Genomic DNA, 57,671 nt, shown 5'->3' on the forward strand with positions numbered 1-57,671 from the left:
TTGTTACGACTTCACCCCAGTCATGAACCACAAAGTGGTGAGCGTCCTCCCGAAGGTTAAACTACCCACTTCTTTTGCAGCCCACTCCCATGGTGTGACGGGCGGTGTGTACAAGGCCCGGGAACGTATTCACCGTGGCATTCTGATCCACGATTACTAGCGATTCCGACTTCACGGAGTCGAGTTGCAGACTCCGATCCGGACTACGACGCACTTTTTGGGATTCGCTCACTTTCGCAAGTTGGCCGCCCTCTGTATGCGCCATTGTAGCACGTGTGTAGCCCTACTCGTAAGGGCCATGATGACTTGACGTCGTCCCCACCTTCCTCCGGTTTATCACCGGCAGTCTCCCTGGAGTTCCCGACATTACTCGCTGGCAAACAAGGATAAGGGTTGCGCTCGTTGCGGGACTTAACCCAACATTTCACAACACGAGCTGACGACAGCCATGCAGCACCTGTCTCAGAGTTCCCGAAGGCACCAATCCATCTCTGGAAAGTTCTCTGGATGTCAAGAGTAGGTAAGGTTCTTCGCGTTGCATCGAATTAAACCACATGCTCCACCGCTTGTGCGGGCCCCCGTCAATTCATTTGAGTTTTAATCTTGCGACCGTACTCCCCAGGCGGTCTACTTAACGCGTTAGCTCCGAAAGCCACGGCTCAAGGCCACAACCTCCAAGTAGACATCGTTTACGGCGTGGACTACCAGGGTATCTAATCCTGTTTGCTCCCCACGCTTTCGCATCTGAGTGTCAGTATCTGTCCAGGGGGCCGCCTTCGCCACCGGTATTCCTTCAGATCTCTACGCATTTCACCGCTACACCTGAAATTCTACCCCCCTCTACAGTACTCTAGTCTGCCAGTTTCAAATGCAATTCCGAGGTTGAGCCCCGGGCTTTCACATCTGACTTAACAAACCACCTGCATGCGCTTTACGCCCAGTAATTCCGATTAACGCTCGCACCCTCCGTATTACCGCGGCTGCTGGCACGGAGTTAGCCGGTGCTTCTTCTGCAGCTAACGTCAAATCCATACGCTATTAACGCATGAACCTTCCTCACTGCTGAAAGTACTTTACAACCCGAAGGCCTTCTTCATACACGCGGCATGGCTGCATCAGGCTTGCGCCCATTGTGCAATATTCCCCACTGCTGCCTCCCGTAGGAGTCTGGACCGTGTCTCAGTTCCAGTGTGGCTGATCATCCTCTCAGACCAGCTAGGGATCGTCGCCTTGGTGAGCCCTTACCTCACCAACTAGCTAATCCCACCTGGGCATATCCTGACGCGAGAGGCCCGAAGGTCCCCCTCTTTGAGCCGAAGCTATTATGCGGTATTAGCCATCGTTTCCAATGGTTATCCCCCACATCAGGGCAATTTCCCAGGCATTACTCACCCGTCCGCCGCTCGACGCCGTTAGCGTTCCCCGAAGGTTCAGTTAACTCGTTTCCGCTCGACTTGCATGTGTTAGGCCTGCCGCCAGCGTTCAATCTGAGCCATGATCAAACTCTTCAATTTAAGATTTTGTCGGCTCAATGAATACTGAACATTACATAAAGTAATGTTTGAATTGACTGTGCTCTTATTGGTTTTCACTTTTGAAAAAGTGAAACAAAACAGCTCAAGGCTGCTTCCCAATTCGAATGGTCACTTCGTATCATTGAAACCTAATTTGAAACCGAAGTTTCTAATTGGATTATCATCAACGAGTGCCCACACAGATTGATAGGTTTATATTGTTAAAGAACTTTGCTTTGTGAGAAACTTTCTCTCAAAGCGGAGGTGCATTCTAGCGAGTTAATTTGAAGAGTCAAACACTTTTTCAAATTTATTTCTCAGAAGCTTTTTACCTCTCTGACATTTGCTGAAGCCTTGTGGCGTCTGCCGTGTCAGTGGAAGCGCATTATAGGGAGTTCCGTTTTGAAGGCAAGTAAAAAAACACGTTTTTTTCATAAAAAAAGCCTGACTGAACACTTATCAATCAGATCTTAAATTACACCCACTTTACACTCAATTTAATCAGAACTTACTCACAAGATCCTGTGTATAACTACTCATCAGAGTCGAAGAAATAGGAAATTCGTGAGCGTGGGTTTAGATACTCTCTCACTTTATCCGGCAATTTGGTCGGTAGTATGGCATTAACTATCTTTATATCTTTCTCTGCCAAGTCAATAATCGGGGCTTGCGTTCTAGGTACCGACGGATCATAAATCAGCACATTAGGGTGAAGGATGTTTTGCGCATTTACCGAAATCACTAAACCGACCATATCATTCGATAGCTGCACTACCGTTCCTGGCGGGTAGATTCCCATAAACTTAATTAAGAGGCTCAAGTTCTCATTATTATACTGATGCTTACAGTTCTTATATAAGTGGGAAAGCGCAACATACGGAATTTTTTGTTCCGAGGGGATATTGCTATGGCACAAGTTGTCATACGCATTTGCTACAGAGACTATCTGAGTAAGTTCATCAATTTGACCTTCTTTCAAGCCTTCAGGGTAACCGGAGCCATCGTTCAGCTCATGGTGCTGAGCAATCACTGTTCTGGCACTTTCGGGAAAGCTATCCATATTGGCTGCGATTTCCAAACCATACTTGGTATGCAATTTAAGATAGTTTTTTTCAGGTTCAGTTAAACGCGTCGGTTTTCGTAATATTGCGGTCGGTACTTTTACTTTGCCCATATCATGGAAAAGCGAAGCAAACGCCACCTCTTTTATCTGATCTGCACTTAACTGCTTTGCCTTCGCGATCATCATTGCAACGACAGATACATTGAGAGAATGGAAATAGATATCTTCAAACTCGCTTTTGCCATTCATAAGATGAAGTGTGACATTGTCATCGCTCAACAACTTGTCGACGATATCATTTACTAATTGGCTTGCTTCATCGACGGCTTGTTCCGGACGGTTACGAATCTTGTTCATCACCGCTCTCATTCTTGATAGAGAACGTTCAAACTCTTTTTCACAATTAATGACACGTCGACGGTAAGCACTTAACTTTTCGATTCTATCTTGCTTTTCTTTCCAAAGTTTTTGCGCCTCTAGATCGATTTCTTCATGCAAAACTTGTTCTACCCCCTCACTCGCTTTTTCTTCGGCCACAGGTAAAGGCTGAGTATCACTCTGAGAGGTGTTAATAAAGACGTGTTTAATCCCCAAATGGCGAATCATGCGGATCTGGTCTTCGTCTTTTATCTTAAAACTATTAAATAAGAAGGGGTGCTCATTCCATTTGACCGGAAGTCGAATATGCAACCCTGGCTGTAGTCTATCTACTGTTATCTTGATGCTGGCCACGATCTATATACAACTTATCTTTTACTAACCAATTTATAATTTTAGATGATTGAAAAACTGAATTCATCACGAGTGAATGTTAATGAGAGCTCAATAACACGTCAGATTGTATACTTTTGTTATCTGACTAAATCACAGTTAAGTATCCAACGAACTCCGAACTTATCTTCTACTTTGCCAAAACGTGCTCCCCACGGCGCATCGGCAAGTGGCATCATGATATGTCCACCGTGAGACAGCTTGTCAAACACACGCGCCTGCTCATCAAGATCGGTCAGCACAATCGCAAGAGCAATGTTATTACCACTGCGTTCTTGAGCCAAAATTCCGTCAGAGAGCATCAACTTCATGCCAAACGCTTCGAATTCCGCGTGCATTACCCAGTTAGGATCCGCCCCTTCTATTTGCTGGGGTGCATCTTTAAAAAGCTGTTTTGTTACAACAACGCCAGCAAAACATTTGTGGTAAAAATCAAGCGCCTCTTCACAACGGCCAGCAAAAAATAAGTAAGGGGTAAGTTGATACATTTTCTATCTCCATGTTGTTATTTTAAAGATAGACAACCTTTTTCTAACTAGCAGAAAATTTTAGCTTTTTCAGTAAAAACTGTTACTCAACGCCAAGAACTCAAATGCTCTAAGCATTTAGGAACAGACACAAGAAAGATTCATTGCCCTAACAACCGTTTTGGTCTCTTGATTAAGAATAGTAATGGCGCTGCTATGTTCTAAAAGGCTAGTAAATCGGTAGGCAGGTTGTTCATTTTCGGTATTTCATTAGTTGGACTAGAGTTAAATAAGCTGGTCCATTGTGTTCGAGAGCTTTTCGAAAGGGCTATTTAGAAGACTTAAAGATTTTTCAAGAGATCAGACGGAAGAATGGTCAGTTCAGAAAAATAGCTTTTAGGCGCGGGAGTTTGAACAAGGTTACTCAGTAAATATAAGCCCCAAAACGACGAAAGGCCGCTATAAAAGCGACCTTTCTATGTATGGTACCGGTGGGCGGACTTGAACCGCCACGCCCGAAGGCAACGGATTTTGAATCCGTCGTGTATACCAATTTCACCACACCGGCATCTTAGGACTTTGTCCTTTGATGCTTCGCATTATACGTATGCATTTAAGCTCTGCAAGGAGAAAAACCTTAGATAACCGTTGTTTGCTGATAAATTAGCCACGTTTCTGCAATTTTTGTCTTGTTCGTTACGTTAGTAGGTGTTTTAGCTGCTCCGCTTTAAGGCATCGGTATGGCTGTAAGTAGGTGTTATTGCGCACCTGTAAAGGGTGAAAAGCTTTATCACTTTAAGTACGACTCTCACAGTAGGCGTAATTCATGAGATTGTTGAATACTCACTTATTTACTTTTTGTTTGCTCTACTCTTCTATTGCTTTCGCTACCACGATAAACCTTGCGTATTCAGATATTGAGTCTTACCCGTATCAACTTGGTAACGGCAACAATACTCCAGAGCCTCCTGGCTTATCTTTAGATATCCTTAATCAAGTCGCCGTGCAATTAAACATAGAAATTGAATACTTTCGATTACCCGGAAAAAGAGTACTTGATTACATCGAGAGTGGTGACGTCGATGGCGGATTTATATTTTCGTACAACTCTACTAGAGCCCAATACGCACAATACCCGATGAAAGACACAAATCCAGATAGCGAAAAGCGTATCGCAACACTTGGGTACTACTTCTATAAACTCAAAGAGCAACCTCTAGAATGGGACGGTTCTAACTTCTCAAAACTTGAAAACAACTTCATCGCGGCACATCTTGGATTTTCAATCACAAACAAACTCAGGCAAAACAAAATCAAAGTACACGAGGCTAAAAACACCGAGCAGCTTTTTGCTATGCTGAGATCACGACGAATAGAGGCAATTGCGATCCAAAACACCATCGCTCAAGAATACCTTAGAGATAAGCCATGGTCTGATGAAATCGAACAAGTTCTTCCCGCGATTACGACGAAAGATTACTTCCTTATTTTTAACCAGAGTTTTGCAAATTCTAATCCGGACTTAGTGAATCAAATATGGCTAGTCATCAGTGAAATCAGAGATAAAGTGGTATCAGAGAAAAATGACAAATACTGATCTTATGATGGCTATCCATTGCTCTCACTTCACGAATTGAAAAGTCTGTGGGGAAACTCTCTTTTCAGGACATTGGTGACACTATATTCTGTCGACTTATTTTGTTCTAAGTAAGTGAGTGTTATGTCTGCAACAGAGGCATTGCCCCCAGCAGGGCTTTTTCGCCGCCTTGGTGCGCTGTTATATGATGGATTAATTATCATTGCCGTAGAAATGATGGCGGCGGGTGTTGTCGTCGCAATTTTACATGCATTGATGGCAATGGGACTATTTGGTCTTGGTGGGTATGAGGATGTAAGTGATTTCCTAACTAATCATCCAATTTGGAGCCCTGTTTATACTGCTTACTTAGCCTTTGTTTGGATCTACTTCTTTGTCTTTTTCTGGACTCGCGCAGGCCAAACATTGGGGATGCGAGCATGGAAATTGCACATGCGCAGTAATGATGGCTCTCCGGTGACAGTGACTCAGGCGTTGATTCGCATAGGTACTTCAGGTTTTGGCCTAGCGAATTTGACTGTACCAATCGACCCTAAAAAACGAGGTTTTCACGATATTTGGGCAAAGACCCAAGTCGTCGTCCTACCAAAAGCTAACTAGCGTCTGGTTAAGTACATACAAAAAAGGGAAAGCGAAATGCTTTCCCTTTCGCTTTTATGCGATAGCTAGTCTATTTTAAGCTCTTTTAGCATCTCTTCTGGCAGCGCTAACTCATCATTTTTGTTAACCGAAACTCCGGCAGCAAGAATAGCTTCAGCAATCTGTTTCGCTTCATCTAGCGAGTGCATAGCCGCCGTACCACATTGGTACTCATTCAGCTCTGGGATTTTGTTTTGGCTTTCTACTTTTAACACGTCTTGCATTGCAGATAGCCAAGCATCGGCAACTTGCTGCTCTTGCGGCGTACCAATCAGGCTCATGTAAAAGCCCGTACGACAGCCCATTGGAGAGATATCGATAATCTCCACAGCATCGCCATTCAAGTGATTACGCATAAAGCCCGCGTAAAGATGCTCTAAAGTATGAATCCCTTTCTCTGACAAGATATCTTTATTTGGTGCGGTAAAGCGTAGGTCAAATACCGTAATGGTGTCACCTTTAGGTGTCGTCATGGTTTTTGCTACACGGACGGCAGGTGCATTCATTCTTGTGTGGTCTACGGTAAAACTATCTAATAACGGCATTGTACTTCTCCATGTTTACTGCTCTTAAAAGAACCAGCTTCTGTTGTCTTCTAATTCTTGTCGGCACTGCTTGAGTTGCCAACCATAATCCTTTGCTTGTTGCTCCACTTTACGAGCGACTTTCACCAATGAGGGCTTACTTTGGTAGCTTTTTCTTTTAAAGCCTCCGCGTCCTTCATGATAGGCAAGATATTGATTGTAGGCATCCCATTTAGAAACGCCCAGCTGCTTCTGCGTGGCATCAGTATACCAACCCACAAACATTATTGCGTCTGAAAAATCGGTTCTCGAACCACCATGATTGGTCGCCTTCTGGAAATCTTCCCATGCAGGGTCTTGAGCTTGTGCATAACCATAAGCACTGCTCACTCGTCCCCAAGGAATGACACCTAAAATATAGTCTTTCGGTGGTCTAGCATCATGGCGAAAGCTGCTTTCTTGCTTGATAAATGCCATTGCGACCTGAATAGGGGTTCCCCACTCTTCTTGCATGTCTAGCGCATCATCATACCAATCTGGCTTTTCACGAAATATTTCGCACAGGTTGGTCTGATTTTTTGGTGGTGCAGTGGCACAACCACCTAACACCACCAAGCTAAGGATGACAACTAACGTCCTTATCACTTTGCTACCTTAAGCTTTTAAGTAAGCGAAGTACTCTTCGAGGAATTGATCAAAGCTCTGTGTGTCTGCTGCTTCTGCTTCTGTCTGAGCAACACGAGAACGCTCTACTTCGTGCTCCATCTCAGACTCACTATAGAGACGATACTGATGACCAAGGTGCTGTTGACGGTACTCTTTACCAAATTCACAGCCAACTTTACCTAAACCACCAAAGCGCTTGGTATCTTCAAGTAACTGACCAGAAATGGTTTGCTCTGGGTTATCAATCCACGAAAGCAGTTTGTAGCAAACCGCCTGATATTCGTTACCGCCATTCGCCGCATCCATTTTCTCAGCGATTTGGGTCAACTCAACAAACACGCGCTTTGCCCAATCTTGTAGCGTTAGAATCTCACCTTTACAACCGATTTGCAGCTCTAAACCGTGTTTACGGCCTTCTACGATAACTTTATTCCAGTTCTCGCGCCAACAAGCCTGTTCGCAGTGATCCATCGGCTCTGATTCTGTTAACGCTGCCCATGTCAAAAATAGGTCTAAGAAGCGAACTTGATCCTCATTGATACCAATTGCGCTATATGGGTTTACATCAAGAGAACGAACTTCGATATATTCCACGCCACCACGAGCTAACGCTTCTGATGGTTTTTCGCCTGCCTTAGCCACACGCTTAGGACGAATTGGCGCATAAAGCTCATTTTCGATCTGGAGTACATTACTATTCAGCTGACGATACTCACCTTCAACCTTAACGCCTATTTCCGCAAACTCTGGCGACGGGGTACGAATCGCTTTGTTCAACCCTTCCAAATACTCGTCGAGGCTGTTGAAGCCAATCTTCAGAGCACTTTGCGCACTGTTGGTGTAACCAAGATCGCTCAAGCGTAATGAAGTTGCGTGAGGTAGATACAGCGTGCCGCCAATACTTTCAAATGGTAGATTGGTTTCGCGCCCTTGAATAAATGAACCACATAAAGCCGGTGAAGCGCCAAAGAAATAAGGAATTAACCAACCAAAACGGTAGTAGTTTCGGATCAGACCGAAATAAGCTTCAGACTTGCTATCTTGTCTGTCTTCATCACTCTGCTCACCAAATAACTGCTCCCAAAAAGACTCAGGGAATGAAAAATTAAAATGAACACCAGAGATAATTTGCATCAAGCTGCCGTAGCGATGCTTGAGGCCTTCTCGATACAGCGTTTTCATTTTTCCAGAGTTAGATGAACCGTACTGCGCCAGATTGATGTCATCTTCGCTACCTACATAACAAGGCATAGAAAGTGGCCACATTTTCTCTTCACCCAGCTTAGTTTGAGTAAAGTGATGAATATCCTCTAACTGAGCAGTTAAGGTGGAGATGTTACTTGATACAGGCGTAATAAACTCCAGCAGCGACTCAGAAAAGTCAGTGGTTATCCAATTATTAGCGTAAGCCGAGCCTAGCTCAACCGGATGAGGGGTTGTTGCGAGATGTCCATCTTGGTGGTATCGCAGCGTCTCACGCTCCACACCACGTCCAAAACTCTTAAATACTTCTTGGTTTTGTGCAACTCGCTCCAGTCGCGCAGCAAATTCAGTCAAAATGAGGTTCGCTTATATCTGTAGTTTGGTTGTGATACCAAACTGGCTAAACAAATTATAAAGGGTGACCAAAGTCACCCTTTAGCTATGCACTATGTTATGTGTACTCTAGCGGATGATTTCAAGCTCTTCTATCGGAATCTGTAAACTTTCTAGCTGAGGCTTTAACGTTTTCGCATCACCTACCACAATAATCTGGTACTCATCAGGAGCAAACCATTTGCTTGCTAGCCCATCTAAGGTCTTCTTACTAACGGTTTCTACGATCTCATTTCTCTGCTTGAGGTAATCTTCATCCAAGCTATATGCCAGAATACTATTAAGTAGTCCTGTTTTCTGTGAAGGCGTTTCATACTTTAACGCATCTTGTTGACCGACCGCTAAGCGCAAAAATTTCATTTCATCATCGGTCATGCCATTTTTGCTGTAATCCTCGAGCTCTTTTTGCATCTCGACAATTGATGGCACCGTAGAGTCTGCACGAACTTGCGCTGAGAAAATTATCGCGCCGACTTCTCGATTTGCCGCGAGATAACCGCTTGCACCATAAGTGTAGCCTTTATCTTCACGCAAATTTTGGTTAACACGACTATTGAAGTTACCCGCTAAGTTAAAGTTAGCTAACTGCGTTAAATACACTTCTCCTGTCGCATCAAACGGTAACCCTTGACGAACCATGCGTACCACACTTTGCGGAGCACCCGGTTTATCTATCAGGTAGATCTTCTGCTGTTCGAGTGGTTTCACCAATTGCGGCCTTAACAAAGGAGCAAACTCACCTTGCCAGTTGTCAATAAAGGCCAGTTCTTTTTTCACTTGGCGTTTGTTAATGTCGCCGACCACCACAATTTGCGCACCTTGTGGCGTGTAATGCTGTTTATAGAAGTCTTTAACGTCATCTAAGGTTAAGCTAGATACAGAGGCTTCTGTACCATCATTGGAGCGTTGATAAATCGAGCCAGCAAAAAGAACTTGTCGCGTCGCCTGAGAAGCCATCCAACTTGGCTTTTGATGCTGATAAACCAAACCTTCTAACATCTGTTTCTTCAAGCGATCGAAGTCCTCTTGACGGAAAGCCGGTTTGAATAACACTTCCTCAACGATCTTCAGCGTTTCGGTAAGGTTCTTTTCCAAACTGGAGACGGAAATACCCGTGGTATAGTTACCCGCATCAATAGAAACCGTACTACCTAAGGTATCTAACCTAGCTTGCAGCTCTTCCAAGCTAGAGTCGAGTGTCGCCTCTTGCATCATCGCAGCAGTTAAGTTGGCTAGCCCCTCTTTACCTTTCACTACATAGCGTTCTCCGGCAGGGAAACTGATATTCAGTTGAACGGTTGGCGTTTCAGAACTGACCGTGCCAAGTAACTCAGCACCATTGTCGAAGTAGAGGTGATACAGCTGTGGCATTTGAGCTTTCACCCCCTGAGCGACTTCAGGCATCTCAGAGCGGTCAAAGGTATCTGTCGCACGACGATAAGCTAACTGATCTTCGGTCACTTTTTGATACTCTGGCAGAGTTCTCGGTGGCGTAACAAAGGTAGCCTGTTTAGCCGCTAGTTCAGTTTTTCCACGCGGAACGACACTAAGTGCCACTTTATGATGACCGTTTACATAGGCTTTGTATGCCGCCATTACTGACTCTGGTGTCACCGCTCGGATTTGCTTTAATTGGGTCTGAATCCGATCTGGCGTATCGAAGAAGGTTTCGTTGGAAGCAAGTTGAGTCACCTTGCCACGAACGCTTTGCAACGCAAATACTGCATTAGCTTCTGCCATTCCAGTTATCTGCTCTAGTCGCGCCTCATCGACACCTTTCGCTTCAAATTCATCCAGAGTTTGCATCAACTCCTGATACAGAGGTTTAAGTGCGCCTTTTTCTCCAGATGGTGCCATCGCATATACATAGAAAGTACAAGCCAACTCTGCACAATCTTGGAAAGCTCCTGCATCTACCGCCTTTTGGGTCTTCACTAGCTTTTGATAAAGCAGACTGTTTGCCCCGCTGCCTAACACGTTAGCCAGCGCATTGATCGACGCCTGCTCTTCAGCCCCGTTGTATTTCGTCGGCCAGCCAATCATCAACATCGGTTGCTGAATACGATCTTCTAGTGTGATGTAACGATCTTCTGTCAGTTTTGCTGGTTGCTTAGGTGCGCGCTCAACTTCAGGCCCAGCAGGAATAGAACCAAAATATTTGCTTACCCACTCTAAAGTCTGCTCAACGTCAATGTCACCACCTATGGTTAGCACTGCGTTGTTTGGGCCATACCAACGAAGAAAGAAAGCTTTAAGGTCGTTCACATCGACCCTATCTAGATCTTCAACATACCCGATAGTTTGCCAAGAGTAAGGGTGGCCTTCTGGATACATAGCTTCACCCATTCGCTCCCACATCAATCCATAAGGGCGGTTGTCATAGTTCTGCGCACGTTCGTTTTTAACCGTATCGCGCTGAATTTCAAACTTACGTTGTGAGACGGCATCAAGCAAAAAGCCCATTCGGTCAGACTCAAGCCAGAGCATTTTCTCTAGCTGATTCGATGGCACAGTTTCAAAATAGTTAGTGCGATCTCGGTTCGTCGTCCCATTCAGCGTTCCACCTGCTTCAGTAATGATCTTAAAGTGCTGTTGATCACCTACATTTTCACTACCTTGGAACATCATGTGCTCAAAAAAGTGGGCAAAACCCGACTTACCAATTTCTTCACGCGCTGAGCCAACATGATAAGTCACATCGAGGTGAACTAACGGATCGGAATTGTCTGGCGATAGAATCACCGTCAGACCATTATCCAATTGATATTTTGAGTATGGGATTGTTGCCTTACCAGGTTGAGCTGGCACCTCTTCAACGAGAGTAACGCCTTGTGGCAATGAAGATAAAAATGAAACAGAAGAGAGGTTGTTGGAACTACAACCGTAAAGTGCGACAAGAGAAATAGCACCAAGCCATATCTTTCTCATGACATCCCCTTAGAAAAATCCGTAAAAAATTGCTGCAAGTAATGAGTATCGAAGTGCCTTACCAATCAATATAAGCCAGAAACATGGCCAAAAGCGCATTCGAAGCCAACCTGCGGCTAAACATAAAGGGTCACCGATTATCGGTAACCAACTAAAAAGAAGCGACCAATAGCCGTATTTATTGAGCCATAATAAAGCTTTATGACCATGTTTTTCATTTTGAGTTCGGTTTGGTAACCATAAACCTAACCAAAAGTTGGTCAAGCCACCGAGCGTATTACCCAAAGTGGCGACAAGAATGATTAGGGGAGTTGAAAACTGATTGAGACTTAATGTGGCAATCAAGCCAGCTTCTGAACCGCCAGGCAATAAAGTGGCACTGAGAAAGCCGCTTAGAAACAGAACCCACAGTGCCGAGTCAGAAAACCATAGTGCGAAAGATTCAAAAGCGCTATTAAACGCTTCTAGCACTGCATATCAAGCAAAACCTTGCCTCTCGTGTGACCGGTTTCAATCTGTTTATGTGCTTCGACCACTTCAGTCATTGGATAAACCTGTTGGATCTCTGTTTTCACCAAGCCGACGCTGACCATATACAATAAGGCATCGAGCTGTTCTGGGTTAGGATCAACCAGCATACCTGTTGCTTCAAAGCCAAGTAGTTTGGCTTTCTCACAGATAAGCTCAGCGGTAAGTGTTGGAACTGTCACGACTTTAGCACCGTCTTTTAGACATTTAAGTGCATCAAGCGCTGCGTCACCACCAACCAGATCGATCAATACATCGGCTTCCTCTACACGCTCTGAAACAGGTGCAAATTGGTAGTTGACGGCATGGGCACCTAATGTTGCCATATAATCTAAGTTAGCTTCACTACAGGTAGTAAACACCTCCGCTTTTGCTGCCACAGCAACTTGAATCGCAATATGACCAACGCCACCTGCCCCAGCTAAAATCAGTACTCGATCCCCCTCATGTACACCTGCCTTATCCAAGGCTTGAACCGCTGTTTGACCAGCTAAAGGTAAAGCTGCCGCCGCTTCTAAAGTGACAGAATCTGGCACTAGGCTAAGTGCGTTTTCTGGCACACAAATATATTGGCTATAACCACCACCAGTAAGAGGAAAGCCAACAAAGCCCGCTACGTTATCACCCACGGAGAATCGCTCACTGTTTTCGCCCAAAGAGGCGACTTGACCAGAGACGTCGTAACCTGGTACCCAAGGCAAGTTGTCTTTGTTTTCAGACGCGGCCCAGCCTAGCCCTGCTCGTGTTTTCACATCGATAGGGTTTACGCCAGAAAAATGTACTTTGACCAGTACTTCACCTGCTTGTGGCTGTGGTATCGGTGAGGTCTGAGTAACAAGAACGTCTGGGTCACCAAATTGAGAGATTGCGATTTGTTTGTTTTCCATTTCTTCATTTCCCTATCGGTACAAAAAAGGGATGCTAAAGCATCCCTTTGAATATATACCATTTATTGGCAGCAAGTTAACCACTTGCTCTCAAATTAACCAATTACTAACGCTAAAGGCGATTAACCAACCAGTGCCAGCAGAATACCCGCGGCGACAGCAGAACCAAGTACACCAGCTACGTTAGGGCCCATTGCGTGCATCAGTAGGAAGTTTTGCGGGTTGGAATCCAAGCCGACTTTATTCACCACTCGCGCCGCCATTGGTACCGCTGAAACCCCAGCCGCACCAATAAGAGGGTTAATATCTTCTTTAGAGAACTTGTTCAGCAGTTTAGCCATAAGCACACCGCCAGCAGTACCAATACTGAAGGCTACCGCACCTAAAGCCAAAATACCTAACGTCTCAACGTTAAGGAACTCTTCTGCTTGAAGTTTAGAGCCAACACCAAGACCAAGGAAGATGGTTACGATATTGATCAACTCATTCTGCGCTGTTTTGGATAAACGATCGACCACTCCAGCCTCACGCATCAAGTTACCAAGACAGAACATACCAACCAGAGGGGTTGCCGCTGGCAGGAACAGAATCGTCATCAGCAATACCGCGAGCGGGAACAGAATCTTCTCAGCTTTACTAACATGACGCAGCTGCGCCATCTGAATCTTGCGCTCTTCTGGCGATGTTAACGCCTTCATAATTGGTGGCTGAATGATTGGCACCAATGCCATGTAGCTGTATGCAGCAACAGCTATCGCACCCAAAAGATCCGGTGACAATTGGCTCGCCAAGAAGATAGCAGTTGGTCCGTCTGCACCACCAATGATGGCGATTGAAGCCGCATCTGACATGCTAAATTCCATGCCCGGTACATAGTTAAGCAAGATCGCACCGAATAGGGTGGCGAAAATACCAAACTGCGCTGCGGCGCCTAACCAAAGCGTTTTTGGGTTAGCGATTAAGGCACCGAAATCGGTCATTGCACCTACACCCATAAAGATCAATAGCGGGAAGATCCCTGACTCGATCCCTACGTAGTAGACGTAGTAAAGCAAGCCACCTTCATCGGTAAAACCCGCATTGGGAATATTGGCTAAAATAGCGCCAAAACCAATTGGCAGCAGAAGTAATGGCTCGAAGCCTTTACGAATAGCCAAAAACAGCAGTGCACAACCAACCAAGATCATACAGATCTGGCCAAACTCAAAGTTAGCGATCCCTGTTTCTGACCATAAGATCATTAATCCTTCCATGGTACTCCCTTACGCTAAGCTCAGTAGCGGAGCGCCAACGGTCACAGAGTCACCCTCTTTGACGTGAAGATCTTGAATGATACCACCACGCGCTGCGCGCACTTCCGTTTCCATCTTCATCGCTTCAAGGATCAGTAACACGTCACCTTCAGCCACTTGTGCACCACTTTGGACATGGACCTTAAAGATGTTACCGGCAAGAGGAGCTGGAACCGTTTCCGAATTACCCGTTGGTGCAGCTGCAGGCGCTGCCGCTTGTTGCGGAGCTGCAGCTGAAGGAGCAACTGAGGTTAACTGACCTTGTGGGCCAACTTCAACATCGTAGACCTGACCATCAACTTTAACGCTGTAAGTTTCGATGCCATCTTGAGCAGGCTGAGCTTGAGGAGCAGCAGGCGCTTCTTCTAGCCATGGTGCTGGCTCAAAGGCTTCTGGATTACGGCGGTTCTTAAGGAACTTCAGACCTACTTGTGGGAATAACGCGTAGGTCAGCACGTCATCAACCGTATCTTCTGCGAGAGAAATGCCATCTTGTTTCGCTTTAGTCAGCAGTTCTTCAGTCAGCGAGTTCATCTCTGAATCAAGCAAGTCAGCCGGACGACAAGTAATCGGCTCCGCGCCTTCCAGTACTTTGGCTTGCAGCTCTGCATTCACTTCTGCTGGTGCTGCACCGTACTCACCTTTCAGCAAACCTGCTGTTTCTTTGGTAATGCTCTTATAGCGTTCACCAGTCAATACGTTGATCACCGCTTGGGTACCGACGATTTGAGAGGTTGGAGTCACGAGCGGAATGTAGCCAAGATCCTGACGTACGCGTGGGATCTCTTCGAGAACTTCATCGAGCTTATCAGCTGCGCCCTGCTCTTTGAGCTGACCTTCCATATTGGTCAACATACCACCCGGCACTTGAGCAATCAGGATACGAGAGTCAACGCCCTTAAGTTGACCTTCAAACTTGGCATACTTCTTACGAACATCACGGAAGTAAGCAGCAATCGGCTCAATTTGATCAAGCTTAAGGTTGGTGTCACGCTCAGTGCCTTGCAGCATAGCGACCACTGTCTCTGTTGGTGTATGACCATAAGTACAGCTCATTGATGAGATAGCGGTATCAAGGATATCGACTCCAGCTTCTACCGCTTTTACAGCAGTCGCTGTTGATAGACCTGTTGTTGCATGACAATGAAGCGCTAAAGGAATATCAGTAGAAGATTTGATGCGAGTAATTAACTCTTCCGCTTCATATGGCTTAAGCAACCCTGACATATCTTTGATACACAATGAGTGACAACCAAGGTCTTCAAGACGTTTAGCAAGATCCACCCAAGTATCTGTATTGTGTACTGGGCTAGTAGTATAAGAAAGCGTACCTTGAGCATGCGCGCCGACATCGACCGCTGCTTTTACTGCCTTCTCAAAGTTGCGCACGTCGTTCATCGCATCGAAGATACGAAAGACATCCATACCATTGGCATGGGCGCGTTCAACAAATTTTTCGACCACATCATCTGCGTAGTGGCGGTAACCCAGTAAGTTCTGGCCGCGCAGCAGCATTTGCATTGGTGTATTTGGCATCGCTTTTTTCAATGCACGCAAACGCTCCCAAGGGTCTTCCCCTAAGAATCGAATACAGGCATCAAACGTCGCACCGCCCCATGTTTCTAGAGACCAGTAACCGACTTTATCCAGTTCCTCTGCGATAGGTAACATATCCTCTAGACGCATACGAGTCGCAAACAGCGATTGATGGGCGTCACGAAGGACCACGTCCGTTAAAGCTAGTGGTTTAGACATGCTCATTAACTCCTTTTAATCCTGTCAAATGCTACTTAGCGGTAGAGGTACGATACTGATGTACCGCTGCGGAGATCGCCGCAACTACCTTCGGGCTAACAGCAGAAGATGGTGATTGAACTTTGTTATTCTGAATAGGTGTCGCGATCGGCTCAGGTACTTCTTGTGGTACCAGTTTTGACATCAACCGAACGAGATAGACGAGAATAGTGAGGAATATAAATACTACAGCCATCCCTGTAAGCATCAGGGTTGCAGCATCTACTAGCAGGCTTCCAATATTATCCATTTTTGCATCCTTTCTTTGTCATCCTGACAACAGCATTAGGTATATCGCTAAAAACATCGTGTTTTATCATCGCTCAACGCTAAATTTAGCCAGCATCTTGCTAGCACTCTTGTTGCCAGAACATGCAGTAAAATCCTGACAAGAGGTCTAGGATTATCTCGATTGGTTAAACTTTGTCAATTTTGTTTAAGGTGCTATTGAGGATATTGCACAAATCTAGGGAATTATTCGTCACACAAATCACATAAATCTGCAATACATCTTCATATAAGCATAAATAACTGCGTGTTTTATGACGTTATGCCAAAACATGGTGCATTACTGCAATAGGCTTAAAAGAAATAGGAAAAGAGTCGAAGAAACAATAACTTGTAAATTCATTGTTTCAACAATGTTGCGAGAGTGTTAACAAAAAAGCCCTGCTATTTCTAGCAGGGCTTTAAAATAAGTGGCGCGTCCTGGAGGATTCGAACCTCCGACCGCCTGGTTCGTAGCCAGGTACTCTATCCAGCTGAGCTAAGGACGCACGGTTTTGATATCAACTCTAGGTCAATATCAGGATGACTTTGATAAAAAGAAACCCTAAAGAGTGGCGCGTCCTGGAGGATTCGAACCTCCGACCGCCTGGTTCGTAGCCAGGTACTCTATCCAGCTGAGCTAAGGACGCGCGGTTTTGATATCGACTCTAGATCAATATCAGGATTGCTTTGATAAAAAGAAACCCTAAAGAGTGGCGCGTCCTGGAGGATTCGAACCTCCGACCGCCTGGTTCGTAGCCAGGTACTCTATCCAGCTGAGCTAAGGACGCGCAGTTTTGATATCAACTCTAGGTCAATATCGGGATATCTTTGGTAAAAGAAACCCTAAAGATTGGCGCGTCCTGGAGGATTCGAACCTCCGACCGCCTGGTTCGTAGCCAGGTACTCTATCCAGCTGAGCTAAGGACGCGCAGTTTTGATATCGACTCTAGATCAATATCAGGATTGCTTTGATAAAAAGAAACCCTAAAGAGTGGCGCGTCCTGGAGGATTCGAACCTCCGACCGCCTGGTTCGTAGCCAGGTACTCTATCCAGCTGAGCTAAGGACGCGCAATGTTCTCTAAAACAAGAGATGTGAAGTATATCACACTAGCTCTTTGAAACAACAGGGCTTTAAAACAAAAAAATTGGCCATAAGCCAATTAATGGCGGTGAGGGAGGGATTCGAACCCTCGATACGGCTACAAACCGTATACTCCCTTAGCAGGGGAGCGCCTTCAGCCTCTCGGCCACCTCACCGTTTTATTCCCTGGTAAGGAAATTATGGCGCGTCCTGGAGGATTCGAACCTCCGACCGCCTGGTTCGTAGCCAGGTACTCTATCCAGCTGAGCTAAGGACGCGCTGTACTTTCTTGCTAAAGAAAGTTGTTTTAAAGCTGTTCCGAAGAACAATTCTTCCGAGGAAGAAGCAAGAATGGCGGTGAGGGAGGGATTCGAACCCTCGATACGGCTACAAACCGTATACTCCCTTAGCAGGGGAGCGCCTTCAGCCTCTCGGCCACCTCACCGTCTTGCGGAGGCACATATTACGATTTACCAAAAATATGTCAAACATTTTCTTGGCAAAAATAGCAAAAAGTCATTCAACCGTTGGCTATTTAATCAAAGCGATGTTAATTCGCTCTTTTTCCTATGTTTAGTTGCCTTTGTCGCACAAAAAAGGCTGACAAAATGTCAGCCTCTTCGTGTAATTAGTAGTTGCCTGATGCAACGTTACCATTACCTTTTTCTGCCTGAATGCGCATGTAGATTTCTTCACGGTGAACAGACACTTCTTTCGGTGCATTTACACCGATACGTACTTGGTTACCTTTAACACCTAGTACAGTTACTGTTACTTCATCACCGATCATTAGAGTTTCGCCAACGCGGCGAGTTAAAATTAGCATTCTGTGCTCCTTGAGTAATCTCTGATTTATCTTGCTACGCGGCTATTATCCAACAAAAGTTATATTTTCGTAAACTCTATTGTGGCTCGAATCTAGCCTAAAAAGGCATGTTTTTGTCGGCAGTCGACTGCCTCCGCAGAAGTTATGTAAGCATCATGCAGTATGTTAGCCGCTTTGTCGACACATTCTGGTAACAGGACAAGCATCAAAGATTGTGGATTGACTGCGTAGTGCTCAACCTCAATACCCTGCTCCGTCAACAACGCGTAAGATCTTTCAACCAGTCCTTCGACATGTAGACCAACTGCTGTTAACAAGCTTACTAACTCACTATTACGGATTTTGTCACCGAAAACCAGTTCCAGTTTTGCATAAGCGTCGTGTTTTATCACTACACCTATCCATTCTGCATGCTCGATCACATTCCAAATTGTGACGCCCAGCATCTGACACTGTTTTCTCATACTGGCTAAGGCATCTTTTTCAATTCTGATCAAACACATATCGCGTTGAATGGCAACGCCACACACTGCAGACTGGCACTCCTCACCTTTAACCAAGCTGCCAGCATTTACATCGAATGTAGATAATACCCGCAAAGGTACATTGTGTTTCCATGCATACTGGACTGAAGGCAAGTGCAACACTTTAGCCCCTTTACGAGCCATCTCTTCCATCGAAGGGAAATCGATGACATCTAATTTTTGTGCATTGGCGACCACGCGCGGATCGCAAGTATAAATACCGTCAACATCAGTAAAAATCTGGCACTCATCCGCTTCAAGCGCTCCAGCAAGTGTTACCGCACTGGTATCTGAGCCACCTCGACCAAGAGTTGTGATATCCCCGTTATCATTCACACCTTGAAAACCGGCGACGATTACAACTTGATCCTGTTCAAGGAGTTGAGTTATCGCGGTCGTATCAATTTGTTTAATCGTCGCGTCATTATGCTGATTGTCAGTCACAATACACGCCTGTGCTCCGGTAAGTGAACGTGCTGCATAGCCTAGTTTATTTAGAGCCATTGCAAGCAGTGCCATCGACACCTGTTCACCAGCAGAGAGCAAAACATCAAGTTCTCTGGCGGTAGGCACTCTGTCTACCTGTTTAGCCAAGTCCATCAATCTGTTTGTTTCACCAGACATTGCCGACACGACTACGACAACTTGATTACCATCATTTTTCGCCTTTATGATGTGTTCAGCAACCTTATGGATTCTTTCTATTGAACCCACAGAAGTTCCGCCAAACTTTTGCACGATAAGGGGCTTTTTCACCAGTCTTCACCTTCCCAAGACCAAAGTCTCATTCGAACCACATTCAATATGTTGAATATTGCTTGCAGTAGTTATAACAAAAACCAAGTGACTTACTTGATGTTCATTGTGAGCATCAATTAAAGCACTTGGTTGTCAGAAAAAAATTACGCTCAATCAAATAACTGATTGAGCGTAAGAATCGTTTAATTTTTAGTTAAAGACGTTCTTCTAGCCATGGCTGAACTGTCTTCATTGCTTCAGGCAGAGCAGCAACGTCAGTACCACCCGCTTGAGCCATATCAGGACGACCGCCACCTTTACCGCCAACTTGCTCAGCAACCATCTTAACTAGGTCACCGGCTTTTACTTTGCCGATAAGATCTTTAGTTACACCCGCGATTAAGCCAATCTTGTCACCGTTAACATTGGCAATCATTACAACGCCGCTGCCCATTTGGTTCTTAGCATTGTCGACCATAGTACGAAGGTTCTTAGGATCCGCCCCTTCCATACCTGCGATAAGCACTTTAACGCCGTTGATCTCTTGAGCTTTCGCCATGATGTTGGCGCTTTCAGCTGCCGCCATCTTGTCTTTTAGCTTCTGAATTTCTTTCTCTAGCGATTTTGCTTTCGACGCTGATTCTGCAAGCTTCTCTTCAAACTTCGCTTGTTGAGCTTCGATTGCATCTAGTGCCGCTTCACCTGTTACAGCTTCGATACGACGGATACCTGCTGCAATACCGCCTTCAGAAGTGATCTTGAATAGGCCAATATCACCCGTGTTTGATGCGTGGATACCACCACAAAGCTCGGTAGAGAACTCACCCATTGAGAGAACGCGAACCTCATCATCATACTTTTCGCCGAATAGTGCCATTGCACCTTTCTGCTTCGCTGACTCGATGTCCATTACGTTAGTCTCAATAACGTGGTTACGACGAACTTGAGCATTCACTAGGCGCTCAACTTCTTTTAGCTCTGCTGACGTTACCGCTTCTAGGTGTGAGAAGTCAAAACGTAGGTTTTCAGGTTTAACAAGCGAGCCTTTCTGCGTAACGTGTTCACCAAGTACTGAACGTAGCGCTGCGTGTAATAAGTGAGTCGCAGAGTGGTTAAGAGAAATCGATGCACGACGCTCAGCATCAACGGTCGCTTGTACTTCATCACCCTTCGCTAGAACGCCTTCTGCAAGAACACCGTGGTGCGCAATTGCGTTACCTAACTTCTGAGTATCTTCTACTTTAAACAGACCAGATTCAGTCTTCAGCACACCAGCGTCACCACATTGACCGCCAGACTCAGCATAGAATGGTGTTTCACCAAGGATGATGATCGCTTTGTCGCCTGCAGATAGAGACTCTACTACTTCACCCTCAACGAAGATTTCAGCGACAGTACTCTTACCTTCGGTACCTGTGTAACCACAGAACTCAGACTCTGCTTCCGTTTTGATCGTTGCGTTGTAGTCAGTACCAAACTGGCCTGCTTCGCGAGCACGTTGGCGCTGCTCTTCCATCGCTTTCTCAAAGCCAGCTTCGTCAATTGTAAAGTCACGCTCACGAGCCACATCGTTAGTTAAGTCAGCAGGGAAACCGTAAGTATCGTAAAGTTTGAAGACTGTTTCACCGTCTAGCTCTTTGCCTTCAAGTGCATCAAGTGCTTCATTAAGAATAACCATGCCGCGCTCTAGTGTACGACCAAAGTTCTCCTCTTCGATGCGAAGTACTTTCTCAACAAGCTCTTGCTGTTTCTTAAGTTCTTCTGCAGCGCTGCCCATCACTTCAGCAAGTACACCAACAAGTTTGTGGAAGAATACGCCTTGCGCACCCAACTTGTTACCGTGACGAACGGCACGACGAATAATACGGCGTAGGACGTAACCACGACCTTCGTTTGAAGGCATAACGCCATCAGCGATTAGGAATGAACAAGAACGGATGTGGTCAGCAATAACGCGTAGAGACTGGTTTGACAGATCATCGTGACCGACAACCTCAGCCGTCGCTTTAATTAGCTTTTGGAATACATCGATTTCGTAGTTTGAATGAACGCCTTGCATGATTGCAGAAATACGCTCAATACCCATACCTGTATCAACAGCAGGCTTAGGTAGTGGCTCCATCGTGCCATCTGCATGACGGTTAAACTGCATGAATACGTTGTTCCAGATCTCGATGAAACGGTCACCGTCTTCTTCTGGAGTACCAGGACGACCGCCCCAGATGTGCTCACCGTGATCGTAGAAGATTTCTGTACATGGACCACAAGGACCTGTATCACCCATCGTCCAGAAGTTGTCAGACTCGAACTTCTTACCGCCTTCTTTATCGCCGATACGAACGATCTTGTCAGCAGGTACGCCTACTTTCTTGTTCCAGATCTCGAATGCTTCGTCATCTGTTTCGTATACCGTAACCAGTAGCTTCTCTTCTGGTAGACCAAGAGTCTTAGTCAGGAACTCCCAAGCAAACGCAATCGCGTCTTCTTTGAAGTAATCACCAAAACTGAAGTTACCGAGCATTTCGAAGAAAGTGTGGTGACGAGCTGTAAAACCAACATTCTCTAAGTCGTTATGTTTACCACCCGCACGTACACAACGCTGAGCCGTAGTTGCTCGTGTGTAGGCACGCTTTTCGGCGCCTAAGAAGCAATCTTTAAATTGGTTCATACCTGCGTTAGTAAATAGCAGGGTTGGATCGTTATGCGGAACCAACGATGAACTGTCTACGATTTGGTGTCCTTTGCTTTCAAAGAACTTAAGGAACGCGTTACGAACCTCATCAGTGCTCATGTACATGCAGCTCTTCCTGAAAATAGTCGAGTTAGAATTTTGCGCTATTGTAGATCATGGTTAACGCTACGACTAGTTTTCTCGCAGAAAAGAGCAGATTGATGTGTTAATTCATCGCAAATCTTTAAATTGATGAGTTATTTGGCTTCAGTCCTCATCATTAGCGCTAAGCGCATAACTAATTTGTTCAAAGCTATAGCCACGATATTGAAGAAAACGCACCTGTTTGGCGTACTCTTTTTGGTCTTTCGCTTTAATCCCTTTAAATTTCTTCTCTGCGGCTTGTTTTGCTAACTCGAACCAATCTTGCGGCTCTTCTTCCATTGCTTTGTCCACCACCGAGTCCGCGACTCTTTTCTGCTGCAATTCTTGTCGGATGCGCCTCTCTCCATAGCCTTTGTAGACATGTTGACGAATTTGGCTTTTGGCATAACGCAGATCATCAAGATAGTTGTGATCGATACAAAAATTGACGGCTTCTTGAATAGCGTCTTGTTCATAACCTTTCAGGCTCAATTTCTGGTATAGCTCGTATTCGCCATGATCTCGGCGACTTAGCAATTGAATAGCGGCTTCTTTGCTCGATAATGTCGGTGGCTTTCTTTGAAACATCTGAAATAAATATCTAGATTCTAAATACAACAAAGCCCCGCACATAGGCAGGGCTTAAATTATTAATAATGAGCTAGCTTATAGCTCTTGCTCTGGCATTTCACCTAGCTCAGCATCATCTGGCTGAACTTCAGCTGGTGACAGTAGCATTTCACGAAGCTTAGCATCAATCGCTTGTGCAGCTTGCGGGTTCTCACGTAGGAACTTACCAGCGTTCGCTTTACCTTGACCGATCTTATCACCGTTGTAGCTGTACCAAGCACCGGCTTTTTCAACTAGCTTGTGCTTAACGCCTAGGTCGATTAGCTCACCTTCACGGTTAAAGCCTGCGCCGTATAGGATTTGCGTTTCAGCTTGCTTAAATGGTGCCGCAATCTTGTTCTTAACAACTTTGATACGAGTCTCGTTACCAACCACTTCGTCGCCTTCTTTGATAGAACCAGTACGACGAATATCAAGACGAACAGATGCGTAGAACTTAAGCGCGTTACCACCTGTGGTTGTTTCTGGGTTGCCAAACATGACACCAATCTTCATACGAATTTGGTTAATGAAGATACACATACAGTTAGACTGCTTCAGGTTACCCGTTAGCTTACGCATTGCTTGAGAAAGCATACGCGCTTGAAGACCCATGTGGCTGTCGCCCATTTCACCTTCGATTTCAGCTTTAGGAGTTAATGCTGCAACTGAGTCAACAACCATTACGTCGATAGCACCTGAACGTGCTAGTGCGTCACAGATTTCTAGAGCTTGTTCACCTGTATCTGGCTGAGAAACCAATAGCGCGTCAATATCAACACCTAGCTTCTTAGCATAAACAGGATCAAGAGCGTGCTCAGCATCGATAAAGGCACAAGTTTTACCTTGCTTTTGCGCTGCTGCAATACACTCAAGTGTTAGCGTCGTTTTACCTGAAGATTCTGGACCGTAGATTTCTACGATACGACCCATAGGTAGGCCACCAGCACCCAAAGCGATATCCAAAGAAAGTGAACCTGTAGAGATAGTTTCTACGTCCATTGCGCGGTTGTCACCAAGGCGCATGATTGAACCTTTACCGAATTGCTTTTCAATCTGACCTAGCGCAGCGGCGAGCGCTTTCTGTTTGTTCTCGTCCATCACTTTCTCCAAATGATTCATCTATTTCGTGCTGATGATTATCAATCTAATTCTTCCGTTCAGCTCAGTGACTGAACAATCAATGCAAGTCATTATACTGTTGATTCATACAGTGTCCATACCTGTATGGTTTTTTTTTAGCTTTTGGTGATATCCACCTAATTTTAAAAGCATTTAAATTGTTGGGCAGATCATTTATTCCTTGTCGACAGTTCCACGTACAGTACTTTTAATGCGTGTTCGACAGCCTGTAGGCGAACTTGCGCACGGTCGCCTGCGAAGCACACTGTCTCTACTTTTTTCCAATTGCTAGAATCAGCCCAAGCAAAACAAACGGTTCCAACTGGTTTTAGCTCAGTACCACCTCCTGGCCCTGCGATACCGCTGATTGAAACGCCAATATTGGCATTTGAGTTTTGTATCGCCCCCTCAACCATCTCCACCACAGTTTGCTCACTCACCGCACCAAACTGTTCGAGTGTCGCCGCTGATACCCCGAGCATCTCCATCTTGGCTTCATTGCTATAGGTGATAAACGCACGGTCAAACCAAGCTGAACTGCCAGCAATATCAGTAATTGCTGCAGAAACACCGCCACCAGTACAAGATTCAGCGGTAGTTAAGATTAAACGTTGAGCGTGCAATAAGCTCCCTAACTGGGCACTCACTTCCATACTTGTCTTCCTGCTTTCAATTTTGTCGCTAGAGCATAACGTAAAATGGCGACTATTTTAGACGCCATTTTCAGAAAGTTAGCTTTGCAGTGATTGTTGCAGAGCAGATTTTAGTTCCTGCTCTGCTTGCTCTATCACACGCTGAGCTTTTTCACGTTGCTCTCGCCCTTCCTTGACTCTTGAAAGGGTATTGCTAAGCGTCTCTATGGTTAATTGGTTAACGGTTTGCAGCGAGTCTAAATCCAGAATGCCGCGCTGATAATTCTCCGCAATCTGCTCTTCCAACACTTTCAACTTTTCAGCGTTTTGCACATATTGCTTGTTCGTGTAGTCTTTTACCGCTCGCGTCACTTGCAGTGCTTTTTCTTTTTCGTAGTTAGAAATCGCAATCAGGAACTGACGCTTCCACAATGGAAAAGTGTTGTGAACGATATCTTGAATATCCTCCATCAGCATCTTGTTCCCTTCTTGAGATAAGCGAATCTGAGGCGCAGTCTGGATTGCAGCCAATCTGGTCAGTTCCAAGTTATGAACTCGTTTCTCCAACCTTGCGACGGCTTGCGTAGCATCTCGGTATTGCTGGGCATCCAAGGCATCACTACTCTGCTCAGACTTGGCTAACAGCTTAGGTAATACCTCTTGATTGAGCTGAGTTAACTTATATCGACCAGCCGCTATATACTGCTCTAGTCCTTGGAGTAACTCCAAGTTGTGCTGGTAAAGATCATCAAGCTGGTTGATGTCATGAGCCAACTTCACTTCTTGTCCCTCTAGACGGTCTGCCAAGTTATCGAGTTGATTCTTCACAGAGTCAAAACTGGTAGAAAACTTTTTAAACGAATCAAACATTTCTCCAATCAGAGGAAGCCGAGAAAGCAAGCTGCGCTCACCCAGCTGATCAAACGCGCTGCTGTCCATTGATGAAACCATGGCATGTAGAATATCGCCCGCCTCTCCACTGTCTCTTACCCGCACCTGTTCTAAAATAGAGTCCGAAAATGCGGTAATTTTCTCTAAGGATTCGCGACCAAATGTAATGGTTGCCACGCTATCAAATGGATCAAATTGTTCAGCAATTGCAACCACTTCCGGCGTTATTGCTATTTCCATCACCTCTGACTGAGCGGTAACTAGATCACTCATATAAGCTCCTTAATTTTGTGAAGGTTGATGGCAGGGAAAGCGCTGCCAAAGTTGTTCAAATTGCCTCGAAAACGAGGTTAGAAAGCGTGGATCATCCGACAAGGTGATATCTTCCTGATTGTATTTGGATGCGCTTCTCGTCCAATTAAAGCTACCATTAATCAATCGCTTCTGGTCAAAAATAGCGAATTTATGATGCATATGATAAGGCGTAGTATCAATTTTTACCGCAATGCCTTGTTGCGCTAAGTACTCAATATCGCTGCCTTTATCATACATTTTGTCGTTATCCGTAATGATGCGAACCGAAACGCCTCGCTGATGAGCCTGAAGGATATGCTTAGTTAACTCGTCATCAGCAATGGTAAATACGCAGATATCAATTGAAGTCCGAGCAAGTTTTAATTGCTCGATAATTCCCGCTGCACAGCGCCGTCCTGGAGAGAACCAACTCGTTGCTACTTCACTGGACTGGCTCACCCTAACGTTATCGAGCACCTTGATAATACGCTCAAGCCAGCGCAGTACTTCGACGGGATCCGAATCTTGTTGCAGAACCTGTTTTGCCAGTTTAAAACCATGATTGCGTAGATATGAGCGGTCTTCATCCGACATCACCGCCTCGGCCAATTGGCTTTGAAGGTGGCGGCGCTCTTGGTCATCGAGACGATGATCTTGCAATGATTCTTCTAACCATTGTGCCCATTGATTACGATTCATTGATTATTCTCCTGTCCAAACTGAGCGACATGTTGATTGAGCATGGCTAGCTGTTGAACCACTTGACCAGCCCTGTCATCAGAGTCCCCCATCAATTGCTGACGCTGGTAACTTTGCTTGATCTCTTGCCATCTATCAGCTTGCTCTGACGTCATATTTCCTCTGAGTTCGGCCAGTTTTAGCAAGTTCTCTTCAGTGCCGTTGGCGAGTGTTTGCGCCTCTCCCTGATAGTGATCTTGAAGCAAGGTATTGATTTCATCATCCGTCATAACCGATGAAATTTTCTCGACCAGTTTGTTCATATTTCGATAAGAACCCTGCAATTTAAATGCAGGTTCGACACGATATTGATCTGCTGTCGCTGCGGATTGGATGTACTGCTGGTTTACCTTCAATACGGTCTGTTGAACTTGCGCTAATTTCTGAATCGTCGAGACAATTTCATTAGCTTCCGTCGCGGAATAGGAATGACTCAATTCACTCAGAGCAAGATTTTCTCCTTGTGCCATGCGAACAAAGCGATACAGATCGTTTAAGTCTCTTGTCGCCAGTGGTGCTAATACCGGGTTAGAGGTCAAAGAGTTTTCGATAAAGCTCAGTTCAAAGGCTTGTTTTTGATCCGACAACATATCACCTAAGTTATAAATGTCTGCTCGGTTTGCTAACATGTCAGGGATACGGAAAGCTTCGCCAGTTTCGGTATACGGGTTACCCGCCATAACGACAGCAAACTTTTTCCCGCGCATATCGTAGGTTTTCGTCTTGCCTTGCCAGCTACCTTCAACTCGACGTGTTCCGTCACACAAAGAAATGAATTTTTGTAGCAGTTCGGGGTGGGTATGCTGGATATCATCAAGATAGAGCAGCACATTGTTACCCATCTCAAACGCCAGATTGATTTTCTCAATCTCACGTGCAGCATTCTGATCGGGCGCGTCAGCTGGGTCTAAAGATGTCACCTGATGACCGATTGAAGGGCCATTGATTTTCATGAACACTAAACCCAACTTATGGGCGACATATTCGATCAATGTTGTCTTACCGTAACCCGGCGGAGAAATTAACAACAACATGCCCATCAGATCGGTTCGTTTGTTATCACCAATGGTGCCCATTTGCTTGGCAAAGTTGTCACCGATTAATGGTAAGTAACTCTCACTAATCAGTTTATTACGAACAAAAGACGTCAATGGACGTGGCTTGAATTCTTCAAGACGGAATTGCGCCTTTGCCTCAGTGAGCAGTTCGGTTCTTTGCTCTAGGTACGCCTCATACTGAGGGACCAATTCACTGCGATGCGATTCATTTCGTTGAATAAAATCATCTAACACAACCACAAGCTCACCATTGCGGATTCGCTTATGCTCACCTAGCAACCCTGATATAACGCACTGCATCGAGAAGTCGACACTTTGCAACACCAACTGGGACTGTGTTTTACACAAGGCGACAGCAGCAGCTTCAACGACAAAAGCTTGCCCATACTCTTTCTGCGCTGTATAGGCTTTCAACCACTGAACATGATCGCTAAATTGTTCTCTGTACGACAGTTCTGATGGCGACCACCCCAAGCTACGGCGAAACTGAAGGTAATCCTCACTGAGAGTCAAGGCATCTTGGCTAACATGAATTGTGATTTCTTTATGTGCCAATAAACGAATTAAATAACTGGCACTATCTCGGGCTTCTTGTGTCTGGAACTTGGACGCTAGTTCCTCTTGTAAGGCGTTAAACGCTTCCGAAGCCTTGAGGTGTTCTCGTAATAGCTTAGCATTGTGCGCTTTTTGACGAGTCTCATTGAGTGCACTTTCTTCTTGCTCTAGTAACCAGATCAGCGCATTTGCTCTCGCGCTTTGACTAAAGCGCAGTAATCCCGCGTTTTGATAAATCGGCAGTAGCTGAGACAGGATTCTGTGCGCATCGTTATCATGAATTCCTTTCACATAGCCTTCACGGTAACGGGGCGCTGCAAAACGTTGGACTAGCTCTCTCAGCTGATTACTTGCTGAAGCTTTGTACAAGATATCTAAGTTCAGATCTGATGACAGATTTTGCTCCGCGGAATGGAGGATCAGATAGGCAAGGTACTCTGCGCGGTATACCACCTCACTTTCTGAAGCCACATCAAGCCTTGCTGCATTTTGCAGCTCAAGAAACGCTTCATCGACAATCGGCTGATAGAAATCCGTTCCAGATATATGCGTAAATAGCTCGTCTTGCTGTTCGACCAAACTAAGATCTAACGCCTGCTGATTTACACTAAATCGGTGCTTACCCAATCTGAGTACTTTACCACCCTGCTCAAAGATGTCTTGATTGTCACGCAGCGCTCGCAAAGATTGATCCTGCAGAGACTTGAGCTTGGCATCAAGACTGTCAGACTTAACACTATCCCCTAATTGACGGATAGATTCTGAGAGCTGGTGTAACTTGAGTACCATTGCATCTGTTGCAAAGTAACTGTTCAAGCCAGCGACATCATCAAATTTGGAGACACGCTTTTCAATGCTCTTTAATGTGACAGTCGCGGCTTGGAGCAGGTTCTGAATTCTGCGTTGTTGCCCAGCAATCAATTGTTGTTTGTGATTGTCCAGCGTGGATTGAATCTCATCTCTTTTGGTATAGATTTCAACAAGAAACTGATCAAAATCAGCAAAGCGGGATTCTAGTTTTTCCAGCTGACCAATCAACTTGGCCAGTTGAGTGTCGCACTCATCGGGTGACGTTGCCTGCTCCATTGCACTACTGACGGATTGACTTAACAATTTAAACTGTGCGCTGAACTCCGCTTGAGCTTCTTCGCTCAGAAGCCCTTTAGCTCGACTACGCAACTTAGCAGAGACAGTATTGAGTAGAGACGAGACTTCTGTCGTCAGGTCGAGGATCTTCGTTGCTTGAGTAGGATCGTCGGTTTCAATGTCCGTCACCTCCTCTGTCACCAATTGAAGATCCCCTCTTAACCTATCTAACTGCTCCTGCAATTGGGCCATATGAGCGGTTTTTTCAGTTTGCTCTAATTGGGACTCAATCTCACTGATTTGCTTTTTGAACGGCTGATATGCTTTCTCATCTTGAAGTAAGGTCAGCAATTGTTGGTTTAGCGATTCGCGTTGCTGTTGCAGTGAAGTCAACATTTCGTCCACGCTAACAACATCAACGTAGTGCTGCTGACGCAATGCCATTGTTGCCCCTACTTGGCCTTTAACTTCTGTCAGAAGTCCAAGTAGCACATTAGCTTGCTCCTTCGGCGCTAATTTAATCTTACCGACCAAATCGGCAATCACGACTTGCTGTTGTTCTAAACTCTGTGAGGCATGGTTTTGCAGTTGCTGAACTTTAGCAAATTCGCCAATGATTTTATCAGCAGTTGCCATCAATTCACTGATAGACCCGCCAATGCCAAGTGCGTAGTCGTGCTCCAACCAATGGTAATGATCTAGGGTACTTTGACATTGCTTGAGCAACATTTCGTAAGCGGCTTGAGTCACTTCTTCTGTTTGAGCAAGCTGACACACCGACAGAACCGATGATAAGGCTCGGACCAGTTCTGCATTACCTAAATTGAAGAGTGGGCTAGAACCGTCAGCCTCAGCACTCACGTTGGCATAGTGCTCTGCAGTGGAAAATGGCGTATCCCACACACGCAGTGGATGGATGGTAGAAGCCTCAGCATTTTCAGACAATTGAAAAACCAGCATCCTTCCATCTGGGTAAAGACTAAACCCATGGTTTTCCATTGGAGCCGCAAACTGTTTCTCGATCATGTTGTAAGTAAAGGAAACATAATATCCTTCCAACATGTTGAAGAAAAAATACAAGATATCTTCGCCGTTAGGAGAAACAACCTTCTGGAAAAACTGTAGATTCTGCCATGGCATATCAAACTGTTTATGCTCGCCATTGGATAGCACAAAACCATGTGAATATAGGATGCCGTGGTCTTCTGGTAGAGATTTACCACTCACACTCAAAGCATCGGCTCTGACCACTTTTTGATTCAGGGGGTTGTAGATAAAGTGGCGATCCTGTCGCTCTCGATTCGGTCGTATTTTTAACAGGACCAAATCACCGATAAAAGCATACTGAATATGGGCATCCGCCACGCTCTGGTGGTGATCTTCGACTTCTTCGCTATAAATCCCCTTGCCATCCTCGGTGTTATCTTCAACTTTGATGGTCAAATCACCACCGACACATTCAACGAACAGCTTATCAGCAATAGAAACATGGGGATGATTCCCCAAGACATGATCCTCACGCGTGGTAGAGATCCACTCAAAGTCATGTTGTGCAGTGCGGGTTAAGGAGGTATGCCCATCCGAATCTAAGTATTCAATCGAATTGGCATTAATCTGGAAACGAAAGACTTTACGATCTTCTACTCGCATACCAATTTGGAATGCAACATACAAGATGCTTTCTTGGCGAGATATTTGCGATAAACGTGCATCTCGGTAGTAAGTAAACAGCTCTGTAAACTCGTGGAAAAAACGAGAATCTTGAAGAAAACTTCCTTCGAGTGAAAGAAGTTCAACCCGGAATGTCCCATCACTTTCATGCAATTGGTAAAGACCGAATACGTCTTCTAGTGCCGGGATGGATTTCATTCCTACATGCACTTGATAGCCAAACAACAATTGTTGATTAACTTGGGCCATATCAATTGGAATACAGCGAGCGTCGGTTTGGACATTAGTCTTACCGACGAGCTTAAGTTCTTGACCACCAAAAACTTGTTGGCGTTGCTGGTTAAAAGAGTGTGTGAGCGATTGTAACTTTTGGCCTTGCTGAGATAAACGAGATTTAAGTACCTCGTAAGCACCACCTTCACTCACAGCTTTCTGTGTCGAGTCTGACATATTAATACCTGTGTCATCCCGCTCTTAACGAGCGGGATCCTGTGAGGGAGTTGGTTGGGTTACGCTTTGCTTTCAGAAGAGACATCAAGTGAGCTCTGAATTTTTTTCATCAATTCAGCCGCTCCACCCTGAGAATTTAATAAACTGGCGAGCGCTACATTGCTCAAGTCACTGCTCTTGAGGTTGGTGTTTTCCAAGATGTCTTTAATATCTTGTGGCATGCTGCGATTACCTTCCATGTAATCTGCAACCAATGGATTGAGCACTTTTGACTCTTCAAACTTACTGTCCATAGCCGCAGCATCGAGGATAGTACGGCGAATTTGCTCAACACCTTCACCACCAAAGAGTTTAATGTCAGCTTCAGACAAGGCTTGGGCAATCGCTTTAGCATTTTCGCCAACGACAGATTTCTGCGCATCAATACGGGCCAATTCAAGATCTTTTTCTTGTTGCAACTGCATTACCCACTTGTCGTGCTCACGAGTATGCTCATCGTACTGTTGAGCGGCTTCAAAGCGGGCTGATTGCGCCTCAGCTTCAGCCAAGCCTTTAGCACGCATAGCTTGAGCCTCAGCTTCACCTGCACTTTGCAACGTGAAGGCTTCCGCTTCACCCGTTTCACGAATCGCCTGAGCTCGTTCGCGATCCACTTCTACCTGTGCTAAACCAGTTGCGCTGATCTGTTCTTTCTCGGCTTGAGCCATTCGCTCTTTCGCTGCCGCTTCTTTGTCTTTGGAGATAAACTCTGCTTCAGCTCGCTTAACCGCAACGATCTGATCCGCTTCCGCTTCACGTGACTTAACAGCCAGCTCATTTTCTGCTTCACGAGTTTTCACTTTTAGCTCTGCTTCGTTTTCAATCAGCAGGCGCTCAGCACGTTCTTTCGCAGCATCTTTCTCTGCACGAGCTGCAACGAGCAACTCCAATTGCGCTGCTTCAGCTGCGGCTTCTGCTTCAACCATAGTGACACGTTTCTTACGATTTACTTGTTCGTTAACACGCAAGTTTTCAGTTTCTTCTTCTTCGCGAGCAATCTTACGTTCTATTTCCACACGTTGAGAACGAGTTTCCGCCACAGATTTAAGAGACTCTTCGACCGTGGTTTCTTTTAGCATTTCCTTCTCAGCGACTTCCGTTGCAGTACGAACCTTTTCCGTTTCAACAGAACGAGTCAACTCTTCTTCCTGAATAGCGACTTGACGTTGGTTTGCAATGCGTGTCATTTCCACTTCCATCTGCACGCTTTCACGTTTTTTCGCTACTTCTTCTTCCGTTTCTAGCTGAGCCAGCTGAGTCACACGCTGATATTCTTCTTTCTTCTCAGCAGACAGAGCGTCTTCTTGTGCTTTAATGATGTCAATTTCACGTTGAGTACGAGCAACGCTTTCCTGCTCTTGTTTATCGAGCTGGAGTCGGTTGGCTTCTGCTTCAACGTTCTTCTTCTTGATTGTAGTGCGTTCATCCTGACGAATCGCATTCGTCTCAGTGTTCTTTTGCGCCGTAATCGCAGAAATCTTTCGGATCCCTTCTACGTCGAGAATATTGTTTGGGTTATGTGCATCTAGCGCTGTTTGATCAATTTTGTCGATAACAACGTCATAGATCTTAAAGCCATCCATCTCACTGCCAATCACTTGCACTACCGCATCACGGAAAGCGCGACGGTTGGTCAGCAGTTCCTCAAACTCAAACTGCTTTACTGCAGTCTTCAAAGCCTCAGAAAATTTAGGTTGAAAATGCTCTTTTAAGCGTTCCAAATTTGATGCTTCATGTGCAGTAAACAGCTTCGCTACTCGAACAATATCCTCTTCTTCATGGTTAACACCAATATAGAAATCCACTTTCAGGTCTGCTCGAATATTGTCTCGACAGTGTAAGCCTTCGTACTCCTCCCCTTCCTGATCTTTGCGACCGCTACGAGTCACTGAGATCTTCTTGCGAGTAATGTCCATGTATTCAAATTGATTGATCACAGGCCAAACAAACGTACCCGTCAATGAAGCGCGAGTTCTATCCAAGCCGTTCACAATCAGCGCATCCCCTTCACCTCTGACTTTTTTGTATCGCGAGGTAAGAAAAACAAGGATGATCAGCACAACACTGACACCAACCGCTATAAAAATCATACTTGGGGAAATTTCCATTAACCAACTCCTGTTGTAAAACTTTAATTATTTTTTTGCTATTAGATAGCGACGAGATTCAGCCTCTCTGGCCACAATGACAACCTCGTCCCCATATTCGATATTTACGTTCTGCTCACAAATGACATCTAGTAGATACTCATTGCCGTTTTGAGCCACCATCACTTCCCCTACTTGTGTTGTCACTTTACTGCTATGAACTCTGGCAGTAAGGCCAACGAATTCCACCTGAGCAAATGCCTTTTTCTTGTCAAACAAAGGGCTCAGCGGTTTAAGCAGCCAGGCTGCAATGACCAAGGCGCAGTAGGCAATTGCCGGTATAGATACGACATCGACAATAATGGTTAGAGGGCCAGTTAGCCAAGCGAGTGTGAGCTGGGACGTATAGAATGACAGTACCGTGGCAACAAAGAAGCTGGCACACAGCGCCACCATTAGCGGCACCTTTGAAAGGACTGGCGGTAGAATAAGCCCGGAGCCTGGAATATTATCCAGTTCAAACAAATCCAACTCTGCAGTTAAGCTCTCAACAACGTTGAATACCAAATCAATCAACATCACCACAAAGATAAATACGAAAGGGATAAAGAAAACGTTGGTCGGAAATGCCATCAGTTCTGCAAAAAAGTTACTCAAGCTCATAGGATTCTATTATGTACACGGATTTTGAAGGGTAGGGTGCCTTACGACTCCGTTTATATTGATTAAATTATTTATAAATTAAAGCCTTATCATACAGACTACTTAACCAACCACATGAATAGAAACTATTTACACATTTATTTGACTAAGTTCATAAAAACGATTCAGAACAGTAACCTCTGGCTCTTTTTCATTTAGAAACTTGCCTACCCCCGAATCAATTATTCACTGATGTAAAATGTTTGAATCTCTTTTCGCTGACTTTGGATTCACGTATCCTAAGCCGCAATAACATCAGACGAAGAACTTGCCCCGTGAAAGCAACACCTCAACAAGAAAAGCAAAAACACACGCCTATGATGCAGCAATATCTCAAGCTCAAAGCTGAGAACCCAGATATCTTGCTGTTTTATCGGATGGGAGATTTCTATGAGCTTTTCTACGATGATGCGAAGCGAGCATCTCAATTGCTCGATATTTCTCTAACTAAGAGAGGCGCTTCTGCTGGCGAACCTATTCCAATGGCCGGTGTGCCATTTCATGCAGTCGAAGGCTATTTGGCAAAACTGGTTCAACTGGGTGAGTCTGTCGCTATTTGTGAACAGATTGGCGATCCTGCAACCAGTAAGGGGCCAGTTGAGCGCGCTGTTGTTCGCATTGTCACACCGGGTACCGTCACCGACGAGGCACTGCTCTCTGAAAGGCTAGATAACCTGATTGCTGCCATCTATTACCACGATGGCAAATTTGGTTATGCGACTTTGGATGTCACGTCAGGTCGATTCCAGTTAATGGAACCTGAAAGCGAAGAAGCGATGGCGGCAGAGTTGCAACGCACTTCGCCACGTGAACTGCTTTTCCCGGAAGATTTTCAACCTGTTCACCTGATGTCTTCGCGCAACGGTAATCGTCGCCGCCCTGTTTGGGAGTTTGAACTCGATACCGCTAAGCAGCAGTTAAACCAGCAATTTGGCACGCGTGATCTGGTGGGTTTCGGAGTGGAACACGCTAAACTCGGACTCTGCGCAGCAGGTTGTTTGATTCAATATGTCAAAGATACTCAGCGCACGGCACTACCACACATTCGCTCGTTGACCTTTGACAGACAAGATCACTCTGTCATTTTGGATGCTGCGACCCGACGTAACTTAGAAATTACTCACAATCTGGCTGGCGGCACAGACAATACCTTAGCTGAGGTGTTAGATCACACTGCAACAGCTATGGGCAGTCGTATGCTCAAACGCTGGTTGCATCAACCGATGCGCGACATCGACACTCTAAATCATCGTTTAGATGCCATTTCTGAATTAAAAGAAGTGTCACTGTTTGCTGATCTTCACCCTGTGCTAAAGCAGATCGGGGATATCGAACGTATACTTGCTCGCTTAGCTCTACGCAGTGCAAGGCCTCGTGATATGGCTCGCCTTCGTTTTGCCATGCAGCAATTACCTGAGCTAGCAGAGTCGATGAGTTCATTGGCTCACCCATACTTATCCAAACTGGCTCAATACGCTGCGCCAATGGACGAGGTATGTGAGCTACTAGAGCGCGCAATCAAAGATAACCCACCAGTCGTGATTCGTGATGGGGGTGTGATTGCTGAAGGCTATAACGCGGAACTCGATGAGTGGCGTAAGCTAGCGGATGGGGCAACCGAATACCTAGAGCAAATGGAGCAGGATGAGCGCGAACGTCACGGTATCGATAGCCTTAAAGTGGGCTACAACAACGTGCATGGTTTCTTTATCCAGGTGAGCCGTGGTCAAAGCCATTTAGTTCCTCCTCATTATGTCCGTCGTCAGACATTAAAAAATGCTGAGCGTTACATTATCCCAGAGCTCAAAGAGCATGAAGATAAAGTGCTTAACTCTAAGTCGAAAGCACTCGCTCTGGAGAAGCAGCTTTGGGAAGAGCTATTTGATCTCTTATTGCCACATTTGGAACAAATGCAAAACGTCGCTTCTGCGGTGTCGCAGATCGATGTATTGCAAAACTTAGCGGAACGTGCAGACAGCCTAGATTACTGTCGCCCTACTTTAACTAAAGAGGTGGGTATTCATATTCAAGCAGGCCGTCACCCAGTGGTTGAGCAAGTAATGGATGATCCGTTTATTGCCAACCCTATTGAGCTAAACCCGCAGCGTAAAATGTTGATTATTACTGGTCCGAATATGGGTGGTAAATCGACTTACATGCGTCAAACCGCATTGATTGCACTGATGGCTCATATTGGTTCTTATGTACCTGCTGAGTCAGCTCAGATTGGCTCTATTGATCGCATCTTTACCCGTATTGGCGCTTCTGATGATCTGGCCTCTGGTCGCTCGACCTTTATGGTTGAGATGACGGAGACAGCAAACATCCTCCACAACGCCACAGCTAATAGTTTAGTTTTAATGGATGAAATTGGTCGCGGTACCAGTACCTATGACGGGCTTTCTCTTGCTTGGGCTAGTGCCGAGTGGCTAGCCAAAGAGCTAGGCTCAATGACCCTGTTTGCGACTCACTATTTCGAGCTAACAGAGCTACCCAATCAGATCCCACACTTAGCCAATGTCCACCTAGATGCAGTTGAACATGGCGACAGTATTGCCTTTATGCACGCGGTCCAAGAAGGGGCTGCAAGTAAATCTTATGGTCTAGCAGTGGCGGGCTTAGCTGGCGTACCTAAGAGTGTGATTAAAAACGCGCGCGCTAAGCTGACACAGCTAGAACAGTTAGGTCAAGAAGGGGAAGGTGCACCCCGTTCAAGCGCAGTAGATATCGCCAACCAACTTAGCCTGATTCCAGAGCCAAGTGAGGTTGAAGAGGCACTGTCTGCGATTGACCCTGACGACTTAACACCAAGGCAAGCATTAGAAGAGCTTTATCGACTGAAAAAGTTGATGTGACAAAAACGGCAGTCCAAAAGGACTGCCGTTTTTGATGGTGCTTATAGTGTTTAGAGCTTCCTACGCAGTAGCAATAAGGCGACCGTTAAGAACACAATACTTGGCATCACTGCGCCAAATACTGGCGGGATGTTATAAACCAAACTGAGTGGGCCAAAGAATTCACTCGATATATAAAAAGTAAATCCGGCAATCACACCCGATAGAATACGCGCACCCATCGTCACGCTACGCAGAGGACCAAAGATAAATGACAGCGCCATCAACATCATCACCGCAATGGAAAATGGCTGAGTCACTTTACGCCAGAAGGCCAATTCATAACGCGATGGATCTTGCTCAGACGCTTTCAAATAAGTGACATAATCATACAGCCCACCTAGAGATAACTCTTCTGGTTTGACCGTTACTACCGCTAGCTTGTCCGGTGCCAGAGAAGTCGTCCAGCTATACTCAGCGAGACTTTGCTTGGAGATTTCTACCTCGTCCACCATTTCAGTTAGCTGAACGTCTTTCATCGTCCAAGTGTTATCTGATACATACTCTACTTCCGCGGCATAAACGACACTTTCCAAACGCTTGTCATCGTCGTAGCGCCACATGTTCATGCCATAAATTTTGCTGTCCTCAACCTTACCGATAAAAATAAAGTCATTGGCGTCGCGTGCCCAAACCCCGGTTCGTACTGACATTAGCGCGCCACCTGAAGTGGCAAAGGCACGCAAATCACGCGCCGCTTTTTGCGCTTGAGGCGCACCCCATTGACCAAGCAAAGTAACCATTATCATCAGGGGCACAGCGGTTTTCAGCACCGATAAGCCAATGTCGAGTTTCGAAAAACCCGCCGCCTGCATAACCACTAGCTCAGAACTTGAGGCCAACATACCAAGACCAATCAGAGCACCAAGCAATGCCGCCATTGGAAAGAACATTTCAATATCACGTGGAATACTGAGCAAAACATACAGCAAGGCTTGCAAAAGGTCGTATGTCCCCTCACCTACTTTACGCAACTGCTCAACATATTTGATGATCGCAGAAAGGCCGACAAAGGTTGCCAATACCAAAGATGAAGTGGCAATAATGGTTCTACCTATGTAGAGATCGAGAATCTTAAACACGACTTACGCTGCCTTTTTTCTTTGTCTTAATTTGTCTTTGAAGCGGCGAACAGGAATGCTGTCCATCGAGTTAATACCAATCGCGGTCAAGAGTAGCGCAGCATTTATTGGCCACATACCAACGAAAGTAGGAATAGAACCATCTTCAATCGCTGACTTAGTGGCACTAATCGCCAAGAAGTAAGCCAGATAGATTAAAATAGCCGGTCCCATTTTAGCAAAGCGCCCCTGACGTGGGTTAACCGCAGAAAGAGGGACAACCAACATAGTCAGTAGTGGAATACAAACAACCAATGAGATACGCCATTGAACTTCTGCTTGTGCGCGAGGATCTGGATTCTTCATCAATTCAAGAGTAGGGATCGCTTCCCAGTCACGACCTTGAGGCTTAACATCACGCTGACCAATCAAACCTTCGTACTGATCAAAATCCGTCACCATGTAATCAACGCGAGTCGGAACACCTTCGTAACGGACACCATCGTACATACGAATCACTTGTCGTCCGTCACTAAGCTCTTTCACTTCTCCTGATTGAGAAAAAGAGACACTCGGAAGAATGGAATCACGCGGACGCATCTGGGCAACAAACACGTGCTTGAGTTTCTTGCCATCAATATCGTCAATGAAAACCACTGAAGAACCATCTGGCGTGCCTTGGAAGTGGCCTTTCTTCAGCAAATCGACACTGTTCTCTGCCGCTGTTTCTTCTTGCAGCTTAACCAGTTGGTCTTGGCTATAAGGAGCAAAAACGAAAGAGTTAAAACCCGCAATCGCACCGGTAATAACGGCTAGGTATAAAGCTGCTCGGATCAAGAACTTATTACCAATCCCCGTCGCATTCATCACGGTAATTTCACTTTCTGCGTATAAACGTCCAAAAGTGAGCAAGATCCCCAAGAAAAGACTCAACGGCAACATCAAAAGTCCCATTGAAGGCATGCTTAAAGCAACATAGTGCATGACCAAGCTGGCGGGAATATCACCATCCGACGCATCGGCCAAAACTTTGATCAATTTTTGGCTAAGGAACACTAAAAACAGGATAAAAAATATCGCTAATTGGCTTTTGAGTGTCTCGCGGATCAAATATCTAACAATAATCACGCTGAAATTACCTATACAAAACTTGTTTTTTTAATTGAATCACTATAATTTCCCGTTGAACCTTTTATTTTTAAATTTTTGGCTAACTGTTAATGCGCTTATTTAAGAATAGTTCCGAGTAAGGAATCAACAAGTAAGACGGCATTATCTAACATTTAGTTCTATTTGTCTTCAGGATGTAGGAGTACGCATGGAGTTCAGTGTAAAAAGTGGCAGTCCAGAGAAACAACGCAGCGCATGTATCGTTGTGGGCGTGTTCGAGCCACGTCGCCTTTCTCCAGTTGCCGAGCAGCTAGATAAGATCAGCGATGGCTATATTAGTTCACTACTTCGCCGTGGTGACCTAGAAGGAAAACCGGGGCAGATGCTACTGCTTCATCAAGTACCAGGTGTACTGTCTGAGCGCGTTTTACTGGTTGGCTGTGGTAAAGAGCGTGAACTGGGTGAGCGTCAATACAAAGAGATCATCCAAAAGACTATCAACACTCTTAACGAAACAGGTTCAATGGAAGCGGTTTGTTTCCTAACAGAACTGCACGTTAAAGGCCGTGATACTTACTGGAAAGTTCGTCAAGCGGTTGAAGCAACAAAAGATGGTCTATACACCTTCGATCAGTTCAAGAGCCAAAAGCCAGAAACTCGTCGACCACTACGTAAACTGGTATTTAACGTACCTACACGTCGTGAGCTAAACCTAGGTGAGAAAGCGATCGCACACGGTCTTGCTATCTCTTCTGGTGTTAAAGCATCAAAAGATCTTGGCAACATGCCACCAAACATCGCTAACCCTGCTTACCTTGCTTCTCAAGCGCGTCGCCTAGCTGACGATTACGAGACAGTGACAACCAAGATCATTGGTGAGCAAGAGATGGAAAAACTGGGCATGACTTCATACCTAGCGGTAGGTCGTGGCTCTAAGAATGAATCTATGATGTCTATCATGGAGTACAAGGGCAACCCAGATCCAGAAGCGAAACCAATTGTACTTGTTGGTAAAGGTCTTACTTTCGATTCAGGCGGTATCTCACTAAAACCTGGTGAAGGTATGGATGAGATGAAGTACGACATGTGTGGTGCGGCATCAGTATTCGGCACAATGAAAGCACTGGCAAAACTGAACCTACCAATCAATGTGGTTGCTGTTCTTGCTGGTTGTGAAAACATGCCGGGTAGCAACGCTTACCGTCCAGGTGACATTCTCACTACGATGTCTGGCCAAACCGTTGAAGTACTCAACACTGATGCTGAAGGTCGTCTAGTATTGTGTGACGCGCTGACTTACGTAGAACGCTACGAGCCAGAGTGTGTGGTTGACGTTGCAACGCTAACAGGTGCTTGTGTTATCGCACTAGGTCACCATATCAGTGGTGTTATCTCTAACCACAACCCACTGTCTCACGAGCTAGTGAATGCTTCTGAACAAGCAAGTGATCGTGCATGGCGTCTACCTATGGCAGACGAGTACCACGAGCAACTTAAGAGCCCATTTGCTGATATGGCAAACATTGGTGGTCGCCCTGGCGGTACTATCACTGCGGGTTGCTTCCTATCTAAGTTCGCCAAGAAGTACCACTGGGCGCACGTTGATATCGCAGGTACTGCGTGGAAATCAGGTGCAGCGAAAGGCTCAACAGGCCGCCCTGTCTCAATGCTTGTCCAATTCCTGCTTAACCGCAGTGGCCAAGAGACAGAGGAATAATCCTCACAATCTTAAAAAGGGCCGCAAGGCCCTTTTTTGTATCTACTAACAGCGAGCAGTTATGGCGAATGCGACCTTTTACATTATCAATCCAGACTCTCCTCAGGCTGAAGCTAAGGGGTTTGGTTTATATGTATTGTTTCTTGCGCATCATTTCGCTAAGCAAGGTGCTAAGGTTTATCTCAATTGCAACGATAAATCTCACGCTGAACAAATCGCTGAATTTTTCTGGCAAGTCGATGCCAAACAATTTGTTGCCCATAATCTAGTTGGTGAAGGGCCAAGATACGGTACCAACATTGAGATTGGCTACCAAGGAGTTCGACCTTCTTGGAACCGACAACTGGTAATAAATTTGGCGGAAAATGAGACAACCTTTGCGAACAAGTTTGCTGAGGTGGTAGACTTCGTCCCTTGCGAAGAAAAAGCCAAGCAACTGGCGCGAGAAAGATATAAAATCTACCGCCAAGCGGGCTATCAGCTACAAACGATCGAAATCGAACACAGATAGCAGCAACAAACACAACCGGTCAATCCTTATAGCTAAGGCGATCTTGTTAGAGATCCCTCACTTATAAAGATTGACTTAGAATTAAACCAGACCTATCAGCAGAATATCTATAGCTATGGAAAAGACATATAACCCAACTTCAATTGAACAAGCTTTATACCAAGCTTGGGAAGAGAAAGGCTACTTTAAGCCACACGGTGACACGACGAAAGAATCATACAGCATCATGATCCCACCACCGAACGTCACTGGTAGCCTACATATGGGCCACGCGTTCCAAGACACCATCATGGATACTCTGATCCGTGCTGAACGTATGAAGGGCAAAAACACCCTTTGGCAAGTAGGTACTGACCACGCTGGTATCGCAACTCAAATGGTTGTTGAGCGTAAGATCGCGGCTGAAGAAGGCAAAACTAAACACGATTACGGTCGTGATGCTTTCATCGACAAAATCTGGGAATGGAAGAACGAATCTGGTGGCACAATCACTAAGCAGCTTCGTCGCCTAGGTGCATCGGTAGACTGGGAGCGCGAGCGTTTCACTATGGATGATGGCCTATCTAACGCTGTTCAAGAAGTGTTTGTTCGCCTATACGAAGAAGACCTAATCTACCGTGGTAAGCGTCTAGTAAACTGGGATCCTAAACTGCACACTGCAATTTCTGATCTTGAAGTTGAAAACAAAGACAAAAAAGGCCACATGTGGCACTTCCGCTACCCGCTAGCAAATGGCGTGAAAACAGCTGAAGGTAAAGACTACATTGTTGTTGCGACAACACGTCCTGAAACCATGCTTGGTGATACTGGTGTCGCTGTTAACCCAGAAGACCCACGTTACAAAGATCTTATCGGTAAAGAGATCCTACTTCCTGTCGTTAACCGTCTGATCCCTATCGTAGGCGATGAGCACGCAGATATGGAAAAAGGCACTGGTTGTGTGAAGATCACTCCTGCGCACGACTTCAATGACTACGAAGTTGGTAAGCGCCACCAGCTACCAATGATCAACATCCTAACTTTCAACGCAGACATCCGTGATGCGGCTGAAGTCTTCACCACTAACGGCGAAGCTAGCGATGTTTACTCTACAGAACTTCCTGCTAAGTACCACGGCATGGAGCGCTTTGCTGCACGTAAAGCGATCGTTGCAGAATTTGAAGAGCTTGGTCTACTAGACGAAATCAAAGATCACGACCTAACGGTTCCTTACGGCGACCGTGGTGGCGTGGTTATCGAACCAATGCTAACTGACCAATGGTACGTACGTGCTGCGCCTCTTGCTGAGCCTGCAGTTAAAGCAGTTGAAGATGGTGAAATCCAGTTCGTTCCTAAACAGTACGAAAACATGTACTTCTCTTGGATGCGTGACATTCAAGACTGGTGTATCTCTCGTCAGCTTTGGTGGGGTCACCGTATCCCTGCATGGTATGACAACGATGGCAATGTATACGTAGGCCGTACTGAAGAAGAAGTACGTGCAAACAACAACCTTGCACCTGTTGTTGTACTGCGCCAAGACGACGACGTACTTGATACATGGTTCTCTTCTGCGCTATGGACGTTCGGTACTCAAGGCTGGCCTGAGCAAACTGAAGACCTGAAGACATTCCACCCTTCAGACGTTCTAGTAACAGGCTTCGACATCATCTTCTTCTGGGTTGCACGTATGATCATGATGACCATGCACTTCAACAAAGATGAAAACGGTAAGTCTCAAGTACCATTTAAGACTGTTTACGTAACGGGTCTAATCCGTGACGAAAACGGCGACAAGATGTCTAAATCGAAAGGTAACGTTCTTGACCCTATCGACATGATCGATGGTATCGACCTTGAGTCTCTAGTAGAGAAGCGTTGTGGCAACATGATGCAGCCTCAGCTAGCGAAGAAGATCGAGAAGAACACTCGTAAGACTTTCGAGAACGGTATCGAACCATACGGTACTGACGCACTGCGTTTTACTCTTGCTGCTATGGCTTCTACTGGCCGTGACATTAACTGGGATATGAAGCGTCTTGAAGGTTACCGTAACTTCTGTAACAAGCTATGGAACGCAAGCCGTTACGTACTAATGAATACAGAAGAGCACGATTGTGGCATGTCACTATCAGCTGAAGAGCGTGCAAACATGGAATTCTCTCTAGCGGACAAATGGATCGAGTCTCAGTTTGAACTAGCAGCGAAAGAGTTTAACGCTCACCTAGACAATTACCGTCTAGACATGGCAGCGAACACGCTTTACGAATTCATCTGGAACCAATTCTGTGACTGGTACCTAGAGCTAACTAAGCCAGTTCTTTGGAAAGGTACAGAAGCTCAGCAACAAGCGACTCGCTACATGCTGATCACTGTGCTAGAGAAGACGCTACGTCTTGCTCACCCAGTGCTACCTTACATCACTGAATCTATCTGGCAGAGCGTTAAGCCGCTAGTAGACGGTGTTGAAGGCGACACTATCATGACTCAAGCGCTTCCTCAGTTTAATGAAGAGAACTTCAACGCTGAGATCGTAGAAGACATCGAGTGGGTTAAGACTTTCATTACGGCTATCCGAAACCTACGCGCAGAATACGACATTGCACCTAGCAAAGGTCTAGAAGTAATGATCAAGGTTGCTAACGAGAAAGACGCTGCACGTATCGAAGCAAACAAGGTTGTTCTGAACTCTCTTGCTAAGCTAGATAGCCTAACGGTTCTTGCAGACGACGCTGAGACGCCAGCATGTGCAACTAAGCTAGTAGTTCAATCTGAACTGATGATCCCTATGGCAGGTCTTATCGACAAAGACGCGGAACTTGCTCGTCTTGATAAAGAAGTGCAAAAAACGCACGGCGAAATCAAGCGTATCGAAGGTAAACTAGGTAACGAAGGTTTCGTGGCTAAAGCACCTGAAGCGGTTATCGCCAAAGAGCGTGAAAAATTAGTGGGTTACCAAGAGACACTAGCTAAGCTTGAAGAGCAGAAAGCGACTATCGCTGCGCTGTAAGCCAGTGGTTAGTTAAACAAAAGGCAGCAAATTCGCTGCCTTTTTTGTTGCCGTCATTCACGAGCAGCTTCAATTCGCTGCTTGAAGTCAGGGTGAGTACTCATCCACTCTGGCACTTCGAGAGCATCTTGTTGAAATAGCTCGAACATTTCTGCCATAGGCTCACTGCTACCATATAAAGTAACCATCGCTTGCCTAGCGTATGCATCCGCTTCCAACTCAGCCTCACGAGAGTGGCCATTTGAAAGAAAAAACACACCTAGCCCAGCTAAGTTATCTACTACGCCCGAACTTTCACCTGTTAAAAATGCGACGCCAACCGAAAGCAAACTCGAATGTACCAACTTCTTAATCATATGACGATGATAAACATGACCTAGCTCATGAAGAATGATGCTATCAAGCTGCTGTTCGTTCTCAGCAAGTGCCACCAAGTCATCAAGTAACACGATCTTGCCACCCGGCAAAGCAAACGCATTCGCACCAAGTTCTGAAGAACGAAATACTACCTCAATGGGATACGGCATAGCATCCAACTTCGAGACATGCTGTGCGACACGTTGACGGATCTCTTGTTTTTTTTGCTGGCTCAATTTGCTTTCTTGCCAGCTATTATCAAAGCTTTCTAAAATCTTATCGCCTAGTGTAATAGCAACATACTCTGGGATTGCGTTTGCAACCTTATTACTGGTCCATGGCAGCAGATAAAAATAACTCCCCAAAACAACACAAAGACACAAAGCCGAGGATAGTAACCAAGCCAGCCAATTGGCTTCCAGTTTATCAACCAAGCTGCTTCTACGATTACGCACCAACCACTGACTGACCTCTGTAGTTCTCTCAACCACGAACACCCAGCCATCAGGGAATTTGAATCGCACAGGTAAGTTACCGACAGGAACACTAATGTCAGCGTACCGTTGGTCACAGCTGATAATTTTCCCATCAACACGTAAACTTAAGGCGTTAGCTTGTGACACATCCAATTTGGCAGGATGACGCTCCGAACTGCGTGGCGGAAACGCCACCCCATCAAACAACATTAGTTAATTCCAATACCTAGGTCGAAAGCTTGAGCAACTTCATCCGATATCGCGGATTTGACTTTAGAATCTTGATCTGTCGCATTTAGCAAGCTCATATCACCAAATACCGCTGTATTGTCAGCAACATAACGTGTTGTTCTCACCATTACCCAAGGTCTAGCAATACTTAACGTGACTACCTGAAGTAAAAAGTTAGAAACAACCAACCAAGTGTATCCTCGTGCGGTGAGAGTCGAATTAAAAGTGTAACGGCTATCAGACTCTTGCTCCAACTTAGCTTGAAGTTGCTCAAAGATATAGTTACGCACGCGTGTTGTGGTATACGCCGTCAGTCCAATGGTCAGAATGATGAGCGATAGGTAGGCGATAATAAAGACCGTAAATTGAGATGCTCCCATCAGCGAGCTGTAATCTCCATTCTGAATCGCGGTAAAGTCAAAACCACTGAATACCGTAAATGACATCACAATAAATAGTACAATAGACGCTGCAACTCCTAAGCCCATCGCTTTTAGGTAAGTTTTGATAAAGAATCCGGTTTCCAGCTCAGCACTGAACTTCCAATCTCCGTAACGATATCCGTTAGAGAAGTACTTGTGTGCACCAACGGCAACCCAAGCATACAAAGCAGCCATAAGAATAAAAGACGCAATACCTAATACCGTAGCTGCTACTGCAGAAGCGCTAGAAACCGCTACTATGACTGCTATATATACAGCAGCCGCAAGCAACGCAGCTAATCCACGCCCCATAAGAGCAAAGTACGCATCTTTCAATGACGAGTCGAAAGAGAAGTGAACATTGCGATAACTCGTCATTGCCGCATCAAATCGAGCATTGCTCCAAAGCAACCAAGGTAAAGCAACATAGAAAACCAGTAGTAGAACCGCACTCACAACTGGGAAAAACGCATTGGCCACAGCCCAGATTGCCAGTACAGCAACTGCGACTAAACGTCCCTTAAGAATTTGCATTGGCTGAGCGTGATATTCAAAATTGTCACTATCGACGTAAGTGTTACCGTAGAAGTAGCGCTTTGTTCTGACCTTAGCCCAAGCAGAATAGATGCCAAAGGTGATGATGGTTAGTAGAACATTGACTATCCATATACCAAAGAACTCCCCCCCTTTTCCCCTAAATTCAATAGGATTAGTTATATGTTTTTGTTCCATTTTCATTTTCCTGACGTTGTTGAGTAAAACATAAGCCAAATAATCTCTTATATTTCATTTTCAACGTCTATACCTCAGCCTTACCAATACGCAACCAGTTGATATTCATCACAAATAACAGTGGCTGTAAATACAATAATTTTACATATAGCGTACTTTAAGTAATTAAACCCTGTTGTCACAACTTAGCCTTTTTGCGTACTTAAGAATCGAGATGTTTTTGAACCTAGGCTTGGTCACTGGTAGATTATCTTCTAACTTTAAGAGAGGATAAATCAGGCAGGATCCTATATGTCGTATTACTTGCTATTATCAAGCACCCTGCTTCTGTTGCTCTCTCCTTTGTCTCTTGCCAGTGATACCTCTAAAATCATAAAAATAGCCGCAGGCAATTGGGCGCCTTTTATCGGTGAAAAGCTTGAGAACTATGGTCAGGTAGGTGACACGATCCAGCAAGTTTTTGCTAATCAAGGTTACCGAGTCGAATTTGACTTCTACCCTTGGAAAAGGGCTTATAAGAAGGCAAGTGAAGGCGAGTACGTAGCAACGGCCGTTTGGATGTATGCTGAAGAACGCACAGAATATTTCATGTACAGCGATCCGGTAGCCCAAGAGCAATTCGTCTTTTTTCACCTGATTGAGAAACCTTTTGAGTGGCAAACTTTAGCTGACTTAGAAGGAAAACTGCTTGGTGGTGGACTCGGTTACAGTTATGGCCCAGAGCTCGATCTGTTGCTAGACAATGAATCCATAGCCATGAATCGAGTCGAGAGCCCGGCTAAAGCCTTCCAGCTACTTAAATACCGTCGGGTTGATTTAGTCCCTGAGGAAAAACATATCGGATTGTACTCTTTAAGCCAGCTACCACTGGAAACTCAAGCGTTGATCACCTATAACCCAAAACCTTTCCTGACCAATGACAGCTATTTAATGTTTTCCAAAGCCCACCCCGAGGCCCAAGCATTGATGAAAGTATTCAACCAAGGCTTGGCAGAGCTAAAGGCTCGTAAGGAAGAACTAGAGAACTAGAGAACTAGAGAACTAGAGAACTAGACTATACGGTTTTGTTCTCTGCCCTCAATAAACGCAACAATATTGTCAATCAGAATATCGGCAAGCTTTTGAATCGATGAGTCACTACCCCAAGCGACATGTGGTGTTAGCAGCAAGTTTGGTAGATGCATGTTAGCAATCAAAGAGTTGGACTCATCCGCGGGCTCATCTGTAAACACGTCAAAACCCGCGCCTCTGATTCCGCCATGCTTAAGTGCATCAATTAGAGCTTCTTCATCCACCAAGCCACCACGTCCAGTATTGATGACAATGCTTGAAGACTTCATCGATGCCAGCTCTTGACGCCCAATAAGGTGTTTTGTCTGCTCGTTCAACGGACAATGCAAAGTCAGGACATCAGACACAGCTAGAACCTGCTCAAAAGGCAAATAGCCTTCACGACACGCCTTCGCACCTTTATGCTCAGCAAACAATACATGCATGCCCAATGCCTTAGCTAAGGCTGCGGTTGCTTGGCCTAGCGCACCGCCACCAATCACACCCATCGTCGAGCCCGCCGTATCACTGATTGGGTGAGTAAAAAAGCAAAACTGTTTATTGCGCTGCCACTCTCCGGCAGCGATATCGTTGTGATAGCCTTTTAAGTTGCGCTTCAATGCGAACATCATTGCGATGACATGCTCTGGAACGGACTGTGTCGCGTAACCTTGAACATTAGTCACCGCGATGCCGCGCTCTTTACAACTCAGTGTATCAACATTGTTGAAACCTGTAGCTGAGATTGCAACAAGCTTTAGATTAGGTAACTGAGCTAAGACATCTCGATCCAAGACGACTTTATTAGTAATGACGATTTGGGCATCTTTGGCTCTTTCGACAACTAATTCTGGTGCGGTGAAGTCATATTCGATCCACTGATGATCGAAAGGTAGATGAGGCAACTCTATTTGAGTTGGGATCGTAGCACGATCTAAAAAAACAACAGTTGGCAGCGACATAAGATCTCCTTGCGCTGCCGAATCTATCCTTGAATTATTATGGGCGTGGCAGCAATTTATAGTCTGGTAATTTTCGCACAAGTGAAAAATAATTGAAGATCATCGCTTCCGCTTCAAGATAGAAATCACACGGTACAAAGCGAGTTTGCAATAACTCAGTTTCAGGATGATAAAAACTAAGTTCAGCTGCATGAAGTTCTAAGCGCGAAGAAAACTCAAAAGCCTCTCCTTGCGAATAAAACTCATCACCGACGATCGGGTAGCCCAATGCCTGCATATGTACCCTAAGTTGATGAGATCGGCCAGTAATCGGTAGCAATCTAACAATCGTGGTTTTCTCTTCGTGTTTGACCACCTGATACAAAGTTTTTGATGGTTTGCCGTGCTCAAAGCAAACTTTCTGCCTTGGGCGGTTTTCCCAGTCGCAGATCAAAGGCAGGTCAACCTCTCCCTCTGGCTTATCAATATGACCCCAGACACGCGCGTAGTACACTTTATGCGTCAATCGATATTGAAACTGCTTCTTAAGCGAGCGTTCTGCCTCTTTATGTTTAGCCAACAGCATCAAGCCCGATGTGTCCATATCAAGGCGATGTACCACTTGGATCTCAGGGTAGAGTTCAACTAAGCGCGACCATAAACTATCGTAATGCTCTGCTAAACGACCCGGCACAGACAAGAGGCCCGATGGTTTATTAGCCACCAAGATATGCTCATCTTCAAACACCACATCAACCCAAGGGTCTTGCGGCGGGTTGTATTCAGTCATTGCCATAATATCTATCCAATAAAAACCCAGCAGAATGCTGGGTTTAATACACACTTACTGCCTAATCACTAATTATGACTGACGACTATCATACGTAACGAATCCAACTGATACTGAGCTTGGCCGATGTAGCCCGTAAGCTCTTTGATTTGCCCATCAATCGCTTCAATCTCTTCATCACGAATGTTTGGGTTAACCGCTTTCAAAGCTTGTAGACGTTCAAGCTCACTGTTCAAACTTGCTTGCATCTCTTGCTGAGCCTGATTACGGATCGCAGCAACTTTTTCAACAATCAGCTTTTCGCCAGCTTCAACCAACTGGTGAACTTGCGCCTGAACCGAAGCGACTAGCTTAGTTGCGATATGACGACCCACTGGGCTTAGCTGACGGTTGAAGCTCTCGAACTCAACCTGTGAGGATAAGTCGTTACCTTTACCATCAAGCATAATGCGGATAGGTGTAGTCGGTAAGAAACGGCTAATACCACTGCGCTTAGGTGCCTGAGCATCAACTTTGTAGACAAGCTCTAACAGCATAGTGCCAACAGGCAATGCTTTGTTCTTAAGTAGAGAAACCGCTGTCGTCCCCACACCTTCACTCATCAATAAGTCGATGCCACCCTGAATCATCGGGTGCTCCCAGCTGATGAAGTTCATATCTTCACGCGATAGTGCTGTTTCGCGGTCAAAGGTAATGGTGGCACCTTCGTACGGTAAGCCAGGATAACTTGGCACTAACATATGCTCAGATGGCGTCACAACGAGCGCATTCTCACCTTTGTCATCTTGGTCTAAGCCAATCGTATCAAACAGGCTCAAAGCAAAAGTAACTAGGTTAGTATCACCATCGGTCGCTGCAATCTTATCGACAATCGCTTGTGCTTTTTCGCCGCCATTTGAGTGCATCTCAAGTAAGCGGTCACGACCTTGCTCAAGTTGCGCTTTAAGCTCTTTATTCAGCGCCGCAGATTCTGCAATAACGTCATTAAGATCACTGGTATCACCGGATGCCAGCATCTCAATTAAACGCTCAGAGTACTTGTCGTAAACGGTACGTCCCGTTGGGCATGTTTCCGCAAATGCATTGAGCCCCTCTTCGAACCAACGTGCCAAAATAGCCTGCGACGTCCCTTCTAAGTAAGGCACATGGATATCAATATCTCGGTTCTGACCAATACGGTCTAGGCGACCAATACGTTGCTCAAGCAAGTCAGGGTTAAAGGGTAAATCGAACATCACCAGTTGGTTAGCAAACTGGAAGTTACGACCTTCTGAACCGATTTCACTACAGATAAGAACCTGTGCACCACCTTCTTCTTGTGCGAAGTAAGCAGCAGCTTTATCACGCTCAAGAATCGACATCCCTTCGTGGAAAACTGTCGCTCGAATGCCCTCACGTTCACGTAACGCTTGTTCAAGTTGCAATGCGGTACTTGCGCGAGAAGCGATCACTAAGATTTTCTCGCTACGCTTCTCTTTAATCTTCTCTAGCAGCCAGTTAACACGACTATCAAACTGCCACCAGCTTGCATCGTCACCTTCAAACTCTTGGAAGATCTCCTCTGGGTAAAGATTTTTTAAGGCGCGAGCTTCAGGGCTAATTTTGCCACCAATCATGCCAGATACACGCATAGAGGTGGTGTATTGCTGTGGGATTGGCATTGGTAGCAGGTGAACATTGCGCAGCGGGAAGCCTTTAATTGCCGCACGTGTATTCCTAAACAGAACACGACCTGTGCCGTGACGATCCATCAGATTGTCGATCAATTCCTGACGCGCGGCCGCTTTGGCTTCTTCATCTGAGTCGCTTTCAATGATGCGGAACAGTGGCTCGACATCCTGTTCTGAAAGCAATTCTGTAATTTGGTTCTTTGCTTCATTCTCTAGTGATTGGCCTGAGAACAAGGCGCTCACTGAATCGGCAACTGGTGCATATTGCTCTTCTTCTTTAACAAACTCTTGGTAATCAAAGAAACGATCTGAGTCTAATAGACGCAAACGGGCAAAGTGACTTTCACGGCCTAGCTGCTCTGGTGTTGCGGTGAGCAGTAAAACTCCTGGAGTACGCTCAGCGAGTCCTTCAACCACTTGATATTCACGACTAGGCTGTTCCGGGCTCCATTCAAGGTGATGAGCTTCATCCACAACCAGGAGATCCCACTCACCTTCTAAAGCTTGCTCGAAACGCTTACGACTCTTACGTAAGAAATCAAGGGAACACAGCACATATTGCTGAGTATCAAAAGGGTTGTCAGAGTCGGCAAAAGCTTCGATACAGCGTTCTTCATCAAAGATAGAGAAATGCAGATTAAAACGGCGCATCATCTCTACCAACCACTGGTGCTGTAGTGTTTCTGGTACCACAATTAGGATACGCTCAGCACGGCCTGCCAGCACTTGCTGATGAATGATCATCCCCGCTTCAATAGTTTTACCTAGACCTACTTCGTCGGCTAATAGAACGCGAGGTGCATGGCGGCGACCGACTTCATGAGCAATATAAAGCTGATGAGGAATTAAGCCTGCACGCATACCACACAAGCCACGCATTGGGCTTCTGTGCTGTTCATATTGGTTCATCAATGCACGATAACGAAGCACAAAGTTATCCATGCGGTCGATCTGACCTGCATACAGTTTATCTTGTGGCTTGTTAAAACGAATCTGGTTACTCAGCATAATTTCACGCAGAATTACACCTTCTTCACCGCTGTCTTCGCGTACACCAACATAGCTAAATAGCCCTTGGTCTTCGACCACTTGCTCAACTTTAAGAGACCATCCTTCCTGGCTATCAATTACATCGCCAACATTAAAGGTTACTCTGGTTACGGGCGCCTCATTTCGAGCGTAAACTCGGTTCTCTTCAGAAGCTGCAAACATTAGTGTCACAGTACGAGCATCCAATGCTACAACGGTTCCTAAACCTAGGTCGCTTTCCGTATCGCTGATCCAGCGCTGGCCCAAAGCAAATGTCATGAATCGACTACCTCATCTATTAATTCAAAAATGGGTCTATTTATTTTAGTAACTCTTACGCAACTTGAAAGGCAACTGACGAGGAAACAAAGGTGTCAGCCGTTGCGCGGAAAAAGGTCGCTAATCTTACTCGAAGCTGTGACATTGGTCACGTACAAAGGCCTCAAAAACCAACAATTTTTTGTCCAACATGAGGATGACATCAAAGTGTAAGAAATCAGTGGCACTTCTAAACAAGAGTGTTGAAAAACGTGCTTATACTTATTGATGAAAGTGCATCATTTAGCGTCAAGTTTCTGGCTGGCACGAGAGATGCATTTGATAGGATGACGATCAACACGGGTTTGCAGTTTTTGTAGTCAAACCATCAGCGTACTCTGATTGCCAGGCTACATTACTGCAAGCAACCGCAGGTAGACCACTTCATGCACAAGCATGAGGGGTAAGCAAGCCGCAGCGCGGCAAGGAGACGCTTATGGGTGACACAGACCGGAAGCTTTTTGTCCTCGACACCAATATTCTGCTACACGAACCACTAGCCATCTACTCATTTCAAGAACACGATGTAGTCATCCCGATGACTGTCCTCGAAGAACTCGACAGGATTAAAGACAGTAAACGCGACGTTGCTCGTGACGCACGAGTGGCAATACGTGCACTCGAAGCCATGTTTAAAGACGCCACGCCAGACGAAATTTCAGAAGGCATTCCTATCAACAAAGACAAAGAGGCCACAGGTCATATCGCGATTTTGGCTGACTTTGAACTGCAAGAAACCGTTAAAGCCTTTGCCGATAAAGCCGGTGACAATCGCATTCTAAACGGAGTGCTATACCTACAAAATAAACGCGCTCCCCGTGAAGTCATTTTGGTCACCAAAGACATCAATATGCGCCTGCGCGCCAAAGGAGCAGGGGTTCGTTTTGTTGAAGATTATCGTACCGACCAACTGATTGATGATGTTCAGTATCTCACTAAGGGCTTTCAACAGATCGAAGGTGAGTTCTGGAGCAACATTCAGAATGTAGAAAGCAAGAATCTCGCAGGCCGAACCTATCACACCTTAGATAGAGACCCGTTCGAGCCCACTTATATCAATCAATATGTCATTGATGAAGAGAGTGACTTTGCCGGACGAGTTGAAGAGATCGAAGCGGATAAAATCACCATCAAGGATCTTAGCCGTGAACGTATGATGCATCGTCGTGCTTGGGATATTACACCAAAAAATATCTACCAAGGTATGGCTCTGGATGCTCTGCTCGATCCCGACATTGATCTAGTGATCTTAACTGGTGCTGCAGGTAGTGGTAAGACCCTACTGGCTATGGCTTCTGCCCTAGAGCAAACCATAGAGAAAGGCGTCTTTGATAAGATCATTGTTACCCGCAACACGCCAGATATTGGTGAAGCGATAGGTTTCTTACCCGGTAGTGAAGAGGAAAAAATGATGCCTTGGCTGGCGGCGGTGACCGATACCTTAGAGGCGCTACATAAGAATGATCATTGTACTGAGGGCTCGCTTAAATATATCTGCGATAAAGCCAACATTCAGTTTAAGTCGATCAACTTTATGCGCGGACGGTCGATCCAAAATGCCTTTGTTCTGCTCGATGAATGTCAAAACCTCACTGCATCACAGATCAAAACCATCATCACTCGCTGTGGTGAAGGCACCAAGATCGTCTGTTCAGGTAACTTGGCTCAGATAGATTCACATTACCTAACCCCTGTGACATCGGGTCTGACTTACATGGTCGAACGCTTCAAAAACTTTGAAGGCAGTGCCAACATTCACCTTAACGGTGTGGTTCGCAGTCGCTTAGCAGAGTTTGCCGAAGAGAATTTATAGTCACATTTGCCGAGATATAATTCATATCTCGGCGCTTTATCAAAATAATTATTCACAAACGGTAGTTAAATATGATTAACTAAAGCCATAATAATGAATGAACATTCAAGGACTGGAGCATGGCCTTTAATCTACGTAACCGAAACTTCCTTAAGCTACTCGATTTCTCCCCTAAAGAGATCCAGTTTTTACTCGATCTATCGGCTGACTTAAAAAAGGCCAAATACGCTGGGACTGAGCAAAAAAAACTGGTCGGCAAAAACATCGCTTTGATCTTCGAGAAAGCCTCTACACGTACGCGCTGTGCTTTTGAGGTCGCGGCATTTGATCAAGGAGCACAGGTCTCTTATATCGGCCCATCGGGTTCTCAAATTGGACATAAAGAGTCAATGAAAGATACTGCGCGTGTTTTAGGTCGTATGTACGATGGAATAGAGTATCGCGGCTTCGGCCAGCCAATCGTTGAAGAACTTGGCGCTCATGCAGGCGTACCCGTATGGAATGGCCTCACCGACGAATTCCACCCAACCCAAATCCTAGCGGATTTCCTCACTATGCTGGAACACGGTCGTGGCAAGCAACTGCATGAGATTAAATTCGCCTACTTAGGTGATGCGCGCAATAACATGGGTAATTCCTTGTTAGTCGGTGCCGCTAAGATGGGAATGGACATTCGCCTCGTCGCACCAAAAGATTTTTGGCCAGAACAAGAATTGGTTACCACCTGCCAACAGATTGCACAGCACACTGGCGCCAAAATCACCCTTACTGAAAATGTCGAAGAAGGCGTCAAAGGTTGTGATTACCTCTATACCGATGTTTGGGTCTCAATGGGCGAAGCGCCGGAAGCCTGGGATGAACGTGTCGCCAAAATGACACCTTATCAGGTCAACATGGATGTGATTGCAAAGACAGGTAACCCACAGGTTAAGTTCATGCATTGCTTACCAGCCTTCCACAATGACGAGACCGTAATAGGTAAACAAGTCGCGGATAAATATGGCATGAATGGCTTAGAAGTTAGCGAAGAGGTATTTGAGTCAGAACACTCTATTGTTTTCGACGAGGCAGAGAATCGCATGCATACGATTAAAGCCGTGATGGTTGCCACACTTGGTGCTTAAGAGGCGGGACTAAACGACACTAAAACCCTCGATGTAATCGCTTGCGTTAACAAATCTTCAGCGTATAATGCTCGGCAATTTGTCTGGAGGTAGTAAAAACAATGCCACGTAATTCGTGCTCTACAAAGCGTCTTACATTGGGTAAGCCAACGTGCTTATCTGGACTGTTGTTTTCTATTTCCACCGATTTCTAAAGCCTCCCGTAATGGGGGGCTTTTTTGTGCCTAAAATTCATGACTGGGAAGATGATTATGACAAACACGCTTTATAACAAGCATATTATCTCAATTCCTGAGCTTTCTCGTGAAGAGCTGGAATTGATTGTCAAAACGGCGGGAGAATTAAAAGCAAATCCGCAGCCAGAGCTGATTAAAAACAAAGTCGTTGCAAGCTGCTTTTTTGAGCCATCTACCCGCACCCGTTTATCTTTCGAAACCGCTATTCAGCGGATCGGTGGTGATGTGATTGGCTTTGATAACGGCGGCAACACTTCTCTGGCTAAGAAAGGAGAAACGCTTGCAGACTCAGTACAAGTAATCTCTTCTTATGTTGATGCATTTGTAATGCGCCACCCTCAAGAAGGTGCTGCGCGATTGGCTTCTGAGTTCTCTAATGGTGTTCCAGTAATCAATGGTGGCGATGGCGCTAACCAGCACCCAACCCAAACGCTACTCGATTTGTTCTCTATCGCTGAAACGCAAGGTCGTCTTGATAACCTCAATGTTGCTTTCGTTGGTGACCTGAAATATGGCCGCACCGTTCACTCTCTGACTCAAGCACTGGCAAAATTTAATAATGTTCGCTTTTTCTTTATCGCGCCAGAAGCACTCGCAATGCCAGATTACATCTGCGAAGAGCTAGACGAGTCAGGTATCGAATACAGCCTGCACACGGACATGGAGAGTGTGATTCCACAACTAGATATGCTGTATATGACTCGCGTCCAGAAAGAGCGCTTTGACGAATCTGAGTATGCACATATTAAGTCTGCGTACATTCTAAATGCAGCTCTACTGAAAGATGCGCGTGAGAACTTGAAAGTCCTTCACCCGCTACCACGTGTTGATGAAATTACGGTTGATGTCGATAAAACACCACACGCTTACTACTTTGAACAAGCAGAGAATGGGGTTTACGCCCGTCAAGCTCTACTCGCCCTTGTCTTAAACGAAACACTGTAATGAGGTAATCACCATGGCTAAAGAAACTCAATTGCAGGTTGAAGCAATTAAAAACGGTACTGTTATCGACCACATCCCGGCACAGATTGGTATCAAGGTGCTTAAGCTGTTTTCAATGCATAAGTCGCAGCAGCGTGTCACTGTTGGTTTGAACCTGCCTTCATCAGCACTGGGGCACAAAGATCTACTTAAGATTGAAAACGTGTTTATTAGCGAAGAGCAAGCAAGCAAACTAGCCTTGTATGCCCCGCATGCAACAGTCAATCAGATCGAAGACTACCAAGTGGTAAAGAAACTGCCTCTTGAGTTACCAGAGCAAGTCAACAACGTGTTTGAATGCCCAAACACTAACTGTATTACTCACGGTGAGCCGGTAGAAAGCAGCTTTAAAGTGTTTGAGAAGAAAGAAGATATTCGTTTGAAATGTAAATACTGCGAGAAAGTCTTCTCACGTGAAATCGTCACTGAGCGTTAAACCGACTCGGGTTACTCAATAAGCATAAATTAATTCTCCTCGCTCGATTTGGGCGAGGATTTTTACTTTACCCAACCGCTATTTCGCGGCACACTGAATCCCCTAAATTCTGTTCACCCCTTAATAGATGGAACATAATAATGACTAAAGTACTTCACACAGAATCAGCTCCAGCAGCAATCGGCCCATACGTACAAGGTGTTGACCTAGGCAACATGGTACTGACTTCTGGCCAAATCCCAGTAAACCCAGCTACTGGTGAAGTATCTGCAGATATCGCAGAGCAAGCACGTCAATCTCTAGACAACGTGAAAGCAGTCGTAGA

General features: G+C 45.4%; 41 protein-coding genes, 9 tRNA genes and 1 rRNA gene (1 of these 51 running past the window's edge). 12 read left to right on the top strand and 39 right to left on the bottom strand.

The genetic code is table 11. The annotated features are described in order from the left end of the window. From AC6R16_RS18310 to AC6R16_RS18325, 4 genes are all read right to left on the bottom strand, one after another. Nucleotides 1-1,514: ribosomal RNA gene (locus AC6R16_RS18310) — 16S ribosomal RNA — on the bottom strand; the annotation flags it as partial. Nucleotides 1,515-2,046: 532 nt separating this feature from the next. Continuing rightward, nucleotides 2,047-3,309 carry an HD-GYP domain-containing protein gene (locus AC6R16_RS18315; RefSeq protein ID WP_500640537.1) on the bottom strand — a complete coding sequence of 421 codons (1,263 nt, stop codon included), beginning with the start codon at nucleotides 3,307-3,309 and terminating at the stop codon, nucleotides 2,047-2,049. A gap of 119 nt (nucleotides 3,310-3,428) precedes the next feature. Next, nucleotides 3,429-3,836, bottom strand: a complete 408-nt coding sequence (locus AC6R16_RS18320) for a VOC family protein (RefSeq protein ID WP_500675368.1) — start codon at nucleotides 3,834-3,836, stop codon at nucleotides 3,429-3,431. Between the two features lie 462 nt (nucleotides 3,837-4,298). Continuing rightward, nucleotides 4,299-4,383: transfer RNA gene (locus tag AC6R16_RS18325), tRNA-Leu, on the bottom strand. 258 nt (nucleotides 4,384-4,641) lie between these two features. Here AC6R16_RS18325 and AC6R16_RS18330 point away from each other — a divergent pair. Further along, nucleotides 4,642-5,412 (top strand): substrate-binding periplasmic protein, encoded by a 771-nt coding sequence (locus tag AC6R16_RS18330; RefSeq protein ID WP_500675369.1) that lies wholly within the window; start codon nucleotides 4,642-4,644, stop codon nucleotides 5,410-5,412. 123 nt (nucleotides 5,413-5,535) lie between these two features. Continuing rightward, complete coding sequence (locus AC6R16_RS18335; RefSeq protein WP_500640533.1) at nucleotides 5,536-6,012, top strand: RDD family protein; 477 nt, start codon at nucleotides 5,536-5,538, stop codon at nucleotides 6,010-6,012. A gap of 65 nt (nucleotides 6,013-6,077) precedes the next feature. Here AC6R16_RS18335 and luxS read toward each other — a convergent pair whose 3' ends face one another. From luxS to AC6R16_RS18475, 28 genes are all read right to left on the bottom strand, one after another. Then, nucleotides 6,078-6,596: an S-ribosylhomocysteine lyase gene (gene luxS, locus AC6R16_RS18340; RefSeq protein ID WP_171325048.1), complete on the bottom strand. Its 519-nt coding sequence runs from the start codon at nucleotides 6,594-6,596 to the stop codon at nucleotides 6,078-6,080. A 24-nt stretch (nucleotides 6,597-6,620) separates the two neighbouring features. Next, nucleotides 6,621-7,220, bottom strand: a complete 600-nt coding sequence (locus AC6R16_RS18345; protein WP_500640532.1) for a transglycosylase SLT domain-containing protein — start codon at nucleotides 7,218-7,220, stop codon at nucleotides 6,621-6,623. A gap of 9 nt (nucleotides 7,221-7,229) precedes the next feature. After that, nucleotides 7,230-8,798, bottom strand: coding sequence for a glutamate--cysteine ligase (gene gshA / locus AC6R16_RS18350; protein ID WP_500675370.1), 1,569 nt, complete (start codon nucleotides 8,796-8,798; stop codon nucleotides 7,230-7,232). Between the two features lie 108 nt (nucleotides 8,799-8,906). Continuing rightward, the gene (locus AC6R16_RS18355; RefSeq protein WP_500675371.1) at nucleotides 8,907-11,765 is read right to left on the bottom strand and encodes a M16 family metallopeptidase; all 2,859 of its coding nucleotides are present in this window, start codon (nucleotides 11,763-11,765) and stop codon (nucleotides 8,907-8,909) included. A 9-nt stretch (nucleotides 11,766-11,774) separates the two neighbouring features. Continuing rightward, complete coding sequence (locus AC6R16_RS18360) at nucleotides 11,775-12,236, bottom strand: YqaA family protein (protein ID WP_004748154.1); 462 nt, start codon at nucleotides 12,234-12,236, stop codon at nucleotides 11,775-11,777. Beyond that, nucleotides 12,230-13,180: an NADP-dependent oxidoreductase gene (locus AC6R16_RS18365; RefSeq protein WP_500675372.1), complete on the bottom strand. Its 951-nt coding sequence runs from the start codon at nucleotides 13,178-13,180 to the stop codon at nucleotides 12,230-12,232. Before AC6R16_RS18365 ends, AC6R16_RS18360 begins: the two co-directional genes overlap by 7 nt. Nucleotides 13,181-13,302: 122 nt before the next feature. Continuing rightward, on the bottom strand, nucleotides 13,303-14,433 hold the full coding sequence (locus AC6R16_RS18370; RefSeq protein ID WP_500675373.1) for a sodium ion-translocating decarboxylase subunit beta: 1,131 nt from the start codon (nucleotides 14,431-14,433) through the stop codon (nucleotides 13,303-13,305). A 9-nt stretch (nucleotides 14,434-14,442) separates the two neighbouring features. Then, the gene (gene oadA / locus AC6R16_RS18375; RefSeq protein ID WP_500675374.1) at nucleotides 14,443-16,227 is read right to left on the bottom strand and encodes a sodium-extruding oxaloacetate decarboxylase subunit alpha; all 1,785 of its coding nucleotides are present in this window, start codon (nucleotides 16,225-16,227) and stop codon (nucleotides 14,443-14,445) included. Nucleotides 16,228-16,258: 31 nt separating this feature from the next. Next, nucleotides 16,259-16,516 carry an oxaloacetate decarboxylase subunit gamma gene (locus tag AC6R16_RS18380; RefSeq protein WP_004748148.1) on the bottom strand — a complete coding sequence of 86 codons (258 nt, stop codon included), beginning with the start codon at nucleotides 16,514-16,516 and terminating at the stop codon, nucleotides 16,259-16,261. A gap of 449 nt (nucleotides 16,517-16,965) precedes the next feature. Then, a tRNA-Arg gene (locus AC6R16_RS18385) sits at nucleotides 16,966-17,042 on the bottom strand. Between the two features lie 64 nt (nucleotides 17,043-17,106). Further along, nucleotides 17,107-17,183, bottom strand: a tRNA-Arg gene (locus AC6R16_RS18390). A 64-nt stretch (nucleotides 17,184-17,247) separates the two neighbouring features. Continuing rightward, nucleotides 17,248-17,324, bottom strand: a tRNA-Arg gene (locus tag AC6R16_RS18395). A 63-nt stretch (nucleotides 17,325-17,387) separates the two neighbouring features. Next, nucleotides 17,388-17,464, bottom strand: a tRNA-Arg gene (locus tag AC6R16_RS18400). A 64-nt stretch (nucleotides 17,465-17,528) separates the two neighbouring features. Further along, a tRNA-Arg gene (locus AC6R16_RS18405) sits at nucleotides 17,529-17,605 on the bottom strand. Between the two features lie 96 nt (nucleotides 17,606-17,701). After that, nucleotides 17,702-17,794: transfer RNA gene (locus AC6R16_RS18410), tRNA-Ser, on the bottom strand. 25 nt (nucleotides 17,795-17,819) lie between these two features. Further along, nucleotides 17,820-17,896: transfer RNA gene (locus tag AC6R16_RS18415), tRNA-Arg, on the bottom strand. Nucleotides 17,897-17,970: 74 nt separating this feature from the next. Continuing rightward, nucleotides 17,971-18,063: transfer RNA gene (locus AC6R16_RS18420), tRNA-Ser, on the bottom strand. Between the two features lie 183 nt (nucleotides 18,064-18,246). Continuing rightward, complete coding sequence (gene csrA / locus AC6R16_RS18425) at nucleotides 18,247-18,444, bottom strand: carbon storage regulator CsrA (protein ID WP_004415691.1); 198 nt, start codon at nucleotides 18,442-18,444, stop codon at nucleotides 18,247-18,249. Between the two features lie 92 nt (nucleotides 18,445-18,536). After that, nucleotides 18,537-19,724, bottom strand: a complete 1,188-nt coding sequence (locus tag AC6R16_RS18430; RefSeq protein ID WP_500675375.1) for an aspartate kinase — start codon at nucleotides 19,722-19,724, stop codon at nucleotides 18,537-18,539. 196 nt (nucleotides 19,725-19,920) lie between these two features. Continuing rightward, nucleotides 19,921-22,503, bottom strand: a complete 2,583-nt coding sequence (gene alaS, locus AC6R16_RS18435; protein WP_500675376.1) for an alanine--tRNA ligase — start codon at nucleotides 22,501-22,503, stop codon at nucleotides 19,921-19,923. Between the two features lie 141 nt (nucleotides 22,504-22,644). After that, the gene (gene recX / locus AC6R16_RS18440) at nucleotides 22,645-23,109 is read right to left on the bottom strand and encodes a recombination regulator RecX (protein WP_500675377.1); all 465 of its coding nucleotides are present in this window, start codon (nucleotides 23,107-23,109) and stop codon (nucleotides 22,645-22,647) included. A gap of 78 nt (nucleotides 23,110-23,187) precedes the next feature. Continuing rightward, nucleotides 23,188-24,231: a recombinase RecA gene (recA, locus tag AC6R16_RS18445; RefSeq protein WP_004747283.1), complete on the bottom strand. Its 1,044-nt coding sequence runs from the start codon at nucleotides 24,229-24,231 to the stop codon at nucleotides 23,188-23,190. A gap of 191 nt (nucleotides 24,232-24,422) precedes the next feature. After that, nucleotides 24,423-24,905: a CinA family protein gene (locus AC6R16_RS18450; protein ID WP_500675378.1), complete on the bottom strand. Its 483-nt coding sequence runs from the start codon at nucleotides 24,903-24,905 to the stop codon at nucleotides 24,423-24,425. 78 nt (nucleotides 24,906-24,983) lie between these two features. Further along, nucleotides 24,984-26,048 (bottom strand): toxic anion resistance protein, encoded by a 1,065-nt coding sequence (locus AC6R16_RS18455; RefSeq protein WP_500675379.1) that lies wholly within the window; start codon nucleotides 26,046-26,048, stop codon nucleotides 24,984-24,986. Between the two features lie 9 nt (nucleotides 26,049-26,057). Next, entirely contained in the window at nucleotides 26,058-26,768 is a 711-nt protein-coding gene (locus tag AC6R16_RS18460; protein ID WP_500675380.1) for a phospholipase D-like domain-containing protein, read from the bottom strand. Next, nucleotides 26,765-31,627 carry a DNA repair ATPase gene (locus tag AC6R16_RS18465; protein WP_500675381.1) on the bottom strand — a complete coding sequence of 1,621 codons (4,863 nt, stop codon included), beginning with the start codon at nucleotides 31,625-31,627 and terminating at the stop codon, nucleotides 26,765-26,767. Before AC6R16_RS18465 ends, AC6R16_RS18460 begins: the two co-directional genes overlap by 4 nt. A 59-nt stretch (nucleotides 31,628-31,686) precedes the next feature. Beyond that, entirely contained in the window at nucleotides 31,687-33,774 is a 2,088-nt protein-coding gene (locus AC6R16_RS18470) for a flotillin family protein (RefSeq protein ID WP_500675382.1), read from the bottom strand. Nucleotides 33,775-33,801: 27 nt separating this feature from the next. Further along, nucleotides 33,802-34,416: a DUF1449 domain-containing protein gene (locus tag AC6R16_RS18475; RefSeq protein ID WP_500675383.1), complete on the bottom strand. Its 615-nt coding sequence runs from the start codon at nucleotides 34,414-34,416 to the stop codon at nucleotides 33,802-33,804. A gap of 356 nt (nucleotides 34,417-34,772) precedes the next feature. Here AC6R16_RS18475 and mutS point away from each other — a divergent pair, with 356 nt between their 5' ends. Beyond that, complete coding sequence (gene mutS, locus AC6R16_RS18480; protein WP_500675485.1) at nucleotides 34,773-37,310, top strand: DNA mismatch repair protein MutS; 2,538 nt, start codon at nucleotides 34,773-34,775, stop codon at nucleotides 37,308-37,310. Nucleotides 37,311-37,360: 50 nt separating this feature from the next. On the opposite strand, the gene lptG is transcribed toward mutS, so the two are convergent. Continuing rightward, on the bottom strand, nucleotides 37,361-38,431 hold the full coding sequence (gene lptG, locus AC6R16_RS18485; protein WP_500640525.1) for an LPS export ABC transporter permease LptG: 1,071 nt from the start codon (nucleotides 38,429-38,431) through the stop codon (nucleotides 37,361-37,363). A 3-nt stretch (nucleotides 38,432-38,434) separates the two neighbouring features. Continuing rightward, entirely contained in the window at nucleotides 38,435-39,538 is a 1,104-nt protein-coding gene (lptF, locus tag AC6R16_RS18490) for an LPS export ABC transporter permease LptF (protein WP_004747275.1), read from the bottom strand. A gap of 190 nt (nucleotides 39,539-39,728) precedes the next feature. On the opposite strand from lptF, the gene pepA reads away from it, so the two are divergent. From pepA to AC6R16_RS18505, 3 genes are all read left to right on the top strand, one after another. Next, nucleotides 39,729-41,237: a leucyl aminopeptidase gene (pepA, locus tag AC6R16_RS18495; RefSeq protein ID WP_004747273.1), complete on the top strand. Its 1,509-nt coding sequence runs from the start codon at nucleotides 39,729-39,731 to the stop codon at nucleotides 41,235-41,237. Between the two features lie 61 nt (nucleotides 41,238-41,298). Then, nucleotides 41,299-41,748, top strand: a complete 450-nt coding sequence (locus AC6R16_RS18500; RefSeq protein ID WP_500675384.1) for a DNA polymerase III subunit chi — start codon at nucleotides 41,299-41,301, stop codon at nucleotides 41,746-41,748. Between the two features lie 115 nt (nucleotides 41,749-41,863). Further along, entirely contained in the window at nucleotides 41,864-44,737 is a 2,874-nt protein-coding gene (locus tag AC6R16_RS18505) for a valine--tRNA ligase (protein WP_500675385.1), read from the top strand. Between the two features lie 53 nt (nucleotides 44,738-44,790). Here the strand turns inward: AC6R16_RS18505 and AC6R16_RS18510 are convergent, their stop codons facing one another. Together AC6R16_RS18510 and AC6R16_RS18515 are read right to left on the bottom strand one after the other, a co-directional pair. Continuing rightward, nucleotides 44,791-45,780: a M48 family metallopeptidase gene (locus tag AC6R16_RS18510; protein WP_500675386.1), complete on the bottom strand. Its 990-nt coding sequence runs from the start codon at nucleotides 45,778-45,780 to the stop codon at nucleotides 44,791-44,793. Further along, complete coding sequence (locus tag AC6R16_RS18515; RefSeq protein ID WP_500675387.1) at nucleotides 45,780-46,955, bottom strand: YjgN family protein; 1,176 nt, start codon at nucleotides 46,953-46,955, stop codon at nucleotides 45,780-45,782. The genes AC6R16_RS18510 and AC6R16_RS18515 overlap by 1 nt, the downstream gene beginning before the upstream one ends. A gap of 291 nt (nucleotides 46,956-47,246) precedes the next feature. Between AC6R16_RS18515 and AC6R16_RS18520 the strand changes: the two genes are divergently transcribed. After that, the gene (locus AC6R16_RS18520) at nucleotides 47,247-47,984 is read left to right on the top strand and encodes a substrate-binding periplasmic protein (protein WP_500675388.1); all 738 of its coding nucleotides are present in this window, start codon (nucleotides 47,247-47,249) and stop codon (nucleotides 47,982-47,984) included. Between the two features lie 20 nt (nucleotides 47,985-48,004). Here AC6R16_RS18520 and AC6R16_RS18525 read toward each other — a convergent pair whose 3' ends face one another. The 3 genes from AC6R16_RS18525 to rapA all read right to left on the bottom strand — a co-directional run bounded on the left by AC6R16_RS18525 (nucleotide 48,005) and on the right by rapA (nucleotide 52,714). Beyond that, complete coding sequence (locus tag AC6R16_RS18525) at nucleotides 48,005-48,967, bottom strand: D-2-hydroxyacid dehydrogenase (RefSeq protein ID WP_500675389.1); 963 nt, start codon at nucleotides 48,965-48,967, stop codon at nucleotides 48,005-48,007. 37 nt (nucleotides 48,968-49,004) lie between these two features. Further along, the gene (gene rluA / locus AC6R16_RS18530; protein WP_500675390.1) at nucleotides 49,005-49,742 is read right to left on the bottom strand and encodes a bifunctional tRNA pseudouridine(32) synthase/23S rRNA pseudouridine(746) synthase RluA; all 738 of its coding nucleotides are present in this window, start codon (nucleotides 49,740-49,742) and stop codon (nucleotides 49,005-49,007) included. Nucleotides 49,743-49,804: 62 nt separating this feature from the next. Then, nucleotides 49,805-52,714: an RNA polymerase-associated protein RapA gene (gene rapA, locus AC6R16_RS18535; protein ID WP_500675391.1), complete on the bottom strand. Its 2,910-nt coding sequence runs from the start codon at nucleotides 52,712-52,714 to the stop codon at nucleotides 49,805-49,807. A 475-nt stretch (nucleotides 52,715-53,189) separates the two neighbouring features. Here rapA and AC6R16_RS18540 point away from each other — a divergent pair, with 475 nt between their 5' ends. From AC6R16_RS18540 to AC6R16_RS18560, 5 genes are all read left to right on the top strand, one after another. Further along, on the top strand, nucleotides 53,190-54,566 hold the full coding sequence (locus AC6R16_RS18540; protein WP_500640518.1) for a PhoH family protein: 1,377 nt from the start codon (nucleotides 53,190-53,192) through the stop codon (nucleotides 54,564-54,566). A gap of 119 nt (nucleotides 54,567-54,685) precedes the next feature. Next, nucleotides 54,686-55,690, top strand: a complete 1,005-nt coding sequence (gene argF / locus AC6R16_RS18545; RefSeq protein ID WP_272785749.1) for an ornithine carbamoyltransferase — start codon at nucleotides 54,686-54,688, stop codon at nucleotides 55,688-55,690. A gap of 251 nt (nucleotides 55,691-55,941) precedes the next feature. Continuing rightward, complete coding sequence (gene pyrB, locus AC6R16_RS18550) at nucleotides 55,942-56,871, top strand: aspartate carbamoyltransferase (RefSeq protein WP_500675392.1); 930 nt, start codon at nucleotides 55,942-55,944, stop codon at nucleotides 56,869-56,871. A 13-nt stretch (nucleotides 56,872-56,884) separates the two neighbouring features. After that, nucleotides 56,885-57,346: an aspartate carbamoyltransferase regulatory subunit gene (gene pyrI, locus AC6R16_RS18555; RefSeq protein ID WP_272785751.1), complete on the top strand. Its 462-nt coding sequence runs from the start codon at nucleotides 56,885-56,887 to the stop codon at nucleotides 57,344-57,346. Nucleotides 57,347-57,486: 140 nt separating this feature from the next. Next, nucleotides 57,487-57,671, top strand: the beginning of a protein-coding gene (locus AC6R16_RS18560; RefSeq protein WP_004747250.1) for a RidA family protein. 205 nt of this gene lie beyond the right edge of the window; only the first 185 of its 390 coding nucleotides appear in the window; the start codon lies at nucleotides 57,487-57,489; its stop codon lies beyond the right edge, outside the window.

Source organism: Vibrio sp. R10-SG3-ISO10 (genome assembly GCF_059834185.1).

Bases quoted from the DNA above. Each gene is read 5' to 3' on its own strand.
- AC6R16_RS18520 (WP_500675388.1), top strand. From the start codon at position 47,247: ATGTCGTATTACTTGCTATTATCAAGCACCCTGCTTCTGTTGCTCTCT.
- AC6R16_RS18335 (WP_500640533.1), top strand. From the start codon at position 5,536: ATGTCTGCAACAGAGGCATTGCCCCCAGCAGGGCTTTTTCGCCGCCTT.
- pyrI (WP_272785751.1), top strand. From the start codon at position 56,885: ATGGCTAAAGAAACTCAATTGCAGGTTGAAGCAATTAAAAACGGTACT.
- AC6R16_RS18460 (WP_500675380.1), bottom strand. From the start codon at position 26,768: ATGAATCGTAATCAATGGGCACAATGGTTAGAAGAATCATTGCAAGAT.
- AC6R16_RS18320 (WP_500675368.1), bottom strand. From the start codon at position 3,836: ATGTATCAACTTACCCCTTACTTATTTTTTGCTGGCCGTTGTGAAGAG.
- AC6R16_RS18380 (WP_004748148.1), bottom strand. From the start codon at position 16,516: ATGGATAATATTGGAAGCCTGCTAGTAGATGCTGCAACCCTGATGCTT.
- AC6R16_RS18465 (WP_500675381.1), bottom strand. From the start codon at position 31,627: ATGTCAGACTCGACACAGAAAGCTGTGAGTGAAGGTGGTGCTTACGAG.
- AC6R16_RS18515 (WP_500675387.1), bottom strand. From the start codon at position 46,955: ATGGAACAAAAACATATAACTAATCCTATTGAATTTAGGGGAAAAGGG.
- oadA (WP_500675374.1), bottom strand. From the start codon at position 16,227: ATGTCTAAACCACTAGCTTTAACGGACGTGGTCCTTCGTGACGCCCAT.
- AC6R16_RS18475 (WP_500675383.1), bottom strand. From the start codon at position 34,416: ATGAGCTTGAGTAACTTTTTTGCAGAACTGATGGCATTTCCGACCAAC.
- AC6R16_RS18365 (WP_500675372.1), bottom strand. From the start codon at position 13,180: ATGGAAAACAAACAAATCGCAATCTCTCAATTTGGTGACCCAGACGTT.
- recX (WP_500675377.1), bottom strand. From the start codon at position 23,109: ATGTTTCAAAGAAAGCCACCGACATTATCGAGCAAAGAAGCCGCTATT.
- pyrB (WP_500675392.1), top strand. From the start codon at position 55,942: ATGACAAACACGCTTTATAACAAGCATATTATCTCAATTCCTGAGCTT.
- AC6R16_RS18455 (WP_500675379.1), bottom strand. From the start codon at position 26,048: ATGAGTGATCTAGTTACCGCTCAGTCAGAGGTGATGGAAATAGCAATA.
- pepA (WP_004747273.1), top strand. From the start codon at position 39,729: ATGGAGTTCAGTGTAAAAAGTGGCAGTCCAGAGAAACAACGCAGCGCA.
- AC6R16_RS18470 (WP_500675382.1), bottom strand. From the start codon at position 33,774: ATGGAAATTTCCCCAAGTATGATTTTTATAGCGGTTGGTGTCAGTGTT.
- AC6R16_RS18330 (WP_500675369.1), top strand. From the start codon at position 4,642: ATGAGATTGTTGAATACTCACTTATTTACTTTTTGTTTGCTCTACTCT.
- rluA (WP_500675390.1), bottom strand. From the start codon at position 49,742: ATGGCAATGACTGAATACAACCCGCCGCAAGACCCTTGGGTTGATGTG.
- AC6R16_RS18355 (WP_500675371.1), bottom strand. From the start codon at position 11,765: ATGAGAAAGATATGGCTTGGTGCTATTTCTCTTGTCGCACTTTACGGT.
- mutS (WP_500675485.1), top strand. From the start codon at position 34,773: ATGATGCAGCAATATCTCAAGCTCAAAGCTGAGAACCCAGATATCTTG.
- AC6R16_RS18505 (WP_500675385.1), top strand. From the start codon at position 41,864: ATGGAAAAGACATATAACCCAACTTCAATTGAACAAGCTTTATACCAA.
- AC6R16_RS18370 (WP_500675373.1), bottom strand. From the start codon at position 14,433: ATGGAAGGATTAATGATCTTATGGTCAGAAACAGGGATCGCTAACTTT.
- argF (WP_272785749.1), top strand. From the start codon at position 54,686: ATGGCCTTTAATCTACGTAACCGAAACTTCCTTAAGCTACTCGATTTC.
- csrA (WP_004415691.1), bottom strand. From the start codon at position 18,444: ATGCTAATTTTAACTCGCCGCGTTGGCGAAACTCTAATGATCGGTGAT.
- recA (WP_004747283.1), bottom strand. From the start codon at position 24,231: ATGGACGAGAACAAACAGAAAGCGCTCGCCGCTGCGCTAGGTCAGATT.
- alaS (WP_500675376.1), bottom strand. From the start codon at position 22,503: ATGTACATGAGCACTGATGAGGTTCGTAACGCGTTCCTTAAGTTCTTT.
- luxS (WP_171325048.1), bottom strand. From the start codon at position 6,596: ATGCCGTTATTAGATAGTTTTACCGTAGACCACACAAGAATGAATGCA.
- AC6R16_RS18525 (WP_500675389.1), bottom strand. From the start codon at position 48,967: ATGTCGCTGCCAACTGTTGTTTTTTTAGATCGTGCTACGATCCCAACT.
- AC6R16_RS18450 (WP_500675378.1), bottom strand. From the start codon at position 24,905: ATGGAAGTGAGTGCCCAGTTAGGGAGCTTATTGCACGCTCAACGTTTA.
- AC6R16_RS18510 (WP_500675386.1), bottom strand. From the start codon at position 45,780: ATGTTGTTTGATGGGGTGGCGTTTCCGCCACGCAGTTCGGAGCGTCAT.
- rapA (WP_500675391.1), bottom strand. From the start codon at position 52,714: ATGACATTTGCTTTGGGCCAGCGCTGGATCAGCGATACGGAAAGCGAC.
- AC6R16_RS18540 (WP_500640518.1), top strand. From the start codon at position 53,190: ATGGGTGACACAGACCGGAAGCTTTTTGTCCTCGACACCAATATTCTG.
- AC6R16_RS18500 (WP_500675384.1), top strand. From the start codon at position 41,299: ATGGCGAATGCGACCTTTTACATTATCAATCCAGACTCTCCTCAGGCT.